The sequence below is a fragment of the Methylocapsa sp. S129 genome (assembly GCF_009765995.1).
Lineage (GTDB): Bacteria > Pseudomonadota > Alphaproteobacteria > Rhizobiales > Beijerinckiaceae > Roseiarcus.
This window is the reverse complement of record NZ_LMUI01000059.1, coordinates 1-56,717: the sequence shown is the minus strand read 5'-3', so window position 1 is coordinate 56,717 and position 56,717 is coordinate 1. Positions and strand designations below refer to the sequence as shown.

At 62.6% G+C, this 56,717-nt stretch carries 51 protein-coding genes; 34 read left to right on the top strand and 17 right to left on the bottom strand.

Features of this window, described 5'->3' with window-relative positions:
- The first annotated feature begins 86 nt into the window (after positions 1 to 86).
- Both cobU and GSQ90_RS28775 read left to right on the top strand, forming a co-directional pair.
- Complete coding sequence (gene cobU / locus GSQ90_RS28780) at positions 87 to 653, top strand: bifunctional adenosylcobinamide kinase/adenosylcobinamide-phosphate guanylyltransferase (RefSeq protein ID WP_158818431.1); 567 nt, start codon at positions 87 to 89, stop codon at positions 651 to 653.
- A gap of 49 nt (positions 654 to 702) precedes the next feature.
- Positions 703 to 1,458, top strand: a complete 756-nt coding sequence (locus GSQ90_RS28775; RefSeq protein ID WP_158818430.1) for a M48 family metallopeptidase — start codon at positions 703 to 705, stop codon at positions 1,456 to 1,458.
- 27 nt (positions 1,459 to 1,485) lie between these two features.
- On the opposite strand, the gene GSQ90_RS28770 is transcribed toward GSQ90_RS28775, so the two are convergent.
- Positions 1,486 to 2,268, bottom strand: coding sequence for a carboxylesterase (locus GSQ90_RS28770; RefSeq protein ID WP_158818429.1), 783 nt, complete (start codon positions 2,266 to 2,268; stop codon positions 1,486 to 1,488).
- A gap of 181 nt (positions 2,269 to 2,449) precedes the next feature.
- On the opposite strand from GSQ90_RS28770, the gene GSQ90_RS28765 reads away from it, so the two are divergent.
- On the top strand, positions 2,450 to 3,661 hold the full coding sequence (locus GSQ90_RS28765; protein WP_158818428.1) for a glycosyltransferase family 4 protein: 1,212 nt from the start codon (positions 2,450 to 2,452) through the stop codon (positions 3,659 to 3,661).
- Positions 3,662 to 3,691: 30 nt separating this feature from the next.
- Here GSQ90_RS28765 and GSQ90_RS28760 read toward each other — a convergent pair whose 3' ends face one another.
- A complete protein-coding gene (locus GSQ90_RS28760; RefSeq protein WP_158818427.1) occupies positions 3,692 to 4,429 on the bottom strand; it encodes an aspartate/glutamate racemase family protein in 738 nt (245 codons plus the stop codon).
- On the bottom strand, positions 4,426 to 5,376 hold the full coding sequence (locus GSQ90_RS28755; protein WP_158818426.1) for a polysaccharide deacetylase family protein: 951 nt from the start codon (positions 5,374 to 5,376) through the stop codon (positions 4,426 to 4,428). The genes GSQ90_RS28760 and GSQ90_RS28755 overlap by 4 nt, the downstream gene beginning before the upstream one ends.
- 222 nt (positions 5,377 to 5,598) lie before the next feature.
- On the opposite strand from GSQ90_RS28755, the gene GSQ90_RS28750 reads away from it, so the two are divergent.
- The 6 genes from GSQ90_RS28750 to GSQ90_RS28725 all read left to right on the top strand — a co-directional run bounded on the left by GSQ90_RS28750 (position 5,599) and on the right by GSQ90_RS28725 (position 10,895).
- Entirely contained in the window at positions 5,599 to 6,375 is a 777-nt protein-coding gene (locus tag GSQ90_RS28750; protein WP_158818425.1) for a GntR family transcriptional regulator, read from the top strand.
- A gap of 159 nt (positions 6,376 to 6,534) precedes the next feature.
- On the top strand, positions 6,535 to 7,593 hold the full coding sequence (locus GSQ90_RS28745; RefSeq protein ID WP_246731826.1) for an extracellular solute-binding protein: 1,059 nt from the start codon (positions 6,535 to 6,537) through the stop codon (positions 7,591 to 7,593).
- A 129-nt stretch (positions 7,594 to 7,722) separates the two neighbouring features.
- Positions 7,723 to 8,499: an ABC transporter permease gene (locus tag GSQ90_RS28740; RefSeq protein WP_158818424.1), complete on the top strand. Its 777-nt coding sequence runs from the start codon at positions 7,723 to 7,725 to the stop codon at positions 8,497 to 8,499.
- Entirely contained in the window at positions 8,492 to 9,343 is an 852-nt protein-coding gene (locus GSQ90_RS28735; RefSeq protein ID WP_158818423.1) for an ABC transporter permease, read from the top strand. The genes GSQ90_RS28740 and GSQ90_RS28735 overlap by 8 nt, the downstream gene beginning before the upstream one ends.
- Before the next feature lie 164 nt (positions 9,344 to 9,507).
- Positions 9,508 to 10,350, top strand: coding sequence for an SPFH domain-containing protein (locus GSQ90_RS28730; protein ID WP_158818422.1), 843 nt, complete (start codon positions 9,508 to 9,510; stop codon positions 10,348 to 10,350).
- Positions 10,350 to 10,895, top strand: coding sequence for a hypothetical protein (locus GSQ90_RS28725; RefSeq protein WP_158818421.1), 546 nt, complete (start codon positions 10,350 to 10,352; stop codon positions 10,893 to 10,895). Before GSQ90_RS28730 ends, GSQ90_RS28725 begins: the two co-directional genes overlap by 1 nt.
- 5 nt (positions 10,896 to 10,900) lie before the next feature.
- Here GSQ90_RS28725 and GSQ90_RS28720 read toward each other — a convergent pair whose 3' ends face one another.
- The 4 genes from GSQ90_RS28720 to GSQ90_RS28705 all read right to left on the bottom strand — a co-directional run bounded on the left by GSQ90_RS28720 (position 10,901) and on the right by GSQ90_RS28705 (position 16,046).
- On the bottom strand, positions 10,901 to 12,046 hold the full coding sequence (locus GSQ90_RS28720) for an acyl-CoA dehydrogenase family protein (protein WP_158818420.1): 1,146 nt from the start codon (positions 12,044 to 12,046) through the stop codon (positions 10,901 to 10,903).
- A gap of 3 nt (positions 12,047 to 12,049) precedes the next feature.
- Complete coding sequence (gene pimC, locus GSQ90_RS28715) at positions 12,050 to 13,255, bottom strand: pimeloyl-CoA dehydrogenase large subunit (RefSeq protein WP_158818419.1); 1,206 nt, start codon at positions 13,253 to 13,255, stop codon at positions 12,050 to 12,052.
- Between the two features lie 188 nt (positions 13,256 to 13,443).
- Positions 13,444 to 15,144, bottom strand: a complete 1,701-nt coding sequence (gene pimA / locus GSQ90_RS28710) for a dicarboxylate--CoA ligase PimA (RefSeq protein ID WP_158818418.1) — start codon at positions 15,142 to 15,144, stop codon at positions 13,444 to 13,446.
- A gap of 134 nt (positions 15,145 to 15,278) precedes the next feature.
- The gene (locus GSQ90_RS28705) at positions 15,279 to 16,046 is read right to left on the bottom strand and encodes an SDR family NAD(P)-dependent oxidoreductase (RefSeq protein ID WP_158818417.1); all 768 of its coding nucleotides are present in this window, start codon (positions 16,044 to 16,046) and stop codon (positions 15,279 to 15,281) included.
- Positions 16,047 to 16,351: 305 nt separating this feature from the next.
- Here GSQ90_RS28705 and efeU point away from each other — a divergent pair, with 305 nt between their 5' ends.
- From efeU to GSQ90_RS28640, 13 genes are all read left to right on the top strand, one after another.
- A complete protein-coding gene (gene efeU / locus GSQ90_RS28700; RefSeq protein ID WP_158818416.1) occupies positions 16,352 to 17,182 on the top strand; it encodes an iron uptake transporter permease EfeU in 831 nt (276 codons plus the stop codon).
- Between the two features lie 2 nt (positions 17,183 to 17,184).
- The gene (efeO, locus tag GSQ90_RS28695; RefSeq protein WP_158818415.1) at positions 17,185 to 18,384 is read left to right on the top strand and encodes an iron uptake system protein EfeO; all 1,200 of its coding nucleotides are present in this window, start codon (positions 17,185 to 17,187) and stop codon (positions 18,382 to 18,384) included.
- A gap of 17 nt (positions 18,385 to 18,401) precedes the next feature.
- Positions 18,402 to 19,748, top strand: coding sequence for an iron uptake transporter deferrochelatase/peroxidase subunit (efeB, locus tag GSQ90_RS28690; protein WP_158818414.1), 1,347 nt, complete (start codon positions 18,402 to 18,404; stop codon positions 19,746 to 19,748).
- A gap of 10 nt (positions 19,749 to 19,758) precedes the next feature.
- A complete protein-coding gene (gene efeO / locus GSQ90_RS28685; RefSeq protein ID WP_158818413.1) occupies positions 19,759 to 20,574 on the top strand; it encodes an iron uptake system protein EfeO in 816 nt (271 codons plus the stop codon).
- Positions 20,575 to 20,731: 157 nt separating this feature from the next.
- Positions 20,732 to 21,523 (top strand): IclR family transcriptional regulator, encoded by a 792-nt coding sequence (locus GSQ90_RS28680; RefSeq protein ID WP_371418510.1) that lies wholly within the window; start codon positions 20,732 to 20,734, stop codon positions 21,521 to 21,523.
- A gap of 77 nt (positions 21,524 to 21,600) precedes the next feature.
- The gene (locus tag GSQ90_RS28675; protein WP_158818411.1) at positions 21,601 to 22,362 is read left to right on the top strand and encodes a hypothetical protein; all 762 of its coding nucleotides are present in this window, start codon (positions 21,601 to 21,603) and stop codon (positions 22,360 to 22,362) included.
- Between the two features lie 43 nt (positions 22,363 to 22,405).
- Positions 22,406 to 22,735: a HigA family addiction module antitoxin gene (locus GSQ90_RS28670; protein WP_158818410.1), complete on the top strand. Its 330-nt coding sequence runs from the start codon at positions 22,406 to 22,408 to the stop codon at positions 22,733 to 22,735.
- Between the two features lie 21 nt (positions 22,736 to 22,756).
- Complete coding sequence (locus GSQ90_RS28665) at positions 22,757 to 23,719, top strand: aminotransferase class IV (protein ID WP_158818409.1); 963 nt, start codon at positions 22,757 to 22,759, stop codon at positions 23,717 to 23,719.
- Between the two features lie 475 nt (positions 23,720 to 24,194).
- The gene (gene gcl / locus GSQ90_RS28660) at positions 24,195 to 26,006 is read left to right on the top strand and encodes a glyoxylate carboligase (RefSeq protein ID WP_158818408.1); all 1,812 of its coding nucleotides are present in this window, start codon (positions 24,195 to 24,197) and stop codon (positions 26,004 to 26,006) included.
- Positions 26,007 to 26,173: 167 nt separating this feature from the next.
- Positions 26,174 to 26,953: a hydroxypyruvate isomerase gene (gene hyi, locus GSQ90_RS28655; RefSeq protein WP_158818407.1), complete on the top strand. Its 780-nt coding sequence runs from the start codon at positions 26,174 to 26,176 to the stop codon at positions 26,951 to 26,953.
- 22 nt (positions 26,954 to 26,975) lie between these two features.
- Positions 26,976 to 27,869 carry a 2-hydroxy-3-oxopropionate reductase gene (gene glxR / locus GSQ90_RS28650; RefSeq protein ID WP_158818406.1) on the top strand — a complete coding sequence of 298 codons (894 nt, stop codon included), beginning with the start codon at positions 26,976 to 26,978 and terminating at the stop codon, positions 27,867 to 27,869.
- 11 nt (positions 27,870 to 27,880) lie between these two features.
- Positions 27,881 to 29,158, top strand: coding sequence for a glycerate kinase (locus GSQ90_RS28645; RefSeq protein WP_158818405.1), 1,278 nt, complete (start codon positions 27,881 to 27,883; stop codon positions 29,156 to 29,158).
- A gap of 255 nt (positions 29,159 to 29,413) precedes the next feature.
- On the top strand, positions 29,414 to 30,943 hold the full coding sequence (locus GSQ90_RS28640) for a sensor domain-containing diguanylate cyclase (RefSeq protein ID WP_158818404.1): 1,530 nt from the start codon (positions 29,414 to 29,416) through the stop codon (positions 30,941 to 30,943).
- 117 nt (positions 30,944 to 31,060) lie between these two features.
- Here the strand turns inward: GSQ90_RS28640 and GSQ90_RS28635 are convergent, their stop codons facing one another.
- Together GSQ90_RS28635 and GSQ90_RS28630 are read right to left on the bottom strand one after the other, a co-directional pair.
- Positions 31,061 to 31,798, bottom strand: a complete 738-nt coding sequence (locus GSQ90_RS28635) for a hypothetical protein (protein ID WP_158818403.1) — start codon at positions 31,796 to 31,798, stop codon at positions 31,061 to 31,063.
- Positions 31,799 to 31,909: 111 nt separating this feature from the next.
- The gene (locus tag GSQ90_RS28630; protein WP_158818402.1) at positions 31,910 to 32,518 is read right to left on the bottom strand and encodes a hypothetical protein; all 609 of its coding nucleotides are present in this window, start codon (positions 32,516 to 32,518) and stop codon (positions 31,910 to 31,912) included.
- Positions 32,519 to 32,725: 207 nt separating this feature from the next.
- Between GSQ90_RS28630 and GSQ90_RS28625 the strand changes: the two genes are divergently transcribed.
- Positions 32,726 to 34,981 carry a bifunctional diguanylate cyclase/phosphodiesterase gene (locus GSQ90_RS28625; RefSeq protein WP_158818401.1) on the top strand — a complete coding sequence of 752 codons (2,256 nt, stop codon included), beginning with the start codon at positions 32,726 to 32,728 and terminating at the stop codon, positions 34,979 to 34,981.
- Positions 34,982 to 35,019: 38 nt separating this feature from the next.
- Here GSQ90_RS28625 and GSQ90_RS28620 read toward each other — a convergent pair whose 3' ends face one another.
- The 4 genes from GSQ90_RS28620 to fumC all read right to left on the bottom strand — a co-directional run bounded on the left by GSQ90_RS28620 (position 35,020) and on the right by fumC (position 41,825).
- On the bottom strand, positions 35,020 to 36,222 hold the full coding sequence (locus tag GSQ90_RS28620; protein WP_158818400.1) for an efflux RND transporter periplasmic adaptor subunit: 1,203 nt from the start codon (positions 36,220 to 36,222) through the stop codon (positions 35,020 to 35,022).
- Positions 36,215 to 39,397: an efflux RND transporter permease subunit gene (locus GSQ90_RS28615; RefSeq protein WP_158818399.1), complete on the bottom strand. Its 3,183-nt coding sequence runs from the start codon at positions 39,395 to 39,397 to the stop codon at positions 36,215 to 36,217. The genes GSQ90_RS28620 and GSQ90_RS28615 overlap by 8 nt, the downstream gene beginning before the upstream one ends.
- Positions 39,398 to 39,563: 166 nt before the next feature.
- A complete protein-coding gene (locus tag GSQ90_RS28610; RefSeq protein WP_158818398.1) occupies positions 39,564 to 40,121 on the bottom strand; it encodes a sterol desaturase family protein in 558 nt (185 codons plus the stop codon).
- Between the two features lie 294 nt (positions 40,122 to 40,415).
- Entirely contained in the window at positions 40,416 to 41,825 is a 1,410-nt protein-coding gene (gene fumC / locus GSQ90_RS28605) for a class II fumarate hydratase (RefSeq protein WP_158818397.1), read from the bottom strand.
- Positions 41,826 to 42,030: 205 nt separating this feature from the next.
- On the opposite strand from fumC, the gene GSQ90_RS28600 reads away from it, so the two are divergent.
- From GSQ90_RS28600 to GSQ90_RS28580, 5 genes are all read left to right on the top strand, one after another.
- Positions 42,031 to 42,888 (top strand): transporter substrate-binding domain-containing protein, encoded by an 858-nt coding sequence (locus GSQ90_RS28600; RefSeq protein ID WP_210255007.1) that lies wholly within the window; start codon positions 42,031 to 42,033, stop codon positions 42,886 to 42,888.
- A 195-nt stretch (positions 42,889 to 43,083) separates the two neighbouring features.
- On the top strand, positions 43,084 to 43,743 hold the full coding sequence (locus GSQ90_RS28595) for an amino acid ABC transporter permease (protein ID WP_210255006.1): 660 nt from the start codon (positions 43,084 to 43,086) through the stop codon (positions 43,741 to 43,743).
- The gene (locus GSQ90_RS28590) at positions 43,740 to 44,408 is read left to right on the top strand and encodes an amino acid ABC transporter permease (protein WP_158818395.1); all 669 of its coding nucleotides are present in this window, start codon (positions 43,740 to 43,742) and stop codon (positions 44,406 to 44,408) included. The genes GSQ90_RS28595 and GSQ90_RS28590 overlap by 4 nt, the downstream gene beginning before the upstream one ends.
- Positions 44,405 to 45,187, top strand: a complete 783-nt coding sequence (locus tag GSQ90_RS28585) for an amino acid ABC transporter ATP-binding protein (RefSeq protein WP_158818394.1) — start codon at positions 44,405 to 44,407, stop codon at positions 45,185 to 45,187. The genes GSQ90_RS28590 and GSQ90_RS28585 overlap by 4 nt, the downstream gene beginning before the upstream one ends.
- Before the next feature lie 10 nt (positions 45,188 to 45,197).
- Positions 45,198 to 46,040, top strand: a complete 843-nt coding sequence (locus GSQ90_RS28580; protein WP_246731825.1) for an aldo/keto reductase — start codon at positions 45,198 to 45,200, stop codon at positions 46,038 to 46,040.
- A 22-nt stretch (positions 46,041 to 46,062) separates the two neighbouring features.
- Here GSQ90_RS28580 and GSQ90_RS28575 read toward each other — a convergent pair whose 3' ends face one another.
- Both GSQ90_RS28575 and GSQ90_RS28570 read right to left on the bottom strand, forming a co-directional pair.
- Positions 46,063 to 46,707: a glutathione S-transferase family protein gene (locus GSQ90_RS28575; RefSeq protein ID WP_158818392.1), complete on the bottom strand. Its 645-nt coding sequence runs from the start codon at positions 46,705 to 46,707 to the stop codon at positions 46,063 to 46,065.
- Between the two features lie 98 nt (positions 46,708 to 46,805).
- A complete protein-coding gene (locus GSQ90_RS28570) occupies positions 46,806 to 47,687 on the bottom strand; it encodes an ion transporter (RefSeq protein WP_158818391.1) in 882 nt (293 codons plus the stop codon).
- A 288-nt stretch (positions 47,688 to 47,975) separates the two neighbouring features.
- Between GSQ90_RS28570 and GSQ90_RS28565 the strand changes: the two genes are divergently transcribed.
- Entirely contained in the window at positions 47,976 to 49,451 is a 1,476-nt protein-coding gene (locus tag GSQ90_RS28565; protein ID WP_158818390.1) for an aldehyde dehydrogenase family protein, read from the top strand.
- A 50-nt stretch (positions 49,452 to 49,501) separates the two neighbouring features.
- Here GSQ90_RS28565 and GSQ90_RS28560 read toward each other — a convergent pair whose 3' ends face one another.
- Positions 49,502 to 50,122 carry a LysE family translocator gene (locus tag GSQ90_RS28560; RefSeq protein WP_158818389.1) on the bottom strand — a complete coding sequence of 207 codons (621 nt, stop codon included), beginning with the start codon at positions 50,120 to 50,122 and terminating at the stop codon, positions 49,502 to 49,504.
- A gap of 163 nt (positions 50,123 to 50,285) precedes the next feature.
- Between GSQ90_RS28560 and GSQ90_RS28555 the strand changes: the two genes are divergently transcribed.
- The 3 genes from GSQ90_RS28555 (at position 50,286) to GSQ90_RS28545 (ending at position 53,826) form a co-directional block, all read left to right on the top strand.
- On the top strand, positions 50,286 to 50,864 hold the full coding sequence (locus GSQ90_RS28555) for a PRC-barrel domain-containing protein (RefSeq protein ID WP_246731824.1): 579 nt from the start codon (positions 50,286 to 50,288) through the stop codon (positions 50,862 to 50,864).
- 248 nt (positions 50,865 to 51,112) lie between these two features.
- A complete protein-coding gene (gene paaK / locus GSQ90_RS28550) occupies positions 51,113 to 52,426 on the top strand; it encodes a phenylacetate--CoA ligase PaaK (protein ID WP_158818388.1) in 1,314 nt (437 codons plus the stop codon).
- Positions 52,423 to 53,826 (top strand): enoyl-CoA hydratase-related protein, encoded by a 1,404-nt coding sequence (locus GSQ90_RS28545; RefSeq protein ID WP_158818387.1) that lies wholly within the window; start codon positions 52,423 to 52,425, stop codon positions 53,824 to 53,826. Before paaK ends, GSQ90_RS28545 begins: the two co-directional genes overlap by 4 nt.
- A 23-nt stretch (positions 53,827 to 53,849) precedes the next feature.
- On the opposite strand, the gene GSQ90_RS28540 is transcribed toward GSQ90_RS28545, so the two are convergent.
- On the bottom strand, positions 53,850 to 54,896 hold the full coding sequence (locus GSQ90_RS28540) for a GMP reductase (RefSeq protein WP_158818386.1): 1,047 nt from the start codon (positions 54,894 to 54,896) through the stop codon (positions 53,850 to 53,852).
- 294 nt (positions 54,897 to 55,190) lie between these two features.
- Here GSQ90_RS28540 and GSQ90_RS28535 point away from each other — a divergent pair, with 294 nt between their 5' ends.
- Positions 55,191 to 55,739, top strand: a complete 549-nt coding sequence (locus GSQ90_RS28535) for a hypothetical protein (RefSeq protein ID WP_158818385.1) — start codon at positions 55,191 to 55,193, stop codon at positions 55,737 to 55,739.
- A gap of 85 nt (positions 55,740 to 55,824) precedes the next feature.
- The gene (locus GSQ90_RS28530) at positions 55,825 to 56,571 is read left to right on the top strand and encodes a glucose 1-dehydrogenase (protein ID WP_158818384.1); all 747 of its coding nucleotides are present in this window, start codon (positions 55,825 to 55,827) and stop codon (positions 56,569 to 56,571) included.
- The last annotated feature ends 146 nt before the right edge of the window (positions 56,572 to 56,717 follow it).

The window sequence follows — 56,717 nt, the reverse complement described above, 5'->3', positions numbered from 1 at the left end:
ACCGACTATTAAGCGCCAGAAGTCGCCCTCTTTCCCTTCTCGCGAGAATCGGGAGAAGGGGCGATCACCCAGGAGAGTTACGACGCATGAACGCATCCCCGCCGCCGCCGATCGAATGCCGCAGCCTGCTTGTGCTCGGCGGCGCGCGCTCTGGCAAGAGCCGCTATGCCCTTGCGCTCGCCGAGCAGGGCGCGCGTGAGCGTCTCTATCTCGCCACGGGATCGGCGGGCGACGAAGAAATGGCGGTGCGAATCGCCCGCCACAAAGCCGAGCGGGGCGCCGGCTGGACGACATTGGAGGAACCGGTGGCGCTTTGCGCGGCGCTCGAGGCGCAGGCGCTCGCCGAACGCGTCGTCCTCGTCGATTGCCTAACTTTATGGCTCGCCAATGCGATGTTCGCGGCAGCCGATCTTGCGCAAGAAGTAAAAAAACTGTGCACGACGATTGCCCGGTTGAACGGTCCGGTTATTTTCGTCTCTAACGAAGTGGGGGCCGGCATCGTGCCGGAAACCAAGCTCGGCCGCGAGTTTCGCGATTGGCAGGGCAGGCTCAATCAGGATGTCGCGCGCGCTTGCGACGGCGTCGTGCTTGTCGCGGCAGGTCTGCCGACCTTACTTAAGCCGTCATCCGAGCCGCAATTTGCACTGCGCTGATGCAAGCTTGCACTAGCGACTCAATGCGCGCTTGCGATACAAAAGAATCATGCTGCGTCTCTTCCAGAGTCGAACGCCGAGCGCCCCTGTCGCGCATCTGGACGTCGCCCATAGCGGCGCGACCTATCGCGTCGCGCTGAAGCGGCTGTCCAGCGCGCGTCGCTTCACCTTGCGCGTGCGCGGTGCGACGCGCGACGTCGTGCTGACCATGCCGGCGCGAAGCTCGCTGAAATCGGCGCGCGAATTTGCCGAGCGTCATGCGGCATGGATTGGCGTGCGGCTGGCGCGGTTGCCAAGACCGGTGACGTTCGAGCCGCATTCCGTCACGCCCCTGCGCGGCGTCGATCACACGATCGTCCATCGTCCTGGCGCGCGCGGCGTCGTCTGGACCGAGCAAGGCGATGCCGGACCGGCGATCTGCGTCGCGGGCGATCTCGCGCATGTCGCGCGCCGCGTCGCCGACTATCTCAAACGCGAGGCGCGGCGCGATCTCGAGGCGGCTGTCGCCCGCCATTCCAAGACGCTTCGCGTTGAAGCGCGGCGCCTCACCTTGCGCGACACCACCAGCCGGTGGGGCTCCTGCTCATCGACGGGCGCACTCAATTTCTCCTGGCGGCTCATCCTGGCGCCGCCCTACGTGCTGGATTATCTTGCGGCGCATGAGGTCGCTCATTTCGTCCACATGAATCATTCGCCCGCTTTCTGGAAAGTGACGCGCCGGCTGTTTCCGGAAACCGATCGAGCCGAGGAATGGCTCAAAACGCATGGCGCGGGCCTGCATCGTTTCGGCGCCAAGAAATCCTAAAGTCGCTTATTGACGCAATAGAGCGATCTAGGAGAGGCTCTCGATCGCCGCGATCAGCAAAGCCAGGTCTTCGGGACGCGAAAGGCGATGGTCGCCATCCTTGATCAGGGTCAGCGTCACCGGATCGCCCGCAATATGTTCGACGAGCGCCATGACGTGTCGGTAGGGCACGTCCGCGTCTTGCATGCCTTGCAGGATGCGCACGGGACAATGCGTGCGGATGGCGCCGCCGAGCAGCAGATGGCGCCGGCCGTCCTCGATCAAGCCTTTGGTGATGGGATAGGGTTCGGGCGAATAGGGCGAATGACGCGCCCATGCGCCCTGCTCCATGATCGCGCGGCGCGCCTCCGTCGGCGCACTTTCCCAGATCAGGGCCTGCGTAAAGTCGACCGCCGGCGCGATCAGCGCCATGCCGGCGAGGCGCGCGGCTTCGCCCGCCTGCCCCAGGGCGCGGGCGGCGAGCAAAGCGAGATAGCCGCCCATCGAGGAGCCGACGAGAATCTGCGGACCGGTTGTCGCCGCGCGGATGAGGGCGAGGGTTTCCTCCAGCCAGCGCGTCACCGTGCCCGCCTCGAACAGGCCGCCCGAGGCGCCGTGGCCCGAATAATCGAAGCGCAACAGCGCACGATCCGATTTCGTGCAATAGTCGTCAAGCGCTTGAGCCTTGGTCGAGGTCATGTCGGATTTGAAGCCGCTAAGCCAGACAAGCCCGGCGCGATCCTGCCCTTGCGAAGCGCGGCGGCGAAAGGCGATTCGGCGCGCGTCGTCGCCAGCGCCAAGATCGAGGAATTGCAGTTCTGCGTCGCTCAAACCTAATCTGGCCCCATGATTCGTTTTTTACTGAACAAGAACGCCCATTCTCCCCCTGCGGAGGTAGGGAGCCTGCGCGTGAGCGAAGGTCGCGGACGAATGCGCCGCATGACGCCTGCCCCCGAAAGGGGGGAAGGAGCGCGCGGCGCAGACTTCGCGCGCGTGCGCGGTTGTGTCAACAATGACCGCGGTTGATCTTGCGCCTTATGGCCGGGGCGAGCGCGCATCGCTCGCCGGGCGTACGATCCTGCAGATCGTTCCACGCATCGACGCGGGCGGCGCTGAGCGCACGACGATCGACATCGCCGCGGCGCTGGTGGCGGCTGGCGCGCGCGCGCTGGTGGCGTCCGAGGGCGGCCGGCTGACCAGCGAATTGCAGGCCGTCGGCGGCCTGCTGATCCCGTTTCCCGCCGCCGCCAAAAATCCCATTTCGATGCTGCTGAATTCGCGCCGCCTCGCGCGGCTCATCATCGCTGAGCGCGTCGATATCGTTCACGCCCGCTCGCGAGCGCCGGCCTGGGTCGCGCTGATGGCGTGCCGCATCGCGCGGGTCCCGTTCGTCACGACTTTCCATGGCGCCTATGCCGGGCGGACGGCTCTCAAGCTGCGCTACAATTCGGTGATGGCGCGCGGTGATGTCGTGATCGCCAATTCCGAATATACCGCCGGCTTGATCACGCGCTTTTATCCGTGGGCGCGGGCGCGGCTGCGCGTCATTCATCGCGGCACGGACTTCTCGAAATTTGCGCCCGGCGCCGTCGAGCCCGCCCGGGTCGCGCGATTGCGCAAGGCCTGGGATGTCGCGCCCGACGAGCGCATCGTCCTGATCGCCGCGCGTTTGACCGGCTGGAAGGGGCAGAAGGTGCTGATCGAAGCGGCGCGCCGGCTCAAGGAACGGGGGCTGGAGGGCGTTCGCTACATTATGGCGGGCGACCCCCAGGGCCGAGGCGGCTATGTCAAGGAACTCGATACGCTGATCGGCAAAGCCGGGCTCAAGGGAATCGCCTCGCGCGTCGGTCATTGCGCCGACATGCCGGCCGCCTTTCTGGCGGCCTCGGTCGTGGCCGTTCCTTCGACCGAGCCCGAGGCGTTCGGGCGCACCGCGGTGGAGGCGCAGGCCATGGGTGCGCCCGTCGTCGTCTCGGACCTCGGCGCCGTGCCGGAGACCGTTCTCAGCCCCCCGCAATCCTCGCCCGAGGGGCGCACCGGCTGGCGCGTGAAAGCGGGCGACGCGGAGGCTCTCGCCGACGCCCTGCATACCGCGCTGACTCTGGGCGCCTCCGCCCGCGAAGCCATGGCGCGCCGCGCCCGCGCCCATGTCGAGGGACAATTCTCGTTGGAGCGGATGACGCGAGAGACGCTGCAGGTCTATGTCGAGATGATGGAAAAGTAGGGCGCGGCGGGAAGATGACCTCCATTAGCCCTAGCCAAACAGGCGCCCAAGGCTTGCTGCGGGCCGCGTATCGATGTTGAGGGCGCCAAGAGCCGCCCAGACGCCAATAGCGGCGGAATCCAGGACAGGCGCGCCGATATCTTTTTCGAGCGCGGCCGCGAAAGCGTGGCCAGGGAGATTGGTGCTCCAGATAAGGACGGCGTCGATATTTCCTTGCGCCGCGCTCTCCCTCGAGAATCTGATGATCCGTCCAGGGTCGGCTTGCGCGGCGGCGAAATTATCCTCAAAGCCCAGATGCAGTTCCGCATGGGTTGCGATTCCCTGGGCTTGGAAGCGGGCTTTGAACGCCGCTCCTTGTTCTGACGCGCCATGCGTTACGAGGGCTATCCGGCTTATTCCAAAGCGATGGAACGCGTCGAGCGCCGCAAGCGCCGTCGTGACCACCGGCAATCCTGTGCGTCCTTTGATGCGGGCGGATAAGGCGCGGTCATGGTCAAAGCCCAGCGCGGCGCCGCGTGTCGCGTTCCAGCAGATGACGCTGACGCGAGCCTGCGCGAGCAGTTCGGAAGCCGCGAGGAATGGCTCTTCTTCATAGCGGTCCGCCGGCTGTCCCTGTCCATTGCCGAAATAGGGGATGCGCGCAAAGCAGGCGTCGACCTCCGGCAACAGCCTCAGTACGTCAAGCGTCACCCGTTCGACCACCCGGTTCGAAGAAGGAAGGATCACGCCGATCGCATGTTCGGCGGGCGCAATTCGGCGGACGCTCATGGTTGGGTCCGGCGGCAGGAATGAAAGGTTTCGGCGCCGGGTGCGCGCTCTTCGCCGACGGACGCGAGCCAATGACGGGCAAGATCGACGCGGCGGGCGACCCAAACCCGCTCGCCGAGTTGATCGAGCAGACTGAGGATGCCTTTCACGGCGGCGAACCGCGCTGGACGTCCACAAATCCGCAGATGGAAGCCGATGTTGAGGACGCTGCTGCGTCCAAGCTCCGCTTCATCGAGCAGGGTCGACAAGGCAGCCTGCGTGTAGCGGACAAATTGATCGGGCTCGACGAATCCGTTGGGATGAAAAAACTTCATATCGTTGCAGTCAAGCGCATAGGGAACGATCAGCATCCGGCCGTCGCCCACAGCCGCGAAATAAGGCAAATCGTCATCGAAACCATTGGAGTCATAGAGGAAGCCGAGTTCCGCCAGCAGCGCTCGGGTGTGCGGGCTCTGGCTGCCGCGACAGAAAAAGCCAAGCGGACGTTCGCCCGTCGTCTTGCGCGCGATGTCGATGCAACGGATCAGAGATGCTTTCTCCTCAATAGGGTCCGCAAAATCCGCATGCGGGCGCCACAACCAGCCATGACAGGCGGGCTCATGTCCGCGTGCGACGATTTCGGCGGCAAGCTGCGGCGCCCGCTCCATCGCGCGTCCGCACATGAAGAAGGTGCTTGCCCGATTGTGGCGCGCAAGCGCGTCGAGAAAGCGCCACAGGCCGGCCCGCATGCCATAGGCGAACATTTCCTCCTGGCCGAGGTCGCGCCGCCCGGGTTCGACGACGCTGATGATCTCGCCGATTCGCTCGTTCTCGTCGTCGCCGTCGCCGATCGAGAGTTCAGCGCCTTCCTCAAAATTGACCACGAGCGAGACGGCGACGCGCGCGCCATTCGGCCAAATGATGGCAGGCGGGCGCCCGCCATAACCGATCAGGTCACGCGATCTCATAGAGGTCTCCGTCGAAAAACAGCACTTTGCGTTCGGCGCCGCCCGTCAGTCACGGAGCGGGTTGGCTTCAGAATTGTAATCACTAGTCGAACTGTTTGTCGACAACTTATCTGAGGCGTTGTTGTCAATAAATAGACATGCCGTTGCCAACGCGACCTGGCGATGTCACAGTTTGGCGAATGTTTCGCCCATCGAGGCGGTGGCTCCGGCACGGGATCGAGAATGCCAAAACGGAAGACCTCCACAGAGGCTACGCGACAAGCGACGATTGACCGCGACCCGGTTTTGCAGGGCATTCTCAAAGCGATCAGTTTGAAACGCCTGCGACCCGGAATGAAGCTCGGCGAGATCGAACTGGCGTCCGTGTTCGGAACGAACCGGACCCATATCCGCCAGGTGCTCTCGCATCTTGGTTCACTGGATCTGGTCACCCTTATTCCGAACCGCGGCGCCTTCATTTCGCAGCATTCGGCCGATGAGGCGCGCGCCATTTTCGAGGCGCGCAAGATATTGGAACGCGCCGCTATCTCGGGAGCCATCGATAATCTGACGGTGGAAACCGCGCGGACCCTGCGCCAGCTCGTCGCTGCGGAACGATCCCACGCCCATCACGATCGCTGGGAGGGGCTTGATTTCAGCGCTGGATTCCACGTTGAGATCGCGCGGCTCGCTGGCAATCCCGTGCTTGTCAAATTCATGGAGGAACTCGCCCTGCGCACATCCCTGCTGATTGCGCAGTTTGAGCCGGCGGGGGGCGAGGATCATTGTCCGGACGCCCATCCCGGCATAGCCGACCGGATTCTCGCGCGCGATAAGGTGGGCGCCGTCGGCGCCATGGAAAAGCATTTGGCGGAAATGCAGGCGCGCCTGCGGCTCGACGGCGAGGCCGACGCTCCCGTCGACATTGCCGCGATATTTCATGAACTCGGCGTCTCCCGCCAGCCGAAGATGGCGAATCGGCTGGCTAAGGAGCGTCAGCGCTCGAGCCCCCCGCGTTAAACGCGCTTCATTGGCTCGACGGCGCCGTGGCGGAATCTGCCCAGAACCTGATCAGGGTTTGGCTACAATATAGGCTTTTAATTGTCGACAAAATGCGCAATATTTTGTCGCATATTATCTCGCTCTGCAGATTGACCGAACCTGCCCAGGAGCTACGTCATGAACATCCCTCGTTTCACCCGTCGTCAGTTTCTCGCCGCGGGAGCCGCCGCGCCATTGGCTTCCGGTTTCGCCGGCTTTTCCGGCGCCGCCCGCGCTGCAGGCAATATGGTCGCCACGACCTATCCCGGAACCTGGGAAACCGCGCAGCGCCAGATACTCCTGCCCGCCTTCTCCAAGGCTTCGGGAGCGAGCGTGACGCTGCAGCCGGTCCTCGCGTTGGAGGCCGTCGCCAAGATTTCGGCTTCCAAGGCGAACCCGCCTTTCGATGTCGTGCTTCTTGACGAAGGCCCTTATCTCGCCGCGCTCGATCTCGGCATTTTCGCGCCGCTGCCCAAGGACAAGGTGACGAACCTCGCCAACCAGTCCGAGAAATTCACCGACCCCAATGGCCACGGCGCGTTCATATCCGCGCAGGTGGTCGGCATCGCCTATAATCCAACCGTGATCAAGACGTCGCCGACCTCCTGGCTCGACCTGTGGAAACCGGAATACAAAGGCCGGGTCGGCATTACTGGCCTTGGCAGCAGCCTTGGCACGGCGTGGATGGTCGAGATCGCCAAGCTGCACGGCGGCGGCGAGAGCAATATGGAGCCGGCCTTCGACGCGGTGAAGAAGCTCTTGCCGAACGTCGGCGCCGTTGCGCCCAATCCGGGCGCGCTCGCGACTTTGTTCCAGCAAGGCCAGATCGACATCAGCTACAATTTCGTCAACGGCGTCCTGCCGCTCGTCCAGCGCGGCGTCGACATCGCGATCGCGCACCCCGATTCCGGTTGGGTCCTCGTGCGCAATTCGCTGCATGCGGTGCTGAACAGCGGCAATATCGATCTTGCTTACGCCTATATCGATGCGGCGCTCTCCGGCGACGTCCAGGCGCAAATGGCCTCCGCGCCTAATTTCCTTGCCCCGACCAATCGCGTCGTGCCTTTCAGCGCCGAGCTGCAAAAGGTCGCGAAGGATAATGACGATCTCGCCAGGTTGACGCTGATCGACTGGAAGACCATCAATCCGCAGCGAAGCGCTCTGATCGAACGCTTCAACAAAGAAATTCGCATCTGAGGTTTCGACGTTCATACGCGCGCCGACTTTCATGTACGGGGCCAGCCCGACGGGATCGGGCCGCGCTCGCGACTTGTTCCGCGGCCCGGCAAGCCATGGCTCGCCCTGCCGCTGCTCGCCTTCTGTCTCATGTTCGTGGGACTGCCGATCGTCATGCTGCTCTGCGCCAGCGTGAGCGGCGAAAGCGGCTTTGGCTTGGCCAATTTCCAGCGTTTCCTCACCGATGGCCTCAGTCTGCCGGTGCTTGGCCGGACCTTGCGCCTCGGCGTCGAAACTTCGGCCGTCGCGCTCGTTCTCGGCTATCCCCTGGCGCTTCTGTTCGTCGCGGCGCCCCCTTGGTTGCAGAAACCGTTCGTTCTTTTGATCGTCCTGCCGCTGCTGACGAGCGCGGTGGTGCGCACCTTCGCCTGGGTCGTGATCCTCGGTCGTCAAGGCCTGATCAATGAGACGCTGCTCACGCTTGGCGTGACCGGCGCGCCTGTGCCGCTCCTTTATACCGAGCCGATGCTCGTCGTGGCGCTGGCGCAGATCGAACTGCCGATCATCGCATTGCCGATCATCTCGGCGCTTTCCGCGATCGATCCGCGTCTCCACGAGGCCTCGCTTGAGCTTGGCGGCGGAAAATGGGGGACTTTGCTGAATGTGACGATACCGCTCAGCCTTCACGGCATTATCGCGGGATTGCTGCTGGTCTTTGCCGCGTCATGCAGCGCGTTGGTGACGCAATCGATCATCGGCGGCGGCCGGCTTATCTTCATGCCGCTCTATATCTATCAGCAGGGCATGCAGGCGCAGAACTGGCCCTTCGCCGCCGCCATCTCGCTCGTGCTCCTCGTCGCGGTCCTCGCGGTCGCGGCGACCTTGAACGCATTCGGCCGCCTCGCCACACGGCGCCTCCATGTCTAATCTCTCGCCTTCGTTCCGCGCGCCCACCCACGCCGCGTTACGCGCGAGAGTCGATCACTGGAGCTATGTCATCGTCGTCGGAGGACTGGGCGCTATCGCCATCGTTCTCCTCGCCTCGCCAACGCTCATTGTGCTGATAACGTCCTTCACCTCAGCCGAAACCCTGCGATTTCCTCCACCAGGCTTTTCCATGCGCTGGTATCAGGCGCTGATCTCGTCTTCGCCCGAGATTGTCGCCGCCGCGCTTGTCAGCCTTAAGGTCGCGGCCTCCGCGACCATCGCCGCGGTCGTGCTGGCCACAGCCGCGGCAATCGCGATCTTCTCCAGCAAAGCAGGTTGGGCCCGCATCGCCGATGTCGTTCTGATGTCGCCCGTGCTTTTACCCGCCTTGTCGCTCGGCCTCGGCCTGTTGCTGACCTTCAACCTGATGAACGTCGGCGTTTCCCTGACGACGCTGGTCATCGGCCATATCGTAATCTGCTTTCCCTTCGTGCTGCGCACCACCTTGGCGAGCCTAGCTCAGATCAATCCCGCGCTGGAGGAATGCGCGCGCGATCTCGGCGCCGGCGGCTGGCGGACCTTCGCCCACGTTACTTTTCCGCTGGCGCGTGGCGGCATAGCCGCCGGAGCCTTCATCGGCTTCATGGCCTCGTTCGACAATGTCGCGATCTCGCTCTTCCTGGCCGACGCCCGCTCCGAGGTCCTTCCGATCCGGTTGTGGGACCTGATCGAAAGCGTTCTCGACGTTCGCGCCGCCGCCGCCTCCGGAATATTGATCGTCGCCACAGTCGCGTTGATGATTGCGATGGAGCGGGTCGCTGGCCTATCGCGCTACGTCAGGTGAAGCGATCGGGAGCGCCATCCCGATAAGCCATTTCCGTCATATTCATCCCGTAAAACCCATGCGCTCTGCCTTTCGGCCTGTTCGCGAAATCGAACCGGCGCAAGGCGAGGTAGATAGAATCTTATCGTTCACCGCATGGTCTTCCAACGAAACGAGGCGCGGCAATGGCTATTACACGTCAAGTCATCACGTCACTTCAGCGTGACGGAACCGATATGCTCGGAACCAAGAACATTGCGATCAAGATCATCGACGAAAGCATTGTTTCGGGATCGTTGCTGACGGTCGAAAGCAATCATTTCTGCGTGCTGAAATCGCGCGGCGCGGTGCTGAATGTCTATGAGACCGGCCAATATGCGTTGACCACGCCCGACAAGCCGCTCGTCGGCTCGATCGTCCAAGGTTTCTTCGGCGGTTCTTCACCGTGGGTTTACGAAGTCATTTATGTCAATCGCGCCAAGCTGCTGGTGAGCAACAGGGGGATCGCGACCAGCGCCGAAATGGCCGAAATGGCCTATCAGGTCGATTATTACATCCACGTCGACACGAAGGAGGCCGCGCTCGACCTCATCACCCATCTGCCGTTCAACGGGCATGTCATCGACACCCGCGAGATCGCCGATTATGCGGGGCCCGCCATCGAGCAGGCCATCAATCAGGTGGTCCAGGTCACCAAGATGGAGCACATCAACGAGCGCATCAACGAGCTTCGCGAGGGCGTCAAAACGCATTTGACGGACTTCCTCAAGACCTATGGCATCATGCTGAACGATCTCAAGATTCTGGTCCTGCCCAAGGACGACCGGATGCGCGAATTGATTTCGCTGCAGGCGATCGGACTGACGCCCATTGAATCCGTGCGCTATTATCTCGCCTTGCGGATGGCCGAAAAGGGCCTGGTGTCGGCGCCCAACGCCGCGATCGGCGCGCCATTCCAGATCGGCGGACAGCCGCCGGTGGGGTTCTATCCGGTGGGACACGAAACCGGTCTGACGGGGCCAAACTAATGTCCAGCTCCCTTTTCTACGATTTCGATCCGCTCGAACAGGTCGCCATCAATCTGTTCCATGGCTGGGGCTATAATTTTTATCGTCTCGAAAACCAGTTGCGCGCCGACGATCTCATGATCCGCGCCCAGGTTTGTTCCTTGCTTGGACAGGCGCGCGGTTCTGTTGAAGCCGCGGAAAGCGCCTACCGGCGCGCGTTTCTCCCGCCGCCGAGCCGGGAGAAGCCGCGGCCGGACGCGAGCGCAATGGCCAATGCGCAGACGCTCGAAAAGCTTTCGCATGCGATCGGCGCGCTGGAGGGGCAAATCCGCGCCCAGCCCGTTCCGGAAAACGACCGGATGACCCAGCGCTACCGTCAGGAGGCGCCGACGCTGCAAAAACTTCTCGATTGCGATATGCGGCTGACCGGCCAGGCCGAGCTGCTGCGCTCGATGCTCGAGGACAAAGACGGCGGCTCGATGATCGAAAAGTCCGCCGAAATCCAGGAGGGGTTGAAGGCCATCGAGGCGTCCTTGCGCAATCGTCAGGCGGCGCTGTTCGTCTGAGGCGGCTACCCGATCAGGCCGTCGCTCTTGCTCAGCCGCTCCAGATGATAATCGGCGTCGCCGAATAGGATGTCGATCATCGTCAGCCGCTTGAAGAGATGGCCGAGCTTATATTCCATCGTCATGCCGATGCCGCCATGCAACTGGATCGATTGCTGGCCGATGAAGCGGGCGGAGCGGCCGATCTGCACCTTGGCGGCGGAGATCGCTTTGCGGCGTTCGGCCGCGTTCTCCTCCGCCGACATCATCGTCGCCAGCATCATCATGCTGCGCGCCTGCTCCAGCGCCACCACCATATCGGAGGCGCGATGCTGCAAGGCCTGGAACGAGCCGATCGGAACGCCGAACTGCTTGCGCGTCTTGAGATAATCGACGGTCATATCAAGCGCTTCGCTCATCGCGCCGACCGCCTCGGCGCTGGACGCGGCGATCGCCTCGTCGACGATGCGTTCGATCAGGGGAAGCGCATCCCCGTTAGCCGCGAGCACGTCTTTCGGTTCGACGCGCACATTGGTCAGCGTCACTTCCGCCGCGCGCATGCCGTCTTGCGTGGGATAGCCGCGCCGCGAAACGCCGTCCGCTTTGGCGTCGACAAGGAACAGGCCGATTCCCGCTTTGTCGCGGCGCGCCCCGGCGCTGCGCGCCGAGACGATCAGCTTGTCCGCGCAATCGCCGTGGAGAACCAGGCCCTTCTCGCCATTCAGCACGAAGGACGCGCCGTCTTTTTTCGCGCTCGCGCCGACATCAAAAAGATCATGCCCCGATTGGCGCTCCGCATGAGCGAAGGCGAGCAGCAATTCGCCTGAGGCGATCGAGGGAATGAGAGCGGCGCGTTGTTCCGCATCGCCGCCGCGCCTGATCAGGCCGCCCGCCAGCACGATGGTCGCAAGATAGGGCTCAAGCGCCAGCGCCTTGCCGAACGCCTCCGAGATCAGCATCGTCTCGACCGGGCCGCCGCCAAAGCCGCCGTCGGCCTCCGAGAAGGCGACGCCCAGCAGGCCGATCTCCGCATATTGACGCCAGAGGTCGCGGCTCCAACCATCGGGGCTGGCCTGGAATGTCTTGCGGTTTTCGAAGCTGTAGCGATCCGCCAGTAACCGCGTCACGCTGTCCTTGAGAAGCTGCTGCTCTTCCGTCAGGTCAAAGTTCATCGTTCACAACCCCAGAATCGCTTTGGCGATGATGCCGCGCTGGATTTCATTCGATCCGCCATAGATCGAAACCTTGCGGAGGTTGAAATAAGTAGGCGCGATGGTCGAAGCCCAGTCCGGTCCGACCGGCGGTTCGTTCCAGCGGTCGCCGTCTTCGCGTTCGGACTGATAGGGCAGGGCGTAGGGGCCAACGACATCCATCAGCAATTCGCTGGTCGCCTGCTGAATTTCCGAGCCCTTGATCTTGAGCACCGAGGAGGCCGGATCGGGCTTGCCTTTTTCCCGATTGCGCTCGCCGGCGATCACCCGCAACTGAGTCATCTCCAGCGCTTTCAGCTCGACTTCGACGGCCGCCAGCTTCATGCGGAACAAAGGATCTTCGATCTTGGGCCGCTCGCCATAGACATGCAGCGAGGCGAGCTCCCGGATGCGCTTCAGCCGCGCCTTGGAAATGCCGACCCGGGCGATGCCGTTGCGTTCGTTGCCGAGCAGGAATTTGGCGTAGTTCCAGCCCTTGTTTTCCTCGCCAACCAGGTTTTCCAACGGGACGCGCACGTTGTCGAAGAAGACTTCGTTGACCTCGTGCCCGCCGTCGAGCGTCTGGATCGGGCGCACCGTCACGCCAGGCGATTTCATGTCGACGAGGATGAAGGAAATGCCTTCCTGCTTTTTGACAGTCCCGTCGGTGCGCGCGAGCACGAAAATCCAGTCGGCATATTGGGCGAGCGTCGTCCAGGTTTTTTGGCCGTTGATCACCCATTCGCCGCCCTCTTGCTTGGCGGTCGTCTTCAAACCGGCGAGGTCGGAGCCAGCGCCTGGCTCCGAAAAGCCTTGGCACCACCAGTCGTCGATATTGGCGATGCGCGGCAGGAAGCGGCGTTTCTGGGCGTCAGAGCCGAAGGTGTAGATGACCGGCCCCACCATGCTGGTGCCGAAGGCGAGCGGTTCGGGCGCCCCTCCTTGCTGCAATTCGTCATTGAAAATCAGCAATTGCACCGGGCTCCAGCCCGTGCCGCCCCATTCCTTGGGCCAATGAGGCACCGACCAGCCCTTCTTGTTGAGGATGCGGGTCCAGGCGACGATATCGTCCTTGCCGGGATGACGCCCCTCGACGATCTTCTGTTTGATGGAGGCGGGCAGGTTCGATTTAACGAAGCCGCGCACTTCCTCGCGAAACGCCAGTTCGTCATCGGTAAATCGCAGGTCCATCGATTGTTCCTTTCAATATCGAGCAAGCGCAGCCGACGAACCCTTCGCCTTCGGCGGGAGAAGGTGGCGCGCCGCGTCGAATGAGGGCGTTTCAGCGCGTAGGCCATCTTTTCGGCCACGCCCGGCTTCGAGGCCCTCATCCGTCATGCTTCGCATGCCACCTTCTCCCGATTCTCGGGAGAAGGGCGTTAGCCTCTCTTCCGCGCTTCCTCGCGCAATTCGATCTTCGACAATTTTCCAACCGGCGTGCGCGGCAAGGCGGCGCGGAATTCGAGCGAAGTGGGCATTTCATGCGGGCCGATTTTTCCGCGCAGGAATTCGCGCAATTCTTCGAGCGTGAACGGCTCCGCCCCTGCGCGCAACGAGACGAACGCCTTCGCGCTCTCGCCGCGATAGGAATCAGGCACGCCGATCACCAGCACCTCGTTCACCGCGGGATGCTCATAGATCGCCTGCTCGATCATCTGCGGATAGACGTTAAAGCCGCCGCTAATGATCATGTCCTTCTTGCGATCGACGATGAAGAAAAAGCCGTCTTTGTCCATATAGCCGATGTCGCCCGTCAGGAAATAGCCGTCGGCGAAGGAGGCGGCGCTTTCGTCAGGGCGGTTCCAGTAGCCACGCGTGACATTGGGGCCCTTGACGCGCAATTCGCCGGTCTCGCCGACGCCCAGCACGCGATGGGGATCGTCGAGTGCGACGACGCCCAGTTCTATGCCGGGCAGGGGAATGCCGATGCTGCCGGCCGGGGCGGAGCCGTTCATGGGCAGGCCCGTTCCCGCCGGCGAGGTTTCGGTCATGCCCCAGCCGCCGCGCAAGGTGATGCCGGTACTTTGATGCAAACTCTTGGCCGTCTCGACGGGAAGCGGCGCGCCGCCCGATCCGCAATAGCGCAGCGAGGAAAAATCGCGCTTTTCGACGCCCGGGAGATTGGCGATCGCGATCCACATGGTCGGCACGCCCGGAAAGACCGTCGCGCGCTTCACTTCGATATCGCGCAGCACGGTTTCGACATCGAACCGCATGCGCAAAAGAAGCTCGGCGCCGCCCTTGAGGTTGAGAAGCAGGACTGTCGTCAAGGCGTAGATGTGAAACAGCGGCAGAACGGTGATGACTTTGTCGTTTTCGCGCAGCGCATTGCCATTGCCGGTGAACCAGGCGTCGTAGATCGCGACCGCCGCCGTCAGATTGGCATGGCTGAGGATGGCCCCTTTGGGGGCGCCGGTCGTGCCGCCGGTATATTGCAGCAGCGCGATATCGTCGGGCTTGATATCGGGCCAGCGCGCGGGCGCGGCGGCGTCTGCGACGAAGGCTTTGTAAGCAACGACATCGGGCCGGTCCGGCAGCGCGAGCGAGGGGATCGGCGAGGGGCCCCATGCCGCATCCTCGTCGACGATCACCAGGTCGAGCAGGCCAGCGTCGAGCATTTTGCAGGCGTTGGGCAGGAAATAGGCGAAATTCGTGGTGACGAGAACGCGCGCGCCGCTGTCCCTGAGTTTGTGCATCAATTCGCGTTCCGCATCGAGCGGACTGAGATGAACGATCTTGGCGCCGGCCTTGAGGCCGCCAAAGAACGCGACCGGATGCATCGGCGTATTGGGCAGATAGATCGCGACGGCTTCCTGCGATTTGAGGCCGCGTCTAAGAAAGGCCGCCGCCATCTCGTCGGCGGCGCGGCCAAGCTCCGCATAGCTGATGGCGCGATCGCGAAATTCGAGGGCGGTGCGGCCGGCGTGATCGGCGGCCGATTGCGCCAGCAGGGCAGGGACTGTGCCCAGGACAATGGGCGCATCCCAGGCGAGTCCGGGCGGATAATGCTTTTCCCACGCAAAAGGCGCACGGGCGCCCGGCGAAGTTGCGGTCCGCGCCTCCGCGAGCGCTGGGCTCAAGATAGACGCAACGCGCGGCGCACAGCCAGCATCGTTCCCTCCCGATATTTGCGGCGCGGCGTCCTGCCGACCATCCTATGCGTCACGCTAGGCAAAGCAGGACGCAAAAGCAACACGCCCCGGGAGCGCGAGGGTCAAGAGATCGTCGCGCCGCCGTCGATGACGATCGCCTGCCCCGTCATGAACGTGCTTGCCGGCGAGGCCAGGAACACCGCGGCGCCGGCGATCTCGTCCGGTTCGCCGATGCGCGCCAGCGGCGTGCGCGCGTTGTAGCCCTTGAGGTTGTCGGGATTCTCCCAGAGCGCGCGCGCGAAATCCGTGCGGATGAGGCCGGGCGCGATGCAATTGACGCGCACATTATGCGGGCCGAGTTCGGCGGCGAGATTGCGGGCGAGTTGGAAGTCCGCCGCCTTAGAAATATTATAAGCGCCGATCGTCGTCGACGCCTTGAGGCCGCCGACGGAGGAGACGATGACGATCGAACCCTCCTTGCGCGCGATCATCTGCGGCGCGACAAAGGCAATCAGCCAATGATTGGCGATGATATTATTATCGAGGATCTTGCGGAACTGGTCGTCGGAGATATCGCCAAGCGGCCCGTAATAGGGATTGGAGGCCGCGTTGCAGACCAGAATGTCGATCTTGCCGAAATGCTGTGTGGCGGCGCTTGCCAGATGACGCAGATCCTCTTTGGAAGAAATGTTGGCGGGGATCGCGAGCGCTGAGCCCGCGCCATATTTCGCCTCGATTTCCGCGACCACCGCCAAGCAGGCCTCCGCCTTGCGTGAGGAAATCACGATCTTTGCGCCATGCTCGGCCAGGCGCAGCGCAATGGCGCGGCCTATCCCGCGCGACGAGCCGGTGATGACGGCGACTTTGCCGGCAAGATCGAACAGCGACATGTTTCCTCCTTCGATTTTTGGCTCCCCGCAACGAGCTTACACCGAAGCGCGCGCGATGGGCGCCAAGCGTCCGTTCCGCTGAGCGATCAGGTGAGCCGAAGACTTCGCAGCGTTTTAGAATGGTTCAAAGAGAACGCCATCGAAGACAATAAATTAGAATAACTACAAACTGTAGTTTGGAATGATTATCATCTTTGTTATTCCAAGCATATTTCTCTTGGCTCGCCGGATAAAGCAGGTGTATGGCGTTCGATATTGACGCGAAGCGCTGATGCTTCTGTGTGTGCGTTCGAGGGGCGAAGGCTTTGCTGGTTCCCTTCCTCATCATGCTGCGCGAGGGCATCGAAGCGGCGCTGATAGTCGGGATCGTCGCGAGCTATCTCCGGCAGACCGGACGCTCCGCATGGATGCCCGCTGTTTGGGGCGGCGTTGTCGCCGCCGTCGGATTGTCGCTCGCCGTCGGAATCGCGCTCTATCTGGCGAGCGCCGAATTTCCGCAGCGCGGACAGGAATTGTTCGAAGCGATTGTCGGGCTCGTCGCCGTGGGCATTCTGACCTCGATGGTCTTCTGGATGCACAAGGCCGCCCGGTCGCTCAAGGCGACTTTGCACGCCTCGATCGACGCAGCGCTCGCTGACAATTACACGCAAGGCTTGCCGCTCGTCGGCATCGTCTTCTTCGCGGTGGCGCGCGAAGGGCTCGAATCCGTCTTCTTTCTGCTGGCGACGTTTGAGCAGAATGTCGGCTTTGGCGCGCCGGCCGGCGCCATGCTGGGCCTCCTTGGCGCAGTCGGCGTCGGGTACGGCCTTTATCGCGGCGGCATGCGGCTGCCGCTCAAGCTTTTCTTCCGCTGGACCGGCATATTTATCCTGTTCGTCGCGGCTGGCCTGCTTGCCGGCTCGCTGCGCTCGCTGCATGAGGCGGGCCTATGGAACGGCCTGCAGGAGACCGCTTTCAATCTCAGCGCGATTATTCCCGTCGACGGCGCGCTCGGTTCCGTGCTGGCCGGCATTTTTGGCTATCAGGACATGCCGACCATCGGCGAGGTCGGGATCTATCTCGTCTATCTCATTCCCGCGCTCGCGATGCTGACGCTGGGCTCGTCAGGCGGCGCGCTCGTCAAGCAGCAGGCCTGAAGGTGAACAAGTCCCGCATCATTCTCGGCGGCGTCGCGATCATCGCGCTGATGGTCGCCGTCGGCGGCGCGACTTATTTCATGGCGCGCCACCCGGTCGCGTCGGCGCCGCCGGCCGCCGGCGCATCGCCCGCCGCGTCGACGCAGGGTGCGCAAAGCGCGACGGCGGCGGTGAATGTCAACGTCACGGCGTCGGCTTGCGACCCCAACGAACTGACGGTCCCGGCGGGGCGCGTCACGTTTTCGATCCATAATCAAGGCTCCCGCGCGCTCGAATGGGAAATCCTCAATGGCGTGATGGTCGTCGACGAGCGCGAGAATATCGCGCCCGGCTTTAGCGCGAAATTGACGACGAGGCTGGAGCCTGGCGATTACGACATCACCTGCGGCTTGCTCAGCAGTCCCAAAGGCAGGCTGCACGTCGCCGCGTTTGACGCCGCCAGCGCCAAGCCCTCGCAGATCGACCTGATCGGGCCGCTGGCCGAATATAGGGTCTATGCGAGCTATGAGATCGACGCCTTGGTTGACGACGCCAAGCGCTTCGCTGATGCGGTGAAATCAGGCGATCTTGATGCGGCGCGCGCTTTGTTTCCCGTCGCCCACGCCCATTATGCGCGCCTCGCGCCGATCGCCAGACTTTTCCCCGATCTTGACCGCGCCATTGATTCCAGCGCGTCCGAACACGACAAGAAGGAAGCGGATCCCGGCTTCACTGGCTTTCATCGGCTGGAATGGGGCCTGTTCGCAGGTTCGGATTCCGGAAACCTCGACCCTCTCGCCGACAAGCTCGCCGCCGATGTCGTCGCCCTGCAAAACCGGTTCGAAGATTTTGCGATGAATCCAGAGCCGACGATCGCGGGCGCGGCCGATGTGATCGGCAAGACGGCGCTGGGCAGAATTTCCGGCGAAGCGGATCGCGGCAGCGGCGCCGATCTTTCCGACCTGCAGGCCAATGTTGAAGGCGTGAAGAAGATTGTCGATCTCTTCCGGCCGCTGATCGCCAGGGTGGACAATCCATTGAGCCTTGCGCTTGCCGAGGATTTTTCAACAATCGATGCGACGCTCGCCAAATACAGAACCGCGGATGGCGCCTACAAACCCGCCGCGCATTTGAGCGCCGACGACCGTGCGGCGCTGCAGAATGCGACAAAGAAGCTCGCCGGCGAACTTGCGCGGGTTCGCGGCGCTCTCGGCCTGAGTTGACGGAAAGGAGCGCGCCCATGAATGACCGCCCCAAGCAAGACAGGCATTCAAGCGATGCGCAGCCCGCTTCGCCCGATCGCCGCAAAATGCTGCTCGGCCTTGGGCTCGCCGGCGGCGCCGTCGCCAGCGGTTTGACGCCGGGGGCCGCGTTCGGCGCTTCGACCGCGGGCGAAGCGTCGCAGCCCGATCAGGCTCTGGAGGCGCGGCAGCCTTTCTACGGCGCTCATCAATCGGGCGTGACGACCGCTCGTCCGCCCGCGGGCCTTGTCGTTTCGTTCGACGTGCTGGCTGCGACGCGGGGCGACCTCGAACGCCTGTTGCGTAAGCTGACCGAGCGCATCGAATTTCTCACGCAAGGGGGCCCGGCGCCGGAAATCGATCCGAAATTTCCCGCCCTTGATTCCGGCCTGCTCGGCCCGGTCGTGACGCCAGGCAATCTGACGATGACGGTGGCGCTTGGCGCATCGCTGTTCGATGGCCGCTTCGGGCTGGCGGGCGCCAAGCCGACCCACCTTCAACGCATGCCGCAATTTCCCAATGACGCCCTGGAGGCCGAATCCTGCCACGGCGATCTGCTCATCCAGATTTGTTCGGATACGCCCGACACCAACATTCATGCTTTGCGCGACGTCATCAAGAATTCTCCCGATCTCCTCGCCTTGCGCTGGAAGGTCGACGGCTATAATGCGCCGGCGCGCGGCGCCAACCAGCCGCCGTTCACGCCGCGCAACCTCTTGGGCTTCAAGGACGGCACCGCCAATCCCGATCCTGACGATAATTCCGCGATGAATCGCCTGGTCTGGGTCGCGCCGGAATCGGCGGAGCCGGCATGGGCGGCGGGCGGCAGCTATCAAGTGGTGCGCATCATCCGCAATTTCGTCGAGCAATGGGACAGAACGCCGTTGCAGGAACAGCAGTCGATCATCGGCCGCGAAAAGAAGACCGGCGCGCCGCTGACTATGGCCGCCGAACAAGACATTCCCGATTATGCCGGCGATCCGAAGGGCGAGCGCATCCGGCTCGACGCGCATATCAGGCTCGCCAATCCGCGAACGGCGGAGAGTCAGGCCAATCTGATCCTGCGCCGTCCCTATAATTACTCGCGCGGCGTCACTAAGGCCGGCCAGCTCGATATGGGCCTGCTGTTCATCTGCTTTCAGGCCGATCTGGAGAACGGCTTTCTCGCCGTGCAGAAGCGTCTGAATGGCGAGCCTCTCGAGGAATATATCAAACCTGTCGGCGGCGGCTTTTTTTTCGCGCTGCCCGGCGTCCCTGCAAAGGGTCTCTATCTCGGCCAATCGCTTATCGAAGCGACCGAGCTGCCGGGCGATTCCGCCCATCCCACCCCAAGAAAATCAAGCTGAGGGAAACGAAATGAAATCGATACGCACTGCCCTTCTGATCGGCGCATCCAGCCTGGGCCTCGCGCTCGCCGCTCAGGCGGCGCCGATGGATCTCGTCGGCCCCGTCTCCAACTACAAGATTTTCGTCGCCAAAGGCGTCGACCGCCTTGTGACGACGACCGCCGCGTTCACTGCCGCGGTAAAGGCTGGGGATCTCAAGAAGGCGCAGGCGCTCTATGCGCCGACCCGCGTCAATTATGAGACGATCGAGCCCATCGCCGAATTGTTCAACGACCTCGACGGCAGCATCGACTCGCGCGCCGACGATCACGAGAAGAAGGAGGCCGATGACGGCTTCACCGGCTTCCACCGCATCGAATACGGTCTCTTCGAGAAGAAGAGCACGGATGGCCTCGCCCCCCTCGCCGACAAGCTGAACAAGGATGTGGTCGAATTGCAGGGCCGCATCAAGACGCTGACGATCCCGCCGGAGAAAATGGTTGGCGGCGCCGCGGCTTTGATCGAGGAAGTCGGCAAGACCAAGATCACCGGTGAGGAAGATCGTTACAGCCACACCGACCTCTATGATTTCCAGGCCAATGTCGACGGCGCCAAGAAGATCGTCGATCTCCTGCATCCGCTGACGGTGAAAGCCGATCCGGCCCTGAGCGCCGCGGTCGACAAGAATTTCGCGGCGGTCGACGGCATCCTCGCCAAATATAAGGTCGGCAATGGCTGGCAGAGCTATGATAAGGTCACTGAGGCCGACCGCACCGCGTTGAAAGGCCCGGTCACCGCTTTGGCCGAAGACCTGTCCAAACTGCGCGGCGCGCTCGGTTTGAACTGACGGCGGCAAATCCCTTCTCCCGCCTTGGGCGAGAGAAGGGTCTCGCGTCCAGCCAATTGCAAAGCCGCGCAAGGAACTCTACGAATCCGGGGCAACCCGGATTCGCCCCATGAAAGCCGGCCTCAAGCGTCGCGCGCCCAAGCCCAATCTGAAGCCCATGGACGAAGACGAAGGCGCCAAAGGCGGCGCGGTTCAGTCGGTCGATCGGGCGATGCTCCTGCTTGAGGCGCTGGGCGAAGACGAAGAAGGCTATCGGCTCACCGATCTGGCGATCCGCACGGGCCTATCGCCGTCCACCGCGCATCGGCTGCTCACCACTCTCGAAAAACGCCGCTTTGTCGCCTTCGATCAAAGCGACGGGATGTGGCATATCGGACGGCAGAGTTTTGCGGTCGGCTCGGCTTTCGTGCGGCGGCGCAATTTTGTGGCGCCGGCGCTGCCCTTCCTGCGCCGCCTGCGCGACCTTACGCACGAAACCGCCAATCTCGCCGTCGTCGACGATGGCGAGGTGATCGTGCTCACCCAAGTCGAAAGCCGCGAGATCATGCGCGCGATCACGAGGGTGGGCGGGCGAGCGCCGATGGTCACCTCCGGCATCGGCAAGGCGATTCTGGCGACCTATGCGGACGAGGATGTCGTCGCCATCATTCAGCGCCATGGCATGAAGCGTCTGACGCCAAAATCCGTCGTGCGCGCCGGCGAATTGCGCGACGCGCTGGAAGCCGTGCGCCGCGACGGCTACGCGCTCGACGATGAGGAATTTCTGGTGGGAATGCGCTGCGTCGCCGCGGTGGTTTACAACGATCAGGCCGAAGCGCTGGCGGCGATATCGGTATCGGGGCTCGCGAGCCGCGTGCCCAAGGCGCGTGTGCCTGAGCTTGGGCGGCTCGTGCGCGAGACGGCACGCGAACTGACGCTGGCGCTGGGCGGCCGGCTGCCGACCGGTTAGAAGGGGATCGGGGTTCACTTTACCGCATTACGCCAAGGCCGCGCCGGCGCGCGGGACGGGCATTTTAGGGGGCAAGCATGTCAACCATTTTCATATCCTGCGCCGTCGGCATTCTGACGTTCGGCCTTGGAATTTTCGGCTTGTTTCTGCAAAAGCTGTTGCCGGAAAACCATATGACGACCGGCGCGCGAGACATGATCGGCGCGATCATGGGTCTCGTCACTTTGTTGCTGGCCCTGGTGCTGGGGACGCTGGTTGGCTCGGCTTACGGGTTTTTCGCCGTCCAAAAGGCCAATGTCGAAACGCTTGGCGCACGTTCGATCCAACTGGATATGGCGCTTGTTCAATATGGGCCGGAGGCGCAGCCCTTGCGCGACGGTCTCAAAGGAGCGCTGAAGCGATCCTATCACACGATCTGGGGCGGCGGCGACACGGACCCGAAAGAGCTTGAAGTTGAAGCTTATCTGCCAATGTTCTTGTTGATGAACCAGGGCATCGCCTCGCTCAACCCGAAGACGCCGGTTCAGACGCAACTGATCGGAACGATCGGCGTCAACGCTTCGATTATCGAGCAGACCCGATTGCTGATGTCGCTGCAATTGGCCAGCCCGGTCTCCTGGCCGCTGCTCAATATCGTCGTGTCCTGGGCGATGCTGCTGTTCTGCGGGTTTGGCGTGCTCTCTCGCTTCAACCCTACAAGCGTCGTCGCGCTGGCTTTCGGCTCATTCGCGGTGGCCAGCGCGGTTTTCCTGATCCTCGAATTGAACGAGCCTTTCACGGGCCTGTTCCGCATTCCCGGCGCGTCGGTCGAGCAGACGATCAGGGCGGTTGGGGGGTAGGCGGAGCAAGTTGTTAGGTGAATGAGGAATAGGGGGCCGGAACATGTCGAAATCGTCGATTGCCACTAGGGGCGCCGCCACGCCCAATCGCCCGACCACCCATCCCGGCGAGATGCTGGCTGAGGAATTCCTGAAACCGCTAGGGCTTTCGGTGAACGCGCTCGCCATGGCGTTGCGCGTGCCTGCGACCCGCATGGGTGCGATCGTCAAGGGCGAGCGGGCTGTGTCGGCGGACACCGCCTTGAGGCTGGCGCGCTTCTTAGGCACGAGTCCCGAATTCTGGATGAATCTGCAAGGGATGCACGACCTCACCAGGGCGAAGCTGGAGAGCGGCCAGGCGATCGAGCGGGATATTCGCCCGCGCGCCGCGTGAGCAGACCGCCAGGAGAATCGGATGGACGTCTCGACCGCCAAACCCGCCGCCAATGAATATTCCTCTGGCGCCGCCTATGTGCGCGGCGCCTTCATGCCGATCGCGCAGGCGGGGATATCCGTGCTGGACTGGGGGTTCACGCGATCGGATGCCGTCTATGACGTGGTCCATGTCTTTCGCGGCGGCTTCTTCCGGCTGGACGATCATCTCGACCGCTTCGCTCGCTCGATGCAAGCGCGCCGGCTCGCGCTGCCGGAGGATCGTCCGACGATCGAGGCGATCCTGCATCGCTGCGTCGCTTTAACCGGCCTTGCCGATTCCTATGTCGCCATGGTTGCGAGTCGTGGTCGCCCGCGTGTGTTCGGCTCGCGTCGGCCGGCGGATTGCGAGAACCACCTGATCGCCTACGCCATCCCCTGGATCGACGTGGTTCCGCCCGACGTGCAGGAACGCGGCGCGCATCTGTGGATCGCCTCGACGCCGCGCGTGCCGGACGCCTCGGTCGATCCGGTGGTGAAGAACCACCAATGGAGCGACCTCACCAGCGGATTGATGGAGGCGCACGACCATGGCTTCGACACCGTCGTTCTCTGCGATTCCGCCGGCATGGCGACGGAGGGCCCCGGCTTCAACATCTTCGTCGTCAAGGACGGCCGCGTGCTGACCCCCGATCGCGGCGCCCTGCACGGCATTACCCGGCGATCGGTGCTGGAGCTCTGCGCGGAACTCAGCATCCCGGCCGAGATCGCGCCCATCCCGCGCGCCTTGCTGGAGGATGCGGACGAAGTGTTTCTCGCGACGACGGCGGGCGGCGTGATGCCGGTGTCGCGTGTCGGCGGGCGCATTCTGGGGAATGACCGGCCGGGGCCACTATCGGCGAGGCTGAAGGAGCTCTATTGGCGCAAGCATGCGGAGGGATGGCATAGGACGGAGGTGCGGAGGGATGCGGAGGCGCCGATGCGAGGCGGGCAAGATGCGTCTTGATATTGTCTCGGTCTCAGGCATTTGCGCCGGGCGCCTATGTGACGACGACTTGGCTCCGCGCCCCCGCTTTCTATTTTTGAATTCATCTAACTTATTGAAATATTTATAAATTCTATGATCCTCCCATCTGACGGAAAAGAAATGCGCCGCCGTTGAGAAAGGCGCTATCCTCGGGGATAACAGGAGCCTTGAAAACGCTTGTTGTCTGTTTCTTTGGAATTTGAAGAGGGACGCCCCTTCCCCCCCTTGCGGGGGAAGGTGTCATGCGGAGCATGACGGATGAGGGGTAGTCGCGCGTAGCGCGACGGCTTGCGGCGAGGCGGTTCGAAGCCGTCTCGCTTCGCTCGACACCCCTCATCCGACCCGACTTCGTCGGGCCACCTTCCCCCACAAGGGGGGAAGGAGAGCCGGCGCGGTTCAATTCCATTAACGCAGACGACGAGCCGCTCGGACATCTGCAATCGGGAGAACCGCCATGGCCAGGATGAAAGCGATCGAGGCCGCTGTTCGCGTGCTCGAAAAAGAGGGGATCACTTGCGCCTTCGGCGTGCCGGGCGCGGCGATCAATCCGCTTTACGCGGCGCTGAAGGCGCGCGGGTCGATCCGCCATATCCTCGCCAGACATGTCGAAGGCGCCTCGCATATGGCGGACGGCTATACGCGCGCCAAGGCTGGCAATATCGGGGTGTGCATCGGCACTTCGGGGCCGGCGGGCACCGACATGATCACCGGGCTTTATGCGGCGATCGCCGATTCCATTCCGATCCTCTGCATCACCGGCCAGGCGCCGCGCGCCAAGTTGTATAAGGAGGATTTCCAGGCGGTCGATATCGAGTCGATTTCCAAGCCTGTCGCCAAATGGTCGGTCACGGTGCGCGAGCCCGCGCTGGTGCCGATGGTGTTCCAGCAGGCTTTTCATGTGATGCGCTCGGGGCGGCCCGGGCCGGTGCTGATTGATCTGCCGATCGACGTGCAGCTCGCCGAGATCGAATATGACGATTCCACCTATCAGCCACTGACCGTCTACAAGCCCGCCGCCACGCGCGCGCAGGCTGAGCGGGCCATTGAAATGCTCAACGCTTCGGCGCGTCCGTTGATCGTTGCGGGCGGGGGCATCATCAACGCCGACGCCTCCGACCTGCTGGTGGAGTTTGCCGAACTGACCGGCGTTCCCGTCATCCCGACCCTGATGGGTTGGGGGACGATCCCTGACGACCATCCGTTGATGGCGGGCATGGTTGGATTGCAGACGAGCCATCGCTACGGCAACGCCACTTTCCTTGAATCCGATTTCGTGTTCGGCATCGGCAATCGCTTCGCCAATCGTCACACCGGCTCAGTCGACATCTACACCAAGGGCCGCAAGTTCGTGCATGTCGATATCGAGCCGACGCAGATCGGCCGCGTGTTCGGCCCGGATTTCGGCATCGTCTCCGACGCCAAGGCGGCGCTGAAACTGTTCACCGAAGTCGCCAAGGAGATGAAGGCGAAAGGTGGGCTCAAGAAGCGGGACGCCTGGGCGGCCAAATGCCTGCATCGCAAGAACAACATGCTGCGCAAGAGCCATTTCGACCAGGTGCCGCTGAAGCCCCAGCGCGTCTATGAAGAGATGAACGAAGCGTTCGGGCGCGATGTCTGTTATGTCACGACGATCGGCCTTTCGCAGATCGCTGGCGCGCAATTCCTGCATGTCTATCATCCGCGCAACTGGATCAATTGCGGTCAGGCGGGGCCGCTCGGCTGGACCTTGCCGGCGGCGCTCGGCGTGCGCGCCGCCCATCCCGACAAGACGATCGTCGCGCTATCGGGCGATTACGATTTCCAATTCATGATCGAGGAACTGGCGGTTGGCGCGCAGCATAAACTGCCGTATCTGCATGTGGTCGTGAACAATTCCTATCTCGGCTTGATCCGTCAGGCGCAACGCGGCTTCCAGATGGACTTTGAAGTTTCGCTGGGCTTCGACAATATCAACGCGACGCCGGAGGGCGATGCGCCGGCCGGCTATGGCGTCGACCATGTCGCGGTCGCCGAAGGCCTGGGCTGCAAGGCGATCCGGGTGAAAAGCCCGAACGAGTTCAAGGACGCTTTCGCCAAGGCGCAAGCTTTGATGAAAGAGCACCGCGTGCCGGTCGTGATCGAGTTCATCTTGGAGCGCGTCACCAATATCGCGATGGGGACCGAAGTGAACAACGTCAATGAATTCGAGGAAATCCTATGCCTCGATCCGAACCTGTCGATCAAGGACAGCCAAGACATGGGCGTGATCGAGAATGCGGGAACGTGAGGGGGCAATTTGCTCACGCCGTCATAGCCGGGCTTGTCCCGGCCATCCACGCCGAACCGCCTCCGCTGACATCGAAGGTTGTTTGCAGTGGCGCCGCGTGGATGGCCGGGACAAGCCCGGCCATGACGGTGGAGTAGCCTCAAACTTAATATCCAAAGGACCAAGCCATGCCGAAATTTTCCGCTAACCTCACCTTCCTCTACACCGACCTGCCGCTCCTCGACCGCTTCGCCGCCGCCGCGAAATCCGGCTTCAAGGGCGTGGAATATATGTCTCCCTACGAGGAGAAAAAAAACGACCTCGTCGCGCGGCTGAGTGACAATGGCCTAACGCAAGTGCTGCATAATCTGCCGGCCGGCAATTGGGCGGCGGGCGAGCGCGGTATTGCAATTTTTCCCGATCGCGTCGAGGAATTCCGTCGCGGCGTTCACCAGGCGATCGACTATGCCGGCGCGCTTGGCTGCGGCCTGGTGAATTGCATCGCCGGCGTCGCGCCCAAAGGCGCCGACGCCAAGGCGCTCCATAAGACTCTCGTCGACAATCTCGCTTTTGCAGCCAGCGAAATGGCCAAGGCGAAAATCAAGCTGCTGGTCGAGCCGATCAATACGCGCGACATCCCCGGCTTCTTCCTGACGCGCACCGATCAGGCTTTGCGCCTTATCGACGAGGTCGGGTCGGACAATCTCTTCGTCCAATACGACATTTACCACATGCAGATCATGGAGGGCGATCTCGCCCGCACCATTGAGGCCAACCTGCCGCGCATCGCCCATATCCAGCTCGCCGACAATCCCGGCCGCAACGAGCCGGGCACCGGCGAAATCAACTATCCCTTCCTGTTCAAGCATATCGACAAGATCGGCTATTCCGGTTGGATCGGCTGCGAATATAAGCCGCTCACCAATACGGCTGCGGGCCTTGGCTGGATGAAGCCCTATCAATCCTAAACGCGCTCCAGGAGTTTTCGATATGAGCAAGATCGGTTTCATCGGCCTTGGCGTGATGGGCCAGCCCATGGCGGCCAATCTCATCGCCGCCGGCCACACGCTGTTCCTGCGCACCCGCCGCACCGTCCCCGAGGCGCTCGTCAAGGCGGGCGGAATCGCTTGCGCCAGCGGCAAGGAGGTCGCAGAAAAATCCGACATCGTCATCCTGATGGCGCCTGATACGCCCGATGTCGAAGACATTCTGTTCGGCAAGGCGGGCGTCAGCGAAGGCTTGGCGAAGGGCAAGATCGTCGTCGACATGAGTTCGATCTCGCCGATCGCCACCAAGGAATTCGCGCAAAAGATCAAGGCGCTCGGCGCCGATTATCTCGATGCGCCGGTTTCGGGCGGCGAGGTTGGCGCGAAAGCAGCCTCGCTGACGATCATGGTCGGCGGCTCGGAAGAGGCTTTCGCTACGGTGAAGCCGATCTTCGAGAAGCTCGGCAAGAACATCACGCTGGTCGGCGGCAATGGCGACGGGCAGACCACCAAGGTCGCCAACCAGATCATTGTCGCGCTCAATATCGAGGCGGTCGCCGAAGCCTTGGTCTTCGCCTCCAAGGCGGGCGCCGATCCCGCCCGCGTGCGCCAGGCTTTGATGGGCGGTTTCGCCGCTTCGCGAATCCTCGAAGTTCATGGCGAGCGCATGGTCAAGCGCACGTTCGATCCTGGCTTTCGCATCGAATTGCACCAGAAGGATCTCAATCTCGCGCTGCAGGGCGCCAAAGCGCTGGGCGTCTCCCTGCCCAACACAGCCTCGGCCCAGCAATTGTTCAGCGCCTGCGTCGCCCATGGCGGCAAAGCGTGGGATCATTCGGCGATGGTGCGCGCGCTGGAAATCATGGCCGATCACGAGGTCGGCAAGAAGAGCGCTTGAAGGGGCGAATCATGGCGGCCGATCATCGGGCCTTGCTGCGCGCCATGTTCGACGCGGCGGTGAACGCCGCTGCCCCTGCGCTATGCGTGCCGCCTTGTCTGCCAGCTCCGCCCAAGGGGCGCACGATCGTGGTTGGCGCCGGCAAGGCCGCCGCCGCGATGGCCGCCGCTGTCGAGGCGCATTGGCAGGGCCCGCTCGAAGGCCTTGTCGTCACGCGTTACGGCCATAGCGCGCCGACCACACGCATCAAGGTCGTTGAGGCCAGCCATCCTGTGCCGGACGTGGCAGGGCCCGCCGCCGCCCGCGCGATCCTCGATCTTGTCAAAGGCGTCGGCCCCGACGATCTCGTGCTCTGCCTTATTTCCGGCGGCGGCTCCGCGCTGCTCGCTTTGCCCGATGGCGACATCACGCTCGCCGACAAGCAGGCGATCAATCGCGCGCTGCTGCGCAGCGGCGCCCATATCGGCGAGATGAATTGTGTGCGCAAGCATCTCTCCGCGATCAAAGGCGGGCGCCTCGCCGTCGCCGCGGCGCCCGCCCGCGTCGTCAGCCTGATCATTTCGGATGTGCCGGGCGACGATCTCTCGGTGATCGCCTCGGGGCCGACGGTTCCTGACGCGACGACGCAGGCGGACGCCTTGGCGGTGCTTCAAAAATATGGCATCGAGGCCTCGCCCGCTGTGCTCAAACAATTGGCGAATCCGGCGGCCGAAACGCCCAAGCCTGGCGATGCCAGCTTCGTCAATGTCGCCAACATTCTGATCGCGACGCCGCAGGGTTCGCTCGAAGCGGCGGCGAAAGTCGCAGAGCAAGCGGGCTTTGCGCCGCTCATTCTCGGCAACGCGATCGAGGGCGAAGCGCGCGAATGCGGCATCGTCCACGCCGGCATCGCGTTGCAGGCGGCGGGCTTTGGCCAACCCGCCGCGCCGCCCTGCGCGATCATCTCGGGCGGCGAGACGACCGTCACCGTGCGCGGCAAGGGCAGGGGAGGCCGCAATGCGGAGTTCCTGCTCAGCCTCGCGATAGCGCTAGGCGGCCGCGCCAATATTTCGGCGCTTGCCGCCGACACCGATGGGATCGACGGCAGCGAGGACAATGCGGGCGCGATCATCGGCCCCGATACGCTGCGGCGCGCTGCGGCGGCCGGCGTCGATGTCGTCAAGCATCTGGCCAATAATGACGCCTATACGGTCTTCTCTGGCCTCGGCGACCTCATCGTCACCGGCCCGACGCGCACCAATGTCAACGACTTCCGCGCGATCCTCGTGCCGGCGTGGACGAGACAATAGCGCTGGATTCGACCCTGTTGGGCGCGTCCGGGCGAAACCGGATGATCGCGGCGACGCCGACCAGAATGAAGATTGCCAGCGTCGCGCTCCCTGCATTCTCGCCAGTCGGACGACCATCGCCGTGCTGACGTCATCGTCTTTACCGGCGGCGGCGCGGATTGGTTACTTTTCGTAAGCCTGATAGGTCTAGCGTTACGAATCCGGCCGCCGCGGCCTTCCTGTTCTTGTCGCTTCGCGCGACGGAGAAGACATTCGATGAAGCTCGTCTCCAACAATGACTTCGTTGCTCCCGCGGTCGACAATCTTGGCGACGATTCCAACATGTTCGAAGTGGCGCCGGTCTCGCTATGGCTGGAGGATTACAGCGAACTCAAGGTCCTGCTTGATGAATGGCGCCAGGCAGGCATCGCCGATCTGCGCCGCTATCTCGTCGCGGACCGGAGTCGGGTCGAAGCCTGCGTCAGCCACATGCGGATCGTAAGGGTCAATCGCCGAACGCTCTCGTTGTTCGAGGTCGACGATCTGCCTCATCTTGTCGCCAACCTCGACGCGATCTTTCGCGACGAAATGTTTCTCAATCTTGTCGACGAACTCGTTCAGCTCTGGGACGGTAAGGCCGAGTTTGTCAGTCACGGCGTCAATTATTCTCTCTCAGGCCGCCGCATCGACATCCAGCTCAAAGGCGCGGTGCTGCCCGGCTACGAGGCGAGCTGGGAACGCGTGCTGATCGCCGTCGAAGATGTCAGCGAGCGGGAAGGCGCGCGCCGGTTGCTGGCGCTCAGCGAGGATTATTCGCGCGGCCTGTTCGAACATTCGCCGATTTCGCTATGGGTGGAGGATTTCAGCGCCGTCAAGCTGCTGATGGACGAGGTGCGCGAGCGGGGCATCGAGGACTTTCGCGTCTTCACCGATGTTCATCCCGAATTCGTTCAACGCTGCATGAGCGAAATTCGCGTAGTCGACGTCAACGCCCACACGTTGACGCTTTTCGGGGCGCCCGACAAGCAGACGTTGCTTTTCCGCCTCCGCGACATCTTCCGCGACGCGACGACGCAGCCGTTCCGCGAGCAATTGATCGACCTGTGGAATGGAAAGCTCTTTCAGCAGCGCGAAGTCGTCAATTATGCGCTCGACGGCGCGGTCCTGCATCTTCATCTGCAATTTTCCGTGTTCCCCGGCCGGGAGAGCGACTGGTCGCTGGTCCAGGTCGCCTTGACCGACATTTCCGCCCGCAAGAAAGCCGAAGCCTATCTCGAGTTTTTGGGCAAGCATGACGTCCTGACCAAACTCTACAACCGCTCCTTCTACGTTGACGAATTGAATCGGCTCGAGCGCACGGGCCCTGCGACCGTCACCGTTGTCGTCGTCGACGTCAACGATCTCAAGGCCGCCAACGACCAGTTCGGCCATGCGGTCGGCGACGAGCTTCTGCGGCGCGCCGGCGAAGTCCTGAACAAGCTGGTCGAAAAGCCCTGCCATGCCGCGCGCATCGGCGGCGATGAATTCGTCATCCTCATGCCGGGAAGCGAGCAGCGCGACGGCGAGGCGATGATCGCCAACATCGGCAAACTGGTCGAGCTCAACAATCAGTTCTATCCGGGCCTGGCGCTGAGTTTCGCAATGGGCGCGACGACGAGACAGCCGGGAGAACGGTTGGAAGAGGTCGTGCGCAGGGCGGACGCCGAGATGTATGCGGCGAAGCGCGCCTATTATTCAGATTTGCACAGGGATCGTAGGGAATCCGCGAGCCTGGGCGGCGACGATTTGCACGGGACCCCGCTTTAGATTCCGCAAAAACGCGCGCAATTTGCGAAAAACCGGCATCCGCTTTTTCGCCGCGCGCTCCAGCAAAGCGCGTCATCGATTTGCGCTAAACGGATGGTCATGGCGTCCCGAACGCTCTCACCCCGCCATGGCGCGAAGCCAACCTTCAGGAAAAGCTGGCAGGTGCGTTTGCCGCGCCGGCCGGCGGTTGAACAACGCTTGGCGCTCGGCCCATGTCGAACGAAAGACGGGATAGCGCTTCTCGACGCGCTCCTTGTGGGCGCTAAAATCGAGGCCCATGCAGGCGACCTTATGATTGAAGCCGGGATAGTCGCGCGGTTCGCACCATGATTCATAGCCGAACGCGCGTCGATAGAAGGCCTGATGCTGCTCGACAACGGAGACAAGGCCGTAGTCGGCTCCGAAATATTCTCCCGCCAGCCAGCCTGGGCGCAGCGCGATGTAGGGAAGTTCCGGAAACCTTCTGGCAAATTCGAGCTTCGCGGCGAGGCGCGTCGGGTCGACAATCACGCGACCCATGCGAAGGCGCGGCATGAGCACGTCGGAAAAGGCGCCAAGCGAGGGAAGCACCGTGCTTTCGTCGGCCGCGACATGGATTCTCAACGTGCTGGCCAGCTCGCCATCGATGAGCGTCAGAGTAATCCAGGCGTTTGGCGCGTCGTCGAGCCCTTCGTCATAAAGCCGGCCATCGGCGCGCGGCTCAATTAACCCCTGACGAATATAGGCCTCATATCGAAGCCGATAGGCCGCCTCTTTTTCGCTGCGTGTCGTGGCGCAACGATGCTCGACTCTTTCGAGCAACCGGTGCACACGATCCGAAAATCGTGAACTCGTGCCGCCGATCCCCGCATCCATAAAAAAACTCACTCAACATTGAACGATGAGCGAGGTTAACAAAAGATGAATCGATGTAAAGGGGTTCTAATCGAATTGGTTAACTGTCAAAAGACTCGCCGTCGACGATTCCTATTCGCCGAAATCGCAGGCAAGATGTTCGAGCAAGAGATGTGCGTATCGATTGATCGATGGTTCGCAAATATCCGCGACGCACGCGCTCCATGCGGAAAAATCACTGACCGAAATTGGTAATTCTTCGATATGCCGGCCGGACATAGCGGCCCGCGCATGAGTCGCCCGCCGATGGCGCAACCATTGCTGGTAGTCGCAATGCGCTGCAAACGCCGCGACATCCCGGGAATGGGCTTCGAACTCCTGCTCGTCGATCACGGCGAACACGATCGGTTCGGGCGAAGTTCGGAACAGCAGGATCGTCGAGGCGAAAGCGTCAAGCGAACGCTCGCTGGGAGGGGTCCCGGTCAGGCGGCTCCATATGAGGAACGGCGTCAGGGCGATGGGCGCCATCCTCACGTCGACGCCGGCCATCGCAAGGCCCATCTGAAAGCCCTCGCGCGATTCTCTCCAGTCCTCATAGTCGCAATAGGCATTCAAATCGGGGATCAGAATCCGCGCCCGGGCGAATTCATCTTCGGCGATCAGCGCGACAATCGCGGTTTCCGCCTGCGACTCGCGGTCGGCGAATATACGAATTCCCGGATCAATGTCGGAATCGCTCATACCGTCTCGCATTGCCTTTTTAGAGCTTTTAGATGGCTCGAGACCATCGCTCTATATAATTTGCCGCCCAAGCGCACAGGGAATACCAGAATAAACTAAAGAACTTTTTAACGGCCCAAGAGGATAGTCGCATCGACACTCGGCTCTCGATTGGAAAGATTTATGCGAGCTGAACGATTGGGCGCTATTTCCGGCCTTGTGAACAAAATGCCGGATGCACTGTACATTGCGTTTGTCGATAGCCTTCTGGTCGAGGTTAAAGGCCTCATCTTGTCTATCGTGGCGGTCACCTCAGCGGGGATCGCCACCGCCATCGCCGCTCATAGTGTGAGTCTGTGGATTTGCACAGCCCTGATGTTGCTTGTGAGCTTGATCCGGCTGCACGTCATGACGCTTCATGCGCGGAGCCGGCCGAGCCCCAACGTCGCCGTCGCGCGCAGTCGGGAGACGAAGTTCGTCGTCGGCGCCGTCACCTATATGGCCCTGATGGCTATATGGACGCTTGTCGCGTTTTGGGTCACAGACGATGGGTTCACGCGCTTCCTCACCGCGGCGACGACCATTGTCTACGCATTTGGCATGTGGACGCGCAGCTTTGCGATCGACAAGGGAATCAACGCGCAGATCATTGCCGCGTTCGTTCCGCTGAGCGCGGCGATGGTCGTAGGGGGCGGCTGGTACCCCCTTGCGATTCTTGTCGGGTTCATCCCAACCTTCCTGTTCATAAAGGCCTCATCGAGCCGCATGAAGGCGAACTTTCTCGCCGAAGTCGCGGCCAGACATCAGGTCGCCATGCTTGCGGGGCGGCTCGACACCGCACTCAACAATATGTCGCATGGCCTTTGCATGGTCGATTCCGAGGGCAAGCTCAGCCTGACGAACAATCAGGTTCTGCGCATCTTTGGCTTGAGCGAAAAAGAGGCCCATGTCGGCGCGGATTTGCGTTCGATACTCCGCAGCCTTGTGCGAAAGGGAGTCCTGGCGCGTTCCGAATTCAAACGGCTGTCGCAGGCGCTGTTCCGCAACACGAACCGGGACTTCGTCGTGCCGCTCGAAACCAGGGACCAGCGGGCGCTCGAAGTCACGGTCCAACGCATCAAGAGCGAAGGCACCGTCGTCGTCATCCAGGACATTACCGAACGCCGGAACGCCGAGGCCGCGATCTATCGCATGGTCTGGTTCGATCCGGTCACCGGCCTGCCAAATCGACGGCGTTTTGAGCAGGAGCTTTCGAAAGCCTTGCTGGCGCGCCAAAGCGCGGGGAACAATGGGGCGATCCTGTTCCTTGACCTCGACGACTTCAAACAGGTCAACGACAGTTTGGGCCACGCGCGCGGAGACAAGCTCCTCATCGCCGTCGGCGATCGTCTGCGTTCGGCGGTCGAAGACAAGGATGTCGTCGCGCGATGGGGCGGAGACGAGTTCGCCATTCTCCTGCCGTCAAGAGAAGACGCCCATGACCCCTCCTGTAAGGCGGAACGCATCATAGCGGAAATCAATCGGCCGTTTCAGATCGACGGCTATGAAATCATCATCGGCGTCAGCGTGGGCGTGGCGAAGCTTCGCCGTGACGGTCTGACGCTTGAGACGCTGCTCAGCAACGCCGATTTGGCGCTCTATGCGGCCAAAGAAGAAGGCCGCAATCGCTGGCGCTCCTATGAGGCGCAATTGGGCCTCAATGCGCAAAGCCGACGGACGCTGGAGATTGACCTGAGAGCCGCGATCGCCAATGAAACGATTGAGGTTCACTATCAGCCCATCAACAATGCCGCGACCCGGGAAATTGTCGGTTGCGAAGCGCTGGCGCGATGGGATCATCCAACCCGCGGCCGGATTTCCCCTGGCGAATTCATACCGATCGCCGAAGAACTCGGTCTGATGGACGCGCTCGGCGGCATCATTCTTCACCGCGCGTGCGAAGCCTGCGCCTCGTGGCCCGAACGAATCTTTGTCGCCGTGAATTTGTCGCCCCTGCAGGTCAGAGGCGGGCGTGTGGCTAACGCGGTCAAGGACGCTCTTCAATCGTCCGGTCTTGCGCCGCACCGGCTCGAAGTTGAAATCACCGAGTCGACGATTCTGCACGACCTTCCCCTGACGCGTCAGACATTGCGATCGATCAGGGAGATGGGCGTTCGAATTGCGCTGGACGATTTTGGCACGGGATTTTCGAGCCTGAGCTATCTCCACACTTTCCCTCTGGACAAAATCAAAATCGATCGGTCGTTCACCATAGCGATGGGATCGGACCAAAGGGCCTCCATCGTGATCGCGAGCGTCGCGGGCATGTGCAAAATGCTGGGGATGGACGTGCTCGTCGAGGGGATCGAAACGGAACGCCAGATGCAGTTCGTCGACGGTCTTGGATCGGTCGCCGAAGTTCAGGGCTTCCTGTTCAGTCCCGCGGTTCCTGAAAAGGACATTCGCGCGATGTTCGAGTCAGCCGTGCAGCGCAAAATAGCCTGACGGTCGCAAGATCGTCTTTCGCTATGTCCAAGAGGCTCTCAGCCACCGCTCTCCGGCTTGGCCGAGGCTGCGACGGGCGCGTCTTGCTTGGAATGGTCGTCGGCAATCCGGACCTGATCGCCATCCGCAATGCCATCAGGCGGCGCGGCGATCACCCGGTCGTCGGCGCCAAGGCCCGACCCGACCTCGATCTCGCTCCCCAGATCGCGCGCGATCGTCACCGTCTTGAACAAGACGCGATTGTCGGCATTGACCGTTGCGACGCGCAATCCGCTTTGATCGAAAATCAGCGCGCTGACAGGAATGCGAACCGACCCGGTTGCGCCGGAAAGATCGGCATGCACATTGGCGTACGCGCCCGGCATCAATTCGCCGCCGGAATTGTCGACGATCAATTGCATATGCGTCGTTCCCGAGCCGACATCGACGGAGCGCGAGGAGGCCTCGACGACGGCAGGGAAAGTCCGGTCGGGATATTCGGGCACGGAAATGCTCGCCTTGGCGCCAATCTTGATGGCTGGCGCATAGTTTTGCGGAACATTGATCGCAACGCGCAGCCTCCGCACATCCGATATGACGAACATCGCGAGCCCTGCGCTTGAGCCCGCGCTGATGAGCGCGCCGACATCCGTATTGCGCTCTGTCACGAGGCCGTCGAACGGCGCCGAGATATTCTTGTAACCGGCGAGAACCTGCAGGCGCTCGACATTGGCCTCGTTGGAATGGACGGCCGCCTGTTTGCTCGCCAGGTCGGCCGCGCGCTGGTCGACATCCTGTTGGGAGACCGCATTCGAAGTTAGCAGCGCCCGGCCGCGGCTCAAAGTCACGTCCGCAAGTTTGGCGCTGGCCTGGGAATTGGCAAGATCGGCGCGCGCCTGCAGCAATTGCTGATCGAGATCCGGCGCCTCGACTTCGGCGAGGGTTTGCCCGGCTTTGACAACGCCGCCGATATCGACGGTCCAACTCTTAACATAGCCGCTGACGCGGGCGTAGATCGGCGCGCGCACATAGGCCTCGAGCCGGCCGGGTAAATTCAGGCTCGCCACCACCGGCTTGGCGTTGAGAGAGGCGATAGCGACTGTCGGAAGCGCCTGCGTCTCGGTCCATTGCCGCAATTCGGCGTTGCCCTTGTCGCGGGTTCCGATGCCGGTGACGACGAGCGCTGCGACGCCGATGGCGGCGAGGATTCCGAAAAGACCAAGCTTGCGCCTCGAACGACGCGGAGGGGTGGCGTCAGGCATGTTGCGGGGACTCCGAAGGCGCGGGGGCCGGCTTCGCCTCGCGCTTATGCGCAAGGCTGAAGACGACGGGAACGAATATCAACGTGGCGATCGTCGCAAAAAAGAGGCCGCCGACGACGGCGCGGCCCAGCGGGGCGTTCTGTTCGCCCCCTTCGCCAAGGCCCAACGCCATCGGCGCCATGCCGATGATCATCGCCAGAGCGGTCATGACGACAGGGCGAAACCGCACGAAACCCGCTTCAAGCGCCGCCGCGACGGGGTCGCCAAGTTCGGCAAATCGCTCGCGCGCGAAACTGATGACAAGGACGCTATTGGCCGTTGCGACGCCCATGCACATGATCGCGCCGGTGAGAGCGGGCACTGATAGGGTGGTCTGGGTGACGAACAACATCCAGACGATGCCCGCCAGACCGGCCGGCAAGGCCGTGACGATCACGAATGGATCGGCCCAGGATTGGAAATTGACGACGATCAGCAGATAGATCAGCACGATGGCGCCGATCAACCCGAACAGCAGGCCGGAAAAGGCGTTGTTCATCGTGCGCACCTGGCCAAGCAAAACGACCGAGCTGCCTTTGGGGACGGACGTCGCGGTTTCGTCGATGATCTGGCGGATATCGGCCGCGACGGCGCCCAGATCGCGCCCTTGCGGCGTCGCATAAATCTGCACGATCGAATTGATGTCATATTGCGAAACCACCGCATTGCTGACTGCGCGGCTGATGCTCGCGACGCCGCCGAGGATCGGCAGAATGCCCGTGCCGCCGGCGGTGATGGGAAGCGTCTGCAAGGCGCCCAGCGTATCGATCTGGTATTGCGGCGTCTGCATCACGATCGGGTAGGAAACGCCATTGTCGGGATTGAGCCAATAGGTTGGCGCCACCTGACCGCTGCCCGCCAGATTGACGACGAGGCTATTGGTCACGTCGCGCTCGGTCAGGCCGATATATTGCGCACGCGTGCGGTCGACATCGACGTTCAGGGTCGGAAGGGCGGGCGATTGCTGAATGCGCGCGTCGGCCACGCCCGGAACGTGGCGAATCCGGCGCAACAGCAGGTTGGCGTAATTGAAATTGGCCGCGAGATTGGCGCCGCGAACCTGCAGGTCGATCGGCGCCGGCGCGCCGAAGTTGAGAATCTGGCTGATAATATCGGCCGGCAGAAACGCGAAAACGACGCCCGGGAATCGTTGAGGAAGCTCTTCGCGCAATTTGCGGACATAATCGGCGGTCGGACGGTGATCCTCGTTCAGCTTGATCTGGATGTCGCCATCCTGCGAGCCGATGACGCCCGTGTTGTTATAGGTCATGTTGATGCCGCTGATCGGCATGCCGATATTGTCGACCAAGGCGCCAAGCTCATCGGGCGGGATGATCGCCCGGATCGCCTTCTCGATCTCAGCGAATTGATTGGCGCTTTCCTCGACACGGGTGCCGATGCGCAAGCGCGTATGCATCAGTATCTGGCCGGTATCGACCGCGGGGAAGAAATTTCGTCCGAGATAGGGCGTCAGCAGAAAAGAGGCGGCGACAAAAGCGAGAAAGCCGATGACGAAAATGGCGCGGCGGCTCAGCGCAAGTTCAAGAATGTCGCGGTAGCCCGATCTTATCCGCTCGAATCCTGCTTCGAACAGGCGCTGGAATTGCACCAACGGATTACGCGAGCGCGGACGCTCGCCTTCCGCGTGCTCGACGTGGGCCCGCAGCAGATAATTGGCCATGGTCGGCACGAGCGTGCGCGACAGCAAAAAGGAGCAGATCATCGCAAACATGACGGCTTCGGCCATCGGCACGAACAGAAAACGCGCAATGCCGTCGAGGAAAAACATCGGCACGAAGACGATGCAGATGCACAGAAGCGAGACGAAGGCGGGCGTCACGATCTGGCGTGCGCCATCCATGATCGCGGTTTCCACATCCTTGCCGTGTTCGAGATGCCAGTTGATGTTTTCGATTGTCACGGTCGCATCGTCGACAAGAATGCCGACTGCCAGAGCAAGACCGCCGAGCGTCATGATATTGAGCGTCTCGCCGACCGCCGACAGTGCAATGATCGAGCCAAGGACCGCCAGCGGGATCGACACGGCGATGATTACGGTCGAGCGCCAACTGCCCAGGAACAGCAAGATCATGATGCTGGTCAGCGCGGCGGCGATCGCGCCTTCGCGCGCCACCCCGTTGATAGCGCCGCGCACGAACAGCGATTGATCGCCAAGCAGCGCTATTTTCAGGTTGTCTGGCAGCGCCGCCTTAATGTCCAGCAGCCGTTGTTTGACTCCCGCGATGATCGCCAGCGTCGAGACCGATCCGCTCTTGAGCACTTGCAAAAGAACCGACCTTGAGCCGTCGACATGAACGATGTTGGTCTGCGGCGGATTGCCGTCGCGCACCTGGGCGACGTCGCGCACATAGACCATGGCGCCATTGACGGTTTTGATGGGCAGGTCGCCGAGCGCTTCCAGCTTGGAGGGGGCGTTGTTGAGCTGGACCGCATATTCGAAAGCGCCGATTTTCTCGGTGCCTACGGGCGTGATCAGGTTTTGGGCGGCCAAGGCGTTAGCGACGTCCTGCCCAGAGAGGCCGCGCGCCTGCAGTGCGTTGGAGTTGAGATCAATCTGCACCTGACGCGTTTTGCCGCCGAACGGGTAGGGGATCGCCGCGCCGGGCACAGTGACCAGCGGCGTTCGCACCTGGTTGACGCCGAGATCGGCCAGATTCTGTTCGGTGAGGCCTTCCCCCGACAGAGCGACCTGGAGGATGGAGACCGTCGAGGCGCTGTAGTTGAGGATCAGCGGCGGCGTCGAGCCGGGAGGCATCTGTTTGATCAGCGTCTGCGAAATCGCTGTCACCTGGGCGTTGGCGGTGCGGATATCGACGTTCGGTTGAAAGAAAATCTTGATAATGCCGAAGCCGTTATAAGAATTGGCTTCGATATGTTCGATATCGTTGACGGTCGTCGTTAGGGCGCGCTGGAACGGCGTTGTGATTCGCCCGGACATTTGATCGGGCGGCAGGCCCGTATATTGCCAGACCACGCCGATGACTGGAATGCGGATATCGGGGAAGATGTCTGTCGGCGTCCTGAGCGCGGCGAGCGGGCCGATCATCAGGATCAACAGCGCGAGCACGACAAACGTATAGGGTCGGCTCAAAGCGATGCGGACAAGGGCGATCATCGAGAGGGCGTCTCAGCCGGAGCGAATCAGGGGAACGTCGATGGCGCAGGGCGCCAAGCAACTGGTGTACCAGCGCGACTGGTGTACCAGAATTGACCGCTCGTCCGCGATCACATTGCGGTGAAGACTTCCGGCGCCCCCCAGCGTGGTCTGTGGCGAGAAAAACTCAAGTCTCGGCGGCGCGGCGCCGCCGATCGACATTGGTGGAAAATACGTGGTCCCAGAACGAGGTGACGACGCCGTAATTGCCTGGCGTATTGTGGTAATGATGGGCCATGTGCTGAATGCGGGCTCGATAGAGCATGCTGCCCGGCTTGAGCGTCCAGTGATGGGACGCGTGATGGACCAGCATATAGCCGGCATAGCCGAGTAGCGCGCCGCTCGCGAAGCCGCCGGCCAGAACGATGCCGACCGTAAACAACAGCGGCGCGAAGAACACCGCTAGGATCAAGCCGCTGGAGACGAAGGACGGCACGCCGATCAAGGCGGTCGGGTCGTCATGGTGGGCGTCGTGGAATTTCTCGAAGAACGGAATGGCGTGATACACCCAGCGATGGACGGCATATTCGACAAACGTCCAGACCAGGAGCCCTGCAATGAAAGCGGCGAGCCAAAGACCCGCGCCCTCAAGGCCCTGCTGATAGATCGCCGCGGCGGCGAGCAAGACGATGGCGAGAGGGATGGCGACGAAATCGCCGAAGTAGAGAGCTTTACTCAATTTCATGGGTCGCCTCATTGCTGTGCCGATTTACGGGATTGGCTCGGCGCGCTCTGCCGTTGACTTATCCGCCCTCCCCACAAATTTGGCCGGTCCCCGCCGACTTAACGCGCGTTCCGCTTTTGTCCCGATTGCGCTTTCAAGCAAACCATTGCGAAATTTACGTCTATTTGATGGACCTGACAATGCCTCCATCGCCCTTCCTCTCATGCGCCGCGCTTCCGATGAGCGGCGTTTTGGCTCCGGTCGGGATGAGGTAGCGCGACCAACTGGGCCCGGTCCAGTCCCAAGCGCGGACGCCTAGATGTCCAGCTTCGGCCCGAGCATCGCTTCGGGTCTGACAATTGCGTCAAATTCCGCCGCGGCGACAAAGCCAAGCCGTATCGCCTCCTCGCGCAGGGTCGTGTGGTTCTTATGGGCCGATTTGGCGATCAGCGCCGCTTTATCATAGCCGATCGTCGGCGCAAGGGCCGTCACGAGCATCAGCGATCGCTCGACCAACTCATGGATGCGTTCGCGATTGGGTTCGATCCCGGCGATGCAGTTTTTGGCGAAGCTTTGCGCGCCATCGGCCAGCAACCGAATGGATTGCAGCGCGGCGTTGGCGATAATGGGCTTGAAGACATTCAGTTCGAAATGGCCCTGACTGCCGGCGAAAGCCACGATCGTCTCGTTGCCGATCACCTGGACGCAAACCATCGTCAGCGCTTCAGCCTGTGTGGGGTTGACCTTGCCCGGCATGATCGACGATCCCGGCTCATTCTCGGGTAAAAGCAGTTCGCCCAGCCCCGAACGCGGGCCCGAGCCCAGGAGACGGATGTCATTGGCGATCTTGAACAGGCCCGACGCCAGGCTCGCGAGCGCGCCGTGACAGAAGACCAAAGCGTCGTGAGAGGCGAGCGCCTCGAACTTGTTGGCCGCCGAAACGAACGGAAAGCCCGTCATTTCAGCGACGCGCTGCGCAAAGGCCCGCGCGAAATCGGGATGCGTGTTCAGACCCGTGCCGACCGCCGTGCCGCCCTGCGCGAGGGCGGCGAGGCCCGGCATCGTCGCCTCGATCCTCTGTATTCCAAGGGCGACCTGCGCGGCATAGCCGGAAAATTCCTGCCCCAGCGTGACCGGCACCGCATCCTGGAGATGCGTGCGGCCGATCTTGACGATATCGGCGAAGGCCTCGGCTTTGTCCGTCAGGGCCGCGTGCAGGACGCCAAGCGCGGGAATGAGCCTTTCCCTGATCTCGCGCGCCGCCGCGATATGCATGGCGGTCGGAAAGGTGTCGTTGGAGGATTGGCCGAGATTGACATGATCGTTGGGATGGACCGGCGTTTTGGCGCCGCGCCGGCCGCCCAGCCTCTCATTGGCGAGGTTGGCGATCACTTCATTGGCGTTCATATTGGTTTGCGTGCCGGACCCCGTCTGCCAGACAGCCAACGGGAACTCGCCGTCGTGTTTTCCCGCGGCAACCTCGGCGGCGGCCTGCGCGATCGCCTCGGCGAGCTGGGGCTCCAGCAATCCCAGATCGGCGTTCACCCCCGCCGCCGCCTGTTTGATGAGCCCGAGCGCGTGAACGATCGGCTTGGGCATGCGCTCGTCGCCGATCGCGAAATTCTGCAGCGAGCGCTGCGTCTGCGCCCCCCAATAGTGATCGGAAGGCACTTCGATCGGACCGAACGTATCGGTTTCGGTTCGCGTCATCGCTGGATCTGACATGGCTCCCTCTATAATGCTTTCCTGGCGCGCGGGTTCCCGGTTCCGCTTGACGCTGCCCGACCCCGACGTATAGCTTGCATCGTTATGTCTATACATAAACTTTTCGCATGCGGACAAGGATCGCGCTGATTGGTCCCTGGAGGATGAATCGCGCCGCTCTGCGCTACTGCTCGAAATGGTGGATCACAAACAAAAGGGGGCGGCCATGATGAAATCAACGACCTATTCCTTGACGCGGCGAACCATGTTCAAGACCGGGCTGATCGGAGCCGCCTCCGCCGGCGCATGGCTTTCGGGCCTTGGCGGCGCTCTGGCCGACGATACGCTGGCTGATGTGAAGAAGCGCGGCGAGCTTGTCATCGCCACCGAAATGCAATTTCCGCCCTTCGATATTTCCGACAATGGAACCTATAAAGGCGTCGACCGCGACCTGATCGACGAAGTCGGCAAGGAGCTCGGCGTCAAGGTCAAATATCTCGATCTGCCCTGGACCAGCATTCTGCCCGGCCTCGAGGCCAAGAAGTTCGATCTTTGCATCGCGCCGGTCACCATCACCAAGGAGCGCATGCAGCGCTATCTCTTCACGGTGCCGATCGCCGACGCGACGGCGGCGCTGATGAAGCGCGCCAACGATTCCAGCATAACCAAGCCGGAAGATATCGCGGGCAAGGCGGTCGGCGGCCAGAAGGGCACGTCACAACTGGCGCAGCTCAAGGCTTTCGCCGCCAAATTGCCCAAGCCCGTCGACGTCAAGGAATATGTCGACAACAACCAGTCCTACGCCGATCTCGCGGCGGGGCGGATCGACGCTTCGGTCAATTCTTTCCCTAACCTCGCTTATGCGGCCTCGCAGCGCGCCGATACTTTCGCGATGGTGGCGCCGCCGTTCGGGACGCCGACCTATTTCTCCTGGGTCGGCAGGCTCGACGACAAGGGTTTGATCGACGCGATCAACGCCGCCATCGTCAAGACGGAAGGCGACGGCCGGATGGCGAAGATCCAGAAGGCCTGGTTCGGGCAGACGTTCGACCTGCCCAAGACGGTGCCAGAACCGCAGCTCTGATGGTCTACGCCGGCCAAGTCGATGGAATGCTGGAATTCCCTCCCCCCTTGTGGGGGAGGGTTAGCAAGAGGGCGCGCGCCGACTTATCGAAACCAGAGGCGCGGGTCTTTTCTTGATAGGGCGGCGCGACCCCCCATCCGGCCTTCGGCCACCTTCCCCCACAAGGGGGGAAGGAAATACCCAATCCGGCGCCGGATGATGCAGCCGCAGGTCATTGTTCATGCTCTGGCCTATCTGACGCTTGCAGCGGGGATGACGATCTATGTCTCCATTGCGGGCATTATCCTTGGCATGGGCATCGGCTTTACCGTGTGCCTCGCGCGACTTTCGGGAGGCCCGATCCTTGCGCGCATCGGCGCTTTCTATGTGAGTTTCTTTCGCGGCGTGCCGCTGCTCGTGCAATTGCTGTTCATCTATTATTTTCTCGCCGAATTTGGCATAGACGTGCCGGCGATGGCGGCGGCGATCGGTGGGCTTGGCCTGGCGTCGGGCGCCTATCAGGCGGAGATCCTGCGCGGCGCGCTCAACGCCGTGCCGTTGGGCCAAAGCGAGGCCGCCACGGCTCTCGGTTTTTCGCGCGCCAGCATCTGGCGGCGCATTCTGCTGCCGCAGGCTTTGCGCATCAGCGTGCCGCCGCTGATCAATGAATTCACGCTGCTGCTCAAGGCCTCCTCGCTCGTCTCGGTGGTGGGGATCGCCGAATTGACGCGGGTCAGCATGAATATCGCCTCCTCGACCTATCGACCGCTCGAGGCCTATGCGGGAGCCGGGCTGTTCTATCTCGCGATCAACCTCTGCCTCGCCGGCCTTGGCAACCTCGCCGAACGGCGTCTCGCCACGGGGGCGGCCCGATGAGTCTCGAAATCCTCTGGCGCTATGCGCCATCGCTGCTCAGCGGTTTTGGCGTCACCATCCTGTGCTGGAGCGTGGGCGCGGCGATCGGCCTCATCGTCGGCTTCGCCATCGCGCTGTTGCAACGGCTGCGCTTAGCGCCTCTGCGATGGCTCCTGCGCATTTATATTGAAATCATTCGCGGCACGCCTTTTCTCGTGCAATTGTTTCTCCTCTATTCGGGCGGCCCTTTCATCGGCTTGCGGCTGGAGGCGACGACGGCGGGAATCCTCGGCCTTGGAATCTATTCCAGCGCCTATTTCGCAGAGGCCTTCCGCGCCGGCTTCAGCGCGGTGCCGCTCGGCCAGATCGAGGCGGCGACCAGCATCGGCATGACTTCCCTAGACATCCTGTGGCGCATTTCGCTGCCGACCATGCTGGTCGCGACGCTGCCCTCGATCGTCAATTTGCTGATCATCCTGTCGAAGGAGACCGTGGTCCTGTCGATCATCACCGTGCCGGAACTGATGTACCAGATGCAGACCATGGCCGCCGAGACCTTCACCGCCTTCACCGCCATTTTCGCTATGGCGATCTTCTATTGGCTGCTGGTCGAAGCCATCTCGCGCGTCGGCCAGCGGGTCGAGCGGCGCGTCACTGCCTTCATGACGCCGGCGCGCGCCTCATGAGCGCCCCGACAATCGAACTCAAAGACGTCGGCAAGAGTTTTGGCGCGCTCGAAGTGCTGCGCGGCATCGATTTGACCGTCAACAAATCCGAAGTCGTCTGCCTGATCGGGCCGAGCGGATCGGGCAAGAGCACGCTGCTGCGTTGCGTCAATTTTCTCGAAAGCTACGATGTCGGGGACATCCGCATCGAGGGGAAGCTGATTGGCTACGAGGATCGCCCCGACGGCGGCCGCAGCCTGATGCGTGGCCGCGCTTTGCGTGAGATGCGCTGCGAAATCGGCATGGTGTTCCAGCATTTCAATCTCTGGCCGCATATGAGCGCGTTGCAAAACGTGACGGAGCCGTTGCAGCGGGTGCGCGGATTGCCGGCGGCGCAGGCGAATGAGCGCGCGATGCAGGTGCTGACGCGCGTCGGCCTCGCCGACAAGGCGCCCGCCTATCCCGGCCATCTCTCCGGCGGACAACAGCAGCGCGTCGCCATTGCCAGAGCGCTCGCGATGCAACCGCGCCTGATGCTGTTCGACGAACCGACCTCGGCGCTCGATCCCGAACTCGTGGGCGAAGTGCTGGAGGTGATGCGCAGCCTCGCCTCCGAAGGCATGACCATGCTGATCGTCACCCATGAAATGGGCTTTGCCGCCAAGGTCGCCGACCGGATTGCTTTTCTCGACGCCGGGCGCATCGTCGCCGCCGGGCCGCCGCGCCAAGTCTTCCATGAAAGCCAGGAGCCGCGCGTGCGCCAGTTCCTGCAGACCTATCACGACCGCAACAGTTTTTAGGGAAAACGAAGTGACCGCCGACATTGCTAGAGTGCGCCTCCCCGACGGCCATCTCGTTCCCTGCCTTGGACAGGGTACATGGCGGATGGGCGAGGATTCCTCTGCGCGCGCCGCGGAAGTCGCAGCGCTCAGGCGCGGCGTGGAGCTCGGCCTCACGTTGATCGACACCGCCGAAATGTATGGCGACGGCGGCGCCGAAGACATGCTCGGCGAGGCCTTGCGCGGCCTGCGCGACAAGGTATTTCTTGTCAGCAAGGTCTATCCGCAGAACGCCGGCGGCGCGGCGCTGCGCCGGGCCTGCGAGAACAGCTTGAGGCGCCTGGCGACCGACCGGATCGACCTCTATCTCTTGCACTGGCGCGGCGGCGTGGCGCTCAAGGCGACAGTCGCGGGGATGAAAGACCTGCAGCGCGAGGGCAAGATCGGCGCCTGGGGCGTCAGCAATTTAGACGCGGACGACATGGACGAATTGTTCGCGGCAGGCGGGACGGATTGCGCGACCAATCAGATTCTCTACAACCTTCTGCGCCGCGGCCCAGAATTCGATCTCCTGCCGGCTATGGCCAAGCGCAAAATCCCCGCCATGGCCTATAGTCCGATCGAGCAGGGCCGGCTGCCGAAATCGGGCGCCCTCGCCGATATCGCACGGCGCTACGAGGCGACGACGTTCCAGGTCGCGCTCGCCTGGGTTTTGAGACGGCCCGATATCATCGCCATTCCGAAAGCCGCGACGATTGAGCATGTGACGGCCAATCGCCGGGCGCTCGACATCAAGCTGGATGAAGAAGCGCTGGCGGCGCTCGACCAGGCTTTCGCGCCGCCGCGCCGCAAGATTCCGCTCGCGATGATTTAGGGCGGCGTTTCCAGTTCGACACTCATGCGTAATGTGTCAGGCGTTTGCCGGGCAACAGATCGTAGGGCGAACGCCAGCCCGGCAGATTCGCGATCCGGCCAAGCCAGGCATGCACGGCGGGGTGACTGATCGCGAAATCGTAGCCAGTTTCCTCCTTTGGGAACGACAGATAGGCCATGATGGAGAAATCGGCGATCGTTGGTCGATCGCCGATCGCGAACGCGCTTCCTTGCAGATGTTGCTCCAGGATTGCGAGGAAGTCGTCGATGCGCCGGCGGAAGTAAGTCAGCACATGCGGATCGGGCGACCGCGTGAAGGTGCGATGATAGCGATAGGTCGCCATATAGCCGCTAAGCTTGTGATTGTCCCAGAACAGCCAGCGCAGCACTTCAAATTGCTCTTGGGCGTTCTTACCGCCATATCGGCCGTACCGTTCGGCGAGCTGCAGCAGGATCGGGGCCGTCTGGGTGAGACGCGCGCCGTCCTCTTCCAGCACCGGAATTTCGCCCATCTCATTGACCGTCGCGCGCCATTCCGCGGTTCGCGTGACGCCGCCGCCAAAATCGGTCCAGATCGGCTCAAAAGTCTGACCGCAAAGCGTGAGCATCAGGGCGAGCTTGTAGCTATTTCCCGATTCCGGGAAGTAGTGCAGTCGATAGGCGGTCATTGTTGTCGGACTCTCTCGAACATGATCTCAGAAGAGTCTGTGTCAGCCTGCAGGCTTCTGCAAGCGACGTGTAGCCGCTGATGGATTCCAAGAAATCCTCACGCCGCCTGTTCGCGCCGATCCATAACGCATCCGCAATGTGGGCATATCTCCCGCGCCTTCGTCGGCGCGGTGTGATCCGCGTTCCGGGAATCGGCGAAATCCCGGCGGCTTTTGAGCTGGTCGAGGAAACCGACGGTGATCAGGCCGGAGAATAACGCCAGCGTGCCGATGCCGACGATCGCGACCACGCCGCCGAGCACGCGCCCGACCGCCGTCACAGGCACCATGTCGCCATAGCCGACTGTCGTCAGTGTCTCGATCGCCCACCACATCGCGGCCGGTATGGAACTGAATATCGTGGGCTGTTCATCCTCTTCGATCATATACATCAGCGTACCGCTGATCGTCACGGTGAGGCAAAGAATGAATACGATCGCGCCGATCGCGCGCGCCTCCTGCCGCAGCACGGCCCAGATCAAACCAAAGATCTTGGAGTGTCGGGTCAATTTGAGCATACGCAGAAAGCGCAGCAGGCGGAGCACGCGCAAATCGCCGGCGCCCAGTAGGCCGAGAACGGCCGGCAAAATGGAGATCAGATCGATGAGCGCGAAAAAGCTCAGGGCGTAGCGGAGCCTGCCCGAGAGGGGTCGGTGAAACCGCCCGTTGGGCAGGTCAATCGCCGTCCACAGACGCAGCCCATATTCGACAGCGAAAATCGCAGTCGCCACATGCTCGAGCGTGACGAAGGCGAGGGGATGGCTGGCGCGGATCGGTTCGACCGATTCCAGGATCACCGCGCTGACATTGGCGACGATCAGCAAAGCCAGCGCGCCATCGAAATAATGTGCGGTCGAATTGCGCCCCGCATCGTCGTCGAACAGGACGGCAATGCGTCGCCGCAATCCGGCGTCCGCTCTCGTTCCATGTTCGTGAGGCATTTTGCCCGTCCGGGGCTGTGGCGGCGAGGTCTTGGGTCGCAAAATCTTGGGCTGACCGTATTTATGCTTTATGACGGCAGGAAAACTATCGCTGCGGCGCTGGGGGCGCTTGACCGCGCATTTCCCCCGCCAGGCCGTAGGGCGCCTCTGGCGACGACAGAGCGGATATGGGATTCGACGCGCTTGCGGTCCGGGCGCGAGCCGATCATATGAGGCGATGGTCGGCCCAAGGTTGCGAACGAACGCCAATTCTACTAGACGCCAACGCCAAATAAACGGGAGACGCTTATGAACATCCAGTCGAAAGAGAGCGCGAGCTTGGCCTTGCCATTCAGCGCCAACATCATCGGCGGAAAAAACGTCGAGGCGGCGGATGGGCGCATCCTCGATGTGCTCTGCCCCTCGGACGGGCAAGCCTTCGCGCGCATCGCGCGCAGCGGCGCGGAAGATGTCTCGCGCGCGGTCGCGGCGGCGCGCAAGGCGTTCGAGGGCGATTGGGGACGTCTCACCGCCCTTGAGCGCGGGCGCCTGCTGATGAAGCTCGGCGAGGCGATCGCCGACCATGCGCCCGAGCTTGCGGCTTTGGAATCGCGCGACACCGGCAAACCGCTCAAGCACGGCAAGGCCGATATGGTCGCGGCGGCGCGCTATTTCGAATTCTACGGCTCGGCCGCCGATAAATTATACGGCGACACTTTGCCTTTCCTCAACGGCTACACCGTCGCGATCGTCAATGATCCCCATGGCGTCACCGGCCATATCGTGCCGTGGAATTATCCCGCGCAGATTTTCGGGCGCTCGGTCGCCGCTTCATTGGCCTGCGGCAACGCCTGCGTCGTCAAGCCCGCCGAGGACGCCTGCCTCAGCCTGATCCGCATCGCCGAACTCGCGCGCGACATCGGCTTTCCCGACGGCGCGTTGAACATCGTGGCGGGCCTCGGCAGCGAGGCGGGCGCGGCGCTCTCCAGCCATCCCGATGTCGATTTCATTTCGTTCACCGGCTCGCCGCAGACGGGCACGGCGATCCAGGCGGCGGCGGCGCGCAACAATATCGGCGTGACGATGGAGCTTGGCGGCAAGTCGCCGCAATTGCTGTTCGCCGACGCCGACATCGAGACGGCCGTCCCCGTCGTCATCAATGCGATTATCCAGAACGGCGGCCAGACCTGTTCGGCCGGCTCGCGGGTGCTGATCGAGCGCTCCGCTTACGCGAAATTCTCGAAGGCGATCGCCGAACGTTTCGCCAAGGTGCGTGCGGGCGCGCATGACCGCGATCTCGACATGGGCGCGATGATCAACGCCAAGCAAAAGGCGCGTGTCGAATTCTACCTCAAACAGGCGAAAGAGCAGGGCCAGCATGTGCTGGCGCAAGGCGTCGTCGACGCCGACGCGCCCGCCGGCGGGTTCTATGTCGCGCCGACCTTGTTCGGCGATGTGCCGCGCGACAATGCGCTCGCTATTGAAGAGGTGTTTGGCCCCGTCCTGTCCTTGATGCCTTTCGAGGACGAAGCGGACGCCATCGCGCTCGCCAACGGGACGCCCTATGGCCTTGTCGCGGGCGTGTGGACGGGCGACGCCAAACGCTCGATCCGCGTCGCGCGCGCGATGCGCTGCGGCCAGGTGTTCGTCAACGGCTATGGCGCGGGCGGCGGCATCGAACTGCCGTTCGGCGGCGTCAAGAGGTCAGGCCATGGCCGCGAGAAGGGCTTTGAGGCGCTGCGCGAATTCTGCGCGTCGAAGACGATCGTGATCAATCACGGGTGAGACGGATGCAACCCGTTCTCGCGCTTTCGGGAGAAGGAGCGCCAGTCTCATCACGAGCTCGCTATCAGTCGGGCGCCGAATAGCACGAAGATCGCGCCCGCAACCCGGTCGACCCAGAGCCGGCCGTGTTCGTAAGCCGCGGCTATCCGGCGCGTCGTGAACAGGCAGGCGACCAGGGCGTACCAGCTTATGGAAAGCGCGACCATGATTGCTATCGCGGCAAGGCCAAGCGCCACGGGCGGATGGTTTGGCATGGCGGTGGCGAATAGGCTGGCGACGAAGAGCGCGGATTTCGGATTGGCGAGATTGGTGACCAAGCCGAGTTGAAAGGGCGAGAGGCTGCGCGGGCGATCGGCTTTCTCGCGTTCGTTGGCCGCCGGGCGCCGGCTTTGCCAGAGCAGCCGCGACCCGAGGAACACCAGATAGGCGCCGCCCAGCAATTTGAGGCCGGCGTACATCCAGGGCGCCGCGGTAAAGAGCGCGTGGACGCCGAAGAAACCCGCCGCGCCCCAAATTGCGGTTCCCGCTCCGATCCCTATGACGGCGCGCAGCCCGGCCGCACGAGACTGACCGACGGCAAGGCGCGCGATGACCAGGAAGTTCGGCCCGGGCGTCACGACCGCCAAGGTCCATAGAGCCGCGACGGAGAGGAGCGATAAAGCGATGGACATGGGTTGGCGTTCCGCTTTCGTCGAAGTCTAGCATATGAAATATGTGCGACCGCCGCGCCTATGTCACGAAGCCGCTCGCGGCGCTACGTGGAACCCCCTCGCGCCATCGGCGTTAAGTCAGCACGTAGGAGTGCAGAACTCCCACGACCAGATGGAGGCTAACATGCTGAAGCAACTCGGCTATATCGGCCTGATCGGCGGCGCGCTGGTGGCGTTCCCGGCGCTGGCCCAGACCGCCGGAGATTCCTTTGTCAAGGAACAGGCGATCAATCAATGGCGCGCTTCGAAGCTTGTCGGCGTGAGCGTCATGGGCGCCGATCAAAAGAAGATCGGCAAGATCGCGGATGTCTTGTTCGACCATGACGGCAACGCCCAGGTGATCGTCATCGGCGTCGGCGGTTTCCTCGGAATGGGCGCAAAGGAAGTGGGCGTGCCCTTCAAGACGATGCAATGGCGGACCGAGGGCCGCACCGTGGCCACAGCCGGGCCGCCCGCGACTGCGTCGGGAGGCGGCGCTCCGGCGACTGCCGCCAAGACGGATCCCGCCGCCACCGAGGCGAACCAGGGCTATCCCGACATGGGCGTGCTCAATATGACGAAGGCGCAATTGCAAAGCGCGCCCGACTTCCACTACGCGCCGAGCCCGGAGGCTGACGCGGGCGCCTCGGCGGCCCCGCCGCCAGTGTCGACGACGCCAATGACGCAGAAACCGGCCGGCGCCACCCCCGCGCCGCAGAACTGAGCCAAGCAATGAGAGACTCGGCTCGGCGATATCTTTCGCCGGGCCGCCGCTGAGCGAAGATAATTGTCTTTAATCACGGGCGCGGGCTAGACTCGCGGAGCCGGTCGGATCGGGCGTCGCAACGATGGCTCAATGGGTTAGTGGCTCCTCAGCCACATCCTGAGAGGCCCTCATCCGACCTTCGCTTGCGCGAAGGCCACCTTCCGCCGAGGGCGGGAGAAGGGATTGATGCGCTTGGGGGAGGGGACATGAGGCTTGGCGCGGCGCCTGAAAAAGGCCTGCTGGATTCGATCGAGATCGCCTCGCGCGACGAGATCGCGGCGCTACAGACGGCGCGGCTCACGCGGACATTGCGCCGCGTCTATGACAATGTCCCGCCAATGCGCGCCAAATTTGCCGCGCATGGCGTACATCCCGATGATTTCCATACCCTCGCCGACCTCGCTAAATTCCCATTCACCGCCAAGGCGGACCTGCGCGACAATTATCCCTTCGGCTTGTTCGCCGTTCCCAAAGCCCAGCTTGTTCGCCTGCACGCCTCGTCGGGCACGACGGGCAAGTCGACGGTCGTCGGCTACACCAAAGGCGACATCGCGACATGGAGCGATGTCGTGGCGCGCTCGATCCGCGCTTCGGGCGGCCGCGCCGGCATGGTCGCGCATATCGCCTATGGCTATGGGCTGTTTACCGGCGGCCTTGGCGTGCATTACGGCGCCGAGCGTCTTGGCTGCACCATCGTTCCAGCGTCAGGCGGCATGACCGCGAGGCAGGTGCAATTGATCGGCGATTTTGCGCCCGACATTCTGATGGCGACGCCGTCCTATGCCCTCGCCATTCTCGATGAATTTCGCGCGCAAGGCATCGATCCGCGCCGCACGTCGTTGAAGCTGGGCTATTTCGGCGCCGAGCCTTGGACGAACGCCATGCGCGACGAACTCGAACGCGCATTCGACATCGACGCCACCGACAATTATGGCCTCTCCGAAGTGATCGGCCCGGGCGTCGCCTGCGAATGCGTGGAGACCAAGGACGGCCTGCACATATGGGAGGATCATTTCTATCCCGAAGTGATCGATCCGCTGACCGGCGCCGTGTTGCCGGACGGCGAGATGGGCGAACTCGTCTTCACCTCGCTGACCAAGGAAGCGATGCCGGTTGTCCGCTACCGCACCCGCGATTTGACGCGCCTGCTGCCGGGCACCGCGCGCACGATGCGGCGTATGGAGAAAATTGTCGGTCGCTCCGACGACATGATGATCGTGCGCGGCGTCAATGTGTTTCCGACGCAAATCGAGGAGCAGCTTCTCAAGATCGCGAGCCTGTCCGGCCATTATGAGATCATCCTGACCAGAGAGTCGCGGCTCGACGAAATGGAGGTGCGGGTCGAGGCGCGCTCGGCCGACGATTTCGCGCAGGCGCGCGACCAGGGCGGCGCGCTGCTCGCCAAAGCGATCAAGGAGCGCATTGGCGTCAGCGCCCAAGTAAGCGTTCTCGCCCCATCGCAGATCGAGCGATCGATCGGCAAGGCCAAACACGTGATCGACAAGAGGCCCAAAGCATGACGAACGATGATGCTTCCACTACCGCGCCGATGCGCGCCGCCGGCTTGCCTGAGGAGGCGACGCGGGAATGGGCGCAGGCCATCCCCTCGGCGACTGCCGATTATAAGGGCGATCTCGAGAATTATTGCGGCTTCTGGCATGTCGCCGCCAGGCTTTTCGAGGCGCTGCCCGCAAAGCCCAAACGCAATGAAGCCGAACGCGCGGCGGCGGCCGGGCTGCTGTTGGCCGCGCGTGCGTCGCGCGAGCTTTTCCTCGGGGCCCATGCCGAGCGCCTCTATGACGAGCTGACTGAGCGATGCTCGGTCTTCCACCGGCTCGACGACCTCGTCTACGCCGCCGCTGAAATCGCGCCGGGGCTCACTCCGACGCGACGGGAAGTGGCCGCCGAAGCCGCGCTTCCCCAGCGCGACAAGGACGGCGTCGAGATCGACCAGGGCCTGTTCCTCGCCCATGTTCTTGCGCGTCCGCGCAGCGGCGAACATCTCTGTCACGCGATGCTGCTGCCGCGCCCCGAAAGCGCCGCCTTGGCCGTGGAGTTCGCCGCCAAAGGCGCGCTCGATCTAGGCGCGGCGCGGCTCACGCGCGTCGGCAAGGCGGTCCATCTCGATATGATCAATCCGCGTTTCCTCAACGCGGAAGATACGACGACGCTGGGCGCCACGGAGATCGCCGTCGATGTCGCGACGCTCGACCGCACGACGGAGATCGCGGTGATGCGCGGCGTCGTCGTCGAGAACGAGAAATACCGGGGCCGGCGCATTTTCGGCGCCGGCGTCAACCTCACCCATCTTTATCTCGGCAAGATTCCGTTTGTCTGGTTTATGGACCGCGATCTTGGCTATCTGCATAAGGTCATGCGCGGCGTCGCATCGCCGAACAGCGTGCCCGACGACGTCAATGGCCGCGGCGTCGAAAAGCCCTGGCTCGCCGTCGTCGACACTTTCGCGATCGGCGGCCATTGCCAGACGCTGCTGTGCGTGGACTTCGTCCTCGCCGCCGACGATTCCTATCTCACTCTGCCGGCGCGCAAGGAGGGGATCATTCCGGGCTTCGCCAATCTGCGGCTGCCGCGCTTCACCGGCGACCGCATCGCGCGCCAGGCGATCCAGTACGAACGTCGGCTGACCTGCAACAGCCCGGACGGCCGCCTGATCTGCGACGAGATCGCGCCGGCCGCCGAGATGGATTCGGCGATCGCGCGCGTGGTCGAGGGCCTGACCAGTTCGGGCGCCGTCAGCACGATCGGCAACCGGCGCGCATTCCGCGTCGGCCAGGAGCCGCTCGATCTGTTCCGCCGCTACGCCTCGGTCTTCGCGCGGGAGCAGGCCTATTGCCATTTCAGCCCGGCCCTGATCGCCAATCTCGAACGCAACTGGGACGCGAAGAACCGGAAGATATAGGTCGTTGCGAAAGCCGCGCCGCCTCAGCCGCCCCCGAACACATTATTTGTCTGCGCGGTCACGCGCACGAAGGTCGTGCGCTTGGGCACTTCTTTCAGTTGCGTCGCGCCGATATAGGTCATCATCGAGCGCACGCCGCCCATGATTTCACCCATCGTATGCTCGACCGGCCCGCGATAGGGCGTCTCGACGCTCTTGCCTTCGGCGGCGCGATAGGCGGCGACGCCGCCCGCATATTTCTTCATCGCCGCCTCCGACGACATGCCGTAGAAGCCCATGCCGACGGGCGCCTTCTTGCCGTCGCGCTCCTCGTAGCGGATCTCGCCGTCGCATTCGTCATGGCCGGCGAGCATGCCGCCCAGCATCACGAAATCGGCGCCCGCGCCATAAGCCTTGGCGACGTCGCCAGGCACCGTGCAGCCGCCATCGGCGCAGACCTGGCCTTTCAGCCCATGCGCGGCGTCGGCGCATTCGATGATCGCCGAGAGCTGGGGATAGCCGACGCCCGTCACATTGCGTGTGGTGCAGACCGAGCCCGGCCCGATGCCGATTTTCACGATATCGGCGCCCGCCAGCACCAGAGCCTCCGTCATGTCGCCAGTGACGACATTGCCCGCCATGATGATCGCTTGCGGATTCTCGTCGCGCGCGCGCTTGACTGTGTCGAGGAACTTCTCAGCATAGCCGTTGGCGACGTCGAGGCATAGCAGCCGCACGGGCGCCTTTTGCTTGACCTTGGCGAGCTTGGCGAGATCGGCCTCGGTGGTGCCGATGGAATAGAAGGCGTGCGCGCCGTCGGGCCCGGCGAAGAATTCGACGAGCGCCTCGACGGGATAGTGCTTGTGCAGGGCGGTTAGCGCGTCAAAGCGGCCAAGCGCGCGCGCCATCGCCAATGTGCCCGTCACATCCATATTGGCCGATATCAGCGGAAATCCTGTCCATTCCGCGCCCGTATGCAAGAAACGGAAGGTGCGATGGACGTCGACCTCGTTGCGCGAATTGAGCGTCGAGCGCTTGGGCCGAATGAGCACGTCCTTGAAGTCCAGCTTGACGTCGTTTTCGATACGCATGGGAATATCCGTGGGGAAGAGCGGGGCGAGATTTGGCGCGTGGAATGCTATTCTCGACCTTTCGGTCGTCTTGGCCGGGCTTGTCCCGGCCATCCACGCGGCGCCGTTGCAAAACAACCGGCAAGGTTAGCACAAGCGGCTCGGCGTGGATGGCCGGGACAAGCCCGGCCAAGACGGTTGAAGGGAATTGGCCGGGTTACAGTAGCGACTTCGATATCTGGCGCTGCGTCCCTATAGTCAAGGGCCGCCGGCCGGCTTTAAGCCTTCCTCAATCGGGACGGAAGGATAAAGGACATGGCGGCGGCCTTCGCGGCCCGCGATTCGAACCTGTTTTCGGACAGGCTTTCAAAAAGGACGACAATCGCCATGCAGGCTTCGTTGAAGACGATCGCGGGCTCCCTGGCGGCGCTTGCGATGGCCGTTGCGCTGGCCGGCGCCCCTGAGGCGGCCATCGCCCGGTCTGGCGAGGGAGGCGACAGTTTCCGCGGCGGGAGCTTCCAGAGCGGCGGCGGCCATGGCCGGGGACCGATGGACCTGCATGGCCCGGCGGGGCCGGCCTATGCCGGCGACCATTCTCATAACGGCCAGCATCGGCACGACGACGAACATTGGCGCGATGGCGATCATCTCCACGATGGCGACCATCTTCATGCCGGCGATGACCATGACGGGCAAGGTTCGCATGGCTCTTACTTCGACGATCACCGCATGCAGGGATTGTTCGGCGACTGGCGCAGCGGTTGGACACCGCTGTCGCTGTTCGAGCCCCACCGCTACGGCTCGGGCGATTTCCAGTCTTGCATGCGCCGCGACGTCTATAACGACCTTTATCAGGCCTGCTGATCGGCCGGTCGCCAAGCTGCGCCTGTCGTGCTAATGGCCGCCCTGTTCGACAGGACGGACAGAACATTTCCCATCAGGAGGAACGATGCGTCTGCAAGGCAAGAGCGTGATTGTCACGGGCGCGGGCCAGGGCTTTGGCCTTGGCATCGCTGAGACTTTCGCCCATGAAGGCGCGCGCGTCGCCTGCCTCGACTACAACGGCGACCTGGCCAAGGCGGCGGCCGCCAAAATCGGCGCCGGCGCGATCGCGCTGACCTGCGACGTCTCGAAAAAGGATCAGGTCGACGCCGCCGTCAAAGCGGCGACCGCCGCCTTCGGCCGCGTCGATGCGATCGTCAACAACGCCGGCACCACCCATCGCAATCGCCCGATGATCGAGGTCGAGGAGGCCGAGTTCGACCGCATCTTCGCCGTCAATGTGAAGTCGATCTTCCTGTTCGCCCAGGCGCTGCAGTCGCATATGCGCGAGAAGGGCGGCGGCGTCATCGTCAATATCGGCTCGACTGCGGGGTTGCGGCCGCGTCCAGGCCTCACCGTCTATAATGCGTCGAAGGGCGCGGTCCATCTGATGACCAAATCGATGGCGGTCGAATTCGCGCCCGACAATATCCGCGTCTGCGCTTTGGCGCCGGTGGCCGGTGAGACGCCGCTGCTCGCAAGCTTCCTTGGCTCCGATACGCCCGAGCGCCGCGCCGCCTTCAAGGCGACGGTGCCGCTCGGCCGCTTCTCGACGCCGCAGGACATCGCCAATTCGGCTTTGTTCCTTGTCTCGGATGAGGCCGCGTTCCTGACCGGCGTCGTGTTAGAAGTCGACGGCGGGCGCTGCATCTAGCGGGCTTTATGAGGGCGTCGCACCCAGCTTCGCGGCCCTCATCCGACCCGACTTCGTCGGGCCACCTTCTCCCGCTTCGCGCTACGGGATTCACACGAGTGATTTGCGTTGAGCGATTGCATATCCTTCGATCAAGTCGGCCAATC

Coding starts and splice junctions, on each gene's coding strand:
- cobU (WP_158818431.1), top strand. CDS start 87: ATGAACGCATCCCCGCCGCCGCCGATCGAATGCCGCAGCCTGCTTGTG.
- GSQ90_RS28775 (WP_158818430.1), top strand. CDS start 703: ATGCTGCGTCTCTTCCAGAGTCGAACGCCGAGCGCCCCTGTCGCGCAT.
- GSQ90_RS28765 (WP_158818428.1), top strand. CDS start 2,450: ATGACCGCGGTTGATCTTGCGCCTTATGGCCGGGGCGAGCGCGCATCG.
- GSQ90_RS28760 (WP_158818427.1), bottom strand. CDS start 4,429: ATGAGCGTCCGCCGAATTGCGCCCGCCGAACATGCGATCGGCGTGATC.
- GSQ90_RS28755 (WP_158818426.1), bottom strand. CDS start 5,376: ATGAGATCGCGTGACCTGATCGGTTATGGCGGGCGCCCGCCTGCCATC.
- GSQ90_RS28750 (WP_158818425.1), top strand. CDS start 5,599: ATGCCAAAACGGAAGACCTCCACAGAGGCTACGCGACAAGCGACGATT.
- GSQ90_RS28745 (WP_246731826.1), top strand. CDS start 6,535: ATGAACATCCCTCGTTTCACCCGTCGTCAGTTTCTCGCCGCGGGAGCC.
- GSQ90_RS28740 (WP_158818424.1), top strand. CDS start 7,723: ATGTTCGTGGGACTGCCGATCGTCATGCTGCTCTGCGCCAGCGTGAGC.
- GSQ90_RS28735 (WP_158818423.1), top strand. CDS start 8,492: ATGTCTAATCTCTCGCCTTCGTTCCGCGCGCCCACCCACGCCGCGTTA.
- GSQ90_RS28730 (WP_158818422.1), top strand. CDS start 9,508: ATGGCTATTACACGTCAAGTCATCACGTCACTTCAGCGTGACGGAACC.
- GSQ90_RS28725 (WP_158818421.1), top strand. CDS start 10,350: ATGTCCAGCTCCCTTTTCTACGATTTCGATCCGCTCGAACAGGTCGCC.
- GSQ90_RS28720 (WP_158818420.1), bottom strand. CDS start 12,046: ATGAACTTTGACCTGACGGAAGAGCAGCAGCTTCTCAAGGACAGCGTG.
- pimC (WP_158818419.1), bottom strand. CDS start 13,255: ATGGACCTGCGATTTACCGATGACGAACTGGCGTTTCGCGAGGAAGTG.
- GSQ90_RS28705 (WP_158818417.1), bottom strand. CDS start 16,046: ATGTCGCTGTTCGATCTTGCCGGCAAAGTCGCCGTCATCACCGGCTCG.
- efeB (WP_158818414.1), top strand. CDS start 18,402: ATGAATGACCGCCCCAAGCAAGACAGGCATTCAAGCGATGCGCAGCCC.
- efeO (WP_158818413.1), top strand. CDS start 19,759: ATGAAATCGATACGCACTGCCCTTCTGATCGGCGCATCCAGCCTGGGC.
- GSQ90_RS28680 (WP_371418510.1), top strand. CDS start 20,732: ATGGACGAAGACGAAGGCGCCAAAGGCGGCGCGGTTCAGTCGGTCGAT.
- GSQ90_RS28675 (WP_158818411.1), top strand. CDS start 21,601: ATGTCAACCATTTTCATATCCTGCGCCGTCGGCATTCTGACGTTCGGC.
- GSQ90_RS28670 (WP_158818410.1), top strand. CDS start 22,406: ATGTCGAAATCGTCGATTGCCACTAGGGGCGCCGCCACGCCCAATCGC.
- GSQ90_RS28665 (WP_158818409.1), top strand. CDS start 22,757: ATGGACGTCTCGACCGCCAAACCCGCCGCCAATGAATATTCCTCTGGC.
- gcl (WP_158818408.1), top strand. CDS start 24,195: ATGGCCAGGATGAAAGCGATCGAGGCCGCTGTTCGCGTGCTCGAAAAA.
- hyi (WP_158818407.1), top strand. CDS start 26,174: ATGCCGAAATTTTCCGCTAACCTCACCTTCCTCTACACCGACCTGCCG.
- glxR (WP_158818406.1), top strand. CDS start 26,976: ATGAGCAAGATCGGTTTCATCGGCCTTGGCGTGATGGGCCAGCCCATG.
- GSQ90_RS28645 (WP_158818405.1), top strand. CDS start 27,881: ATGGCGGCCGATCATCGGGCCTTGCTGCGCGCCATGTTCGACGCGGCG.
- GSQ90_RS28640 (WP_158818404.1), top strand. CDS start 29,414: ATGAAGCTCGTCTCCAACAATGACTTCGTTGCTCCCGCGGTCGACAAT.
- GSQ90_RS28635 (WP_158818403.1), bottom strand. CDS start 31,798: ATGGATGCGGGGATCGGCGGCACGAGTTCACGATTTTCGGATCGTGTG.
- GSQ90_RS28630 (WP_158818402.1), bottom strand. CDS start 32,518: ATGAGCGATTCCGACATTGATCCGGGAATTCGTATATTCGCCGACCGC.
- GSQ90_RS28625 (WP_158818401.1), top strand. CDS start 32,726: ATGCCGGATGCACTGTACATTGCGTTTGTCGATAGCCTTCTGGTCGAG.
- GSQ90_RS28620 (WP_158818400.1), bottom strand. CDS start 36,222: ATGCCTGACGCCACCCCTCCGCGTCGTTCGAGGCGCAAGCTTGGTCTT.
- GSQ90_RS28615 (WP_158818399.1), bottom strand. CDS start 39,397: ATGATCGCCCTTGTCCGCATCGCTTTGAGCCGACCCTATACGTTTGTC.
- GSQ90_RS28610 (WP_158818398.1), bottom strand. CDS start 40,121: ATGAAATTGAGTAAAGCTCTCTACTTCGGCGATTTCGTCGCCATCCCT.
- fumC (WP_158818397.1), bottom strand. CDS start 41,825: ATGTCAGATCCAGCGATGACGCGAACCGAAACCGATACGTTCGGTCCG.
- GSQ90_RS28600 (WP_210255007.1), top strand. CDS start 42,031: ATGATGAAATCAACGACCTATTCCTTGACGCGGCGAACCATGTTCAAG.
- GSQ90_RS28595 (WP_210255006.1), top strand. CDS start 43,084: ATGATGCAGCCGCAGGTCATTGTTCATGCTCTGGCCTATCTGACGCTT.
- GSQ90_RS28590 (WP_158818395.1), top strand. CDS start 43,740: ATGAGTCTCGAAATCCTCTGGCGCTATGCGCCATCGCTGCTCAGCGGT.
- GSQ90_RS28585 (WP_158818394.1), top strand. CDS start 44,405: ATGAGCGCCCCGACAATCGAACTCAAAGACGTCGGCAAGAGTTTTGGC.
- GSQ90_RS28575 (WP_158818392.1), bottom strand. CDS start 46,707: ATGACCGCCTATCGACTGCACTACTTCCCGGAATCGGGAAATAGCTAC.
- GSQ90_RS28570 (WP_158818391.1), bottom strand. CDS start 47,687: ATGCCTCACGAACATGGAACGAGAGCGGACGCCGGATTGCGGCGACGC.
- GSQ90_RS28565 (WP_158818390.1), top strand. CDS start 47,976: ATGAACATCCAGTCGAAAGAGAGCGCGAGCTTGGCCTTGCCATTCAGC.
- GSQ90_RS28560 (WP_158818389.1), bottom strand. CDS start 50,122: ATGTCCATCGCTTTATCGCTCCTCTCCGTCGCGGCTCTATGGACCTTG.
- GSQ90_RS28555 (WP_246731824.1), top strand. CDS start 50,286: ATGCTGAAGCAACTCGGCTATATCGGCCTGATCGGCGGCGCGCTGGTG.
- paaK (WP_158818388.1), top strand. CDS start 51,113: ATGAGGCTTGGCGCGGCGCCTGAAAAAGGCCTGCTGGATTCGATCGAG.
- GSQ90_RS28545 (WP_158818387.1), top strand. CDS start 52,423: ATGACGAACGATGATGCTTCCACTACCGCGCCGATGCGCGCCGCCGGC.
- GSQ90_RS28540 (WP_158818386.1), bottom strand. CDS start 54,896: ATGCGTATCGAAAACGACGTCAAGCTGGACTTCAAGGACGTGCTCATT.
- GSQ90_RS28535 (WP_158818385.1), top strand. CDS start 55,191: ATGGCGGCGGCCTTCGCGGCCCGCGATTCGAACCTGTTTTCGGACAGG.
- GSQ90_RS28530 (WP_158818384.1), top strand. CDS start 55,825: ATGCGTCTGCAAGGCAAGAGCGTGATTGTCACGGGCGCGGGCCAGGGC.